The 50,222-nt window shown below is 33.0% G+C and carries 36 protein-coding genes, 1 rRNA gene and 1 pseudogene; 16 read left to right on the top strand and 22 right to left on the bottom strand.

Annotation, left to right across the window (positions count from 1 at the left end; all coding sequences use genetic code 11):
- Positions 1-456 precede the first annotated feature (456 nt).
- Positions 457-7,362 carry a S8 family serine peptidase gene (locus SHI72_RS23250; RefSeq protein ID WP_323491563.1) on the bottom strand — a complete coding sequence of 2,302 codons (6,906 nt, stop codon included), beginning with the start codon at positions 7,360-7,362 and terminating at the stop codon, positions 457-459.
- Positions 7,363-7,687: 325 nt separating this feature from the next.
- Positions 7,688-8,371, bottom strand: a complete 684-nt coding sequence (locus SHI72_RS23245; RefSeq protein ID WP_039114909.1) for a DUF4294 domain-containing protein — start codon at positions 8,369-8,371, stop codon at positions 7,688-7,690.
- Positions 8,372-8,454: 83 nt separating this feature from the next.
- Here SHI72_RS23245 and SHI72_RS23240 point away from each other — a divergent pair, with 83 nt between their 5' ends.
- Positions 8,455-9,543, top strand: a complete 1,089-nt coding sequence (locus SHI72_RS23240; RefSeq protein WP_039114911.1) for a M42 family metallopeptidase — start codon at positions 8,455-8,457, stop codon at positions 9,541-9,543.
- A 94-nt stretch (positions 9,544-9,637) separates the two neighbouring features.
- On the opposite strand, the gene SHI72_RS23235 is transcribed toward SHI72_RS23240, so the two are convergent.
- The 3 genes from SHI72_RS23235 to SHI72_RS23225 form a co-directional block, all read right to left on the bottom strand.
- Entirely contained in the window at positions 9,638-10,021 is a 384-nt protein-coding gene (locus SHI72_RS23235) for an ankyrin repeat domain-containing protein (protein WP_035627414.1), read from the bottom strand.
- Between the two features lie 357 nt (positions 10,022-10,378).
- Positions 10,379-10,756 carry an ankyrin repeat domain-containing protein gene (locus SHI72_RS23230; protein WP_323491562.1) on the bottom strand — a complete coding sequence of 126 codons (378 nt, stop codon included), beginning with the start codon at positions 10,754-10,756 and terminating at the stop codon, positions 10,379-10,381.
- Positions 10,757-10,973: 217 nt separating this feature from the next.
- On the bottom strand, positions 10,974-11,372 hold the full coding sequence (locus SHI72_RS23225; protein ID WP_086894681.1) for an ankyrin repeat domain-containing protein: 399 nt from the start codon (positions 11,370-11,372) through the stop codon (positions 10,974-10,976).
- Between the two features lie 317 nt (positions 11,373-11,689).
- Between SHI72_RS23225 and SHI72_RS23220 the strand changes: the two genes are divergently transcribed.
- Positions 11,690-12,157 (top strand): DUF1801 domain-containing protein, encoded by a 468-nt coding sequence (locus SHI72_RS23220; RefSeq protein ID WP_086894680.1) that lies wholly within the window; start codon positions 11,690-11,692, stop codon positions 12,155-12,157.
- 25 nt (positions 12,158-12,182) lie between these two features.
- Positions 12,183-12,728: an SRPBCC family protein gene (locus tag SHI72_RS23215; protein ID WP_323491561.1), complete on the top strand. Its 546-nt coding sequence runs from the start codon at positions 12,183-12,185 to the stop codon at positions 12,726-12,728.
- Between the two features lie 64 nt (positions 12,729-12,792).
- On the opposite strand, the gene SHI72_RS23210 is transcribed toward SHI72_RS23215, so the two are convergent.
- The 4 genes from SHI72_RS23210 to SHI72_RS23195 form a co-directional block, all read right to left on the bottom strand.
- Complete coding sequence (locus SHI72_RS23210) at positions 12,793-13,743, bottom strand: phosphoribosylaminoimidazolesuccinocarboxamide synthase (RefSeq protein ID WP_039114916.1); 951 nt, start codon at positions 13,741-13,743, stop codon at positions 12,793-12,795.
- A 151-nt stretch (positions 13,744-13,894) separates the two neighbouring features.
- Positions 13,895-16,246, bottom strand: a complete 2,352-nt coding sequence (locus tag SHI72_RS23205) for a S9 family peptidase (protein WP_323491560.1) — start codon at positions 16,244-16,246, stop codon at positions 13,895-13,897.
- Between the two features lie 314 nt (positions 16,247-16,560).
- Positions 16,561-17,394: a Cof-type HAD-IIB family hydrolase gene (locus tag SHI72_RS23200; RefSeq protein ID WP_323491559.1), complete on the bottom strand. Its 834-nt coding sequence runs from the start codon at positions 17,392-17,394 to the stop codon at positions 16,561-16,563.
- 247 nt (positions 17,395-17,641) lie between these two features.
- Positions 17,642-18,592, bottom strand: coding sequence for a PhoH family protein (locus SHI72_RS23195; RefSeq protein WP_035627373.1), 951 nt, complete (start codon positions 18,590-18,592; stop codon positions 17,642-17,644).
- Between the two features lie 315 nt (positions 18,593-18,907).
- Between SHI72_RS23195 and SHI72_RS23190 the strand changes: the two genes are divergently transcribed.
- The 5 genes from SHI72_RS23190 to dnaN all read left to right on the top strand — a co-directional run bounded on the left by SHI72_RS23190 (position 18,908) and on the right by dnaN (position 24,045).
- Complete coding sequence (locus SHI72_RS23190) at positions 18,908-19,738, top strand: SAM hydrolase/SAM-dependent halogenase family protein (RefSeq protein ID WP_039114921.1); 831 nt, start codon at positions 18,908-18,910, stop codon at positions 19,736-19,738.
- A 144-nt stretch (positions 19,739-19,882) separates the two neighbouring features.
- Positions 19,883-20,179, top strand: a complete 297-nt coding sequence (locus SHI72_RS23185; RefSeq protein WP_323491558.1) for an antibiotic biosynthesis monooxygenase family protein — start codon at positions 19,883-19,885, stop codon at positions 20,177-20,179.
- Between the two features lie 228 nt (positions 20,180-20,407).
- Positions 20,408-21,133 carry a gliding motility-associated ABC transporter permease subunit GldF gene (gene gldF, locus SHI72_RS23180; protein ID WP_323491557.1) on the top strand — a complete coding sequence of 242 codons (726 nt, stop codon included), beginning with the start codon at positions 20,408-20,410 and terminating at the stop codon, positions 21,131-21,133.
- The gene (gldG, locus tag SHI72_RS23175; RefSeq protein WP_323491556.1) at positions 21,133-22,818 is read left to right on the top strand and encodes a gliding motility-associated ABC transporter substrate-binding protein GldG; all 1,686 of its coding nucleotides are present in this window, start codon (positions 21,133-21,135) and stop codon (positions 22,816-22,818) included. The genes gldF and gldG overlap by 1 nt, the downstream gene beginning before the upstream one ends.
- 108 nt (positions 22,819-22,926) lie before the next feature.
- On the top strand, positions 22,927-24,045 hold the full coding sequence (gene dnaN, locus SHI72_RS23170; protein WP_039114927.1) for a DNA polymerase III subunit beta: 1,119 nt from the start codon (positions 22,927-22,929) through the stop codon (positions 24,043-24,045).
- 407 nt (positions 24,046-24,452) lie between these two features.
- Here the strand turns inward: dnaN and SHI72_RS23165 are convergent, their stop codons facing one another.
- Both SHI72_RS23165 and SHI72_RS23160 read right to left on the bottom strand, forming a co-directional pair.
- On the bottom strand, positions 24,453-26,225 hold the full coding sequence (locus SHI72_RS23165) for a MutS-related protein (protein WP_323491555.1): 1,773 nt from the start codon (positions 26,223-26,225) through the stop codon (positions 24,453-24,455).
- A gap of 211 nt (positions 26,226-26,436) precedes the next feature.
- Positions 26,437-27,270: a universal stress protein gene (locus SHI72_RS23160; RefSeq protein WP_039119044.1), complete on the bottom strand. Its 834-nt coding sequence runs from the start codon at positions 27,268-27,270 to the stop codon at positions 26,437-26,439.
- A gap of 307 nt (positions 27,271-27,577) precedes the next feature.
- Between SHI72_RS23160 and mnmE the strand changes: the two genes are divergently transcribed.
- Complete coding sequence (gene mnmE / locus SHI72_RS23155) at positions 27,578-28,978, top strand: tRNA uridine-5-carboxymethylaminomethyl(34) synthesis GTPase MnmE (protein WP_086894673.1); 1,401 nt, start codon at positions 27,578-27,580, stop codon at positions 28,976-28,978.
- Between the two features lie 431 nt (positions 28,979-29,409).
- Here mnmE and SHI72_RS23150 read toward each other — a convergent pair whose 3' ends face one another.
- The 7 genes from SHI72_RS23150 to SHI72_RS23120 all read right to left on the bottom strand — a co-directional run bounded on the left by SHI72_RS23150 (position 29,410) and on the right by SHI72_RS23120 (position 37,550).
- Positions 29,410-30,003, bottom strand: coding sequence for a short chain dehydrogenase (locus SHI72_RS23150; RefSeq protein WP_323491554.1), 594 nt, complete (start codon positions 30,001-30,003; stop codon positions 29,410-29,412).
- A 26-nt stretch (positions 30,004-30,029) separates the two neighbouring features.
- Entirely contained in the window at positions 30,030-31,079 is a 1,050-nt protein-coding gene (locus SHI72_RS23145) for an NAD(P)/FAD-dependent oxidoreductase (protein ID WP_323491553.1), read from the bottom strand.
- Positions 31,080-31,395: 316 nt separating this feature from the next.
- On the bottom strand, positions 31,396-32,244 hold the full coding sequence (locus SHI72_RS23140; protein WP_323491552.1) for a helix-turn-helix transcriptional regulator: 849 nt from the start codon (positions 32,242-32,244) through the stop codon (positions 31,396-31,398).
- A gap of 338 nt (positions 32,245-32,582) precedes the next feature.
- Positions 32,583-33,068, bottom strand: a complete 486-nt coding sequence (locus SHI72_RS23135; RefSeq protein ID WP_323491551.1) for a hemerythrin domain-containing protein — start codon at positions 33,066-33,068, stop codon at positions 32,583-32,585.
- Positions 33,069-33,195: 127 nt separating this feature from the next.
- Positions 33,196-34,380 (bottom strand): porin, encoded by a 1,185-nt coding sequence (locus tag SHI72_RS23130; protein WP_323491550.1) that lies wholly within the window; start codon positions 34,378-34,380, stop codon positions 33,196-33,198.
- A 7-nt stretch (positions 34,381-34,387) separates the two neighbouring features.
- Positions 34,388-35,728 (bottom strand): anaerobic C4-dicarboxylate transporter, encoded by a 1,341-nt coding sequence (locus tag SHI72_RS23125; protein WP_323491549.1) that lies wholly within the window; start codon positions 35,726-35,728, stop codon positions 34,388-34,390.
- Between the two features lie 412 nt (positions 35,729-36,140).
- Complete coding sequence (locus SHI72_RS23120; protein ID WP_323491548.1) at positions 36,141-37,550, bottom strand: aspartate ammonia-lyase; 1,410 nt, start codon at positions 37,548-37,550, stop codon at positions 36,141-36,143.
- A gap of 888 nt (positions 37,551-38,438) precedes the next feature.
- On the opposite strand from SHI72_RS23120, the gene SHI72_RS23115 reads away from it, so the two are divergent.
- The 3 genes from SHI72_RS23115 (at position 38,439) to SHI72_RS23105 (ending at position 42,107) form a co-directional block, all read left to right on the top strand.
- Complete coding sequence (locus SHI72_RS23115) at positions 38,439-39,914, top strand: hypothetical protein (protein ID WP_323491547.1); 1,476 nt, start codon at positions 38,439-38,441, stop codon at positions 39,912-39,914.
- Positions 39,915-40,035: 121 nt separating this feature from the next.
- The gene (locus tag SHI72_RS23110; protein WP_323491546.1) at positions 40,036-40,323 is read left to right on the top strand and encodes a hypothetical protein; all 288 of its coding nucleotides are present in this window, start codon (positions 40,036-40,038) and stop codon (positions 40,321-40,323) included.
- Complete coding sequence (locus tag SHI72_RS23105; protein WP_323491545.1) at positions 40,320-42,107, top strand: T9SS type A sorting domain-containing protein; 1,788 nt, start codon at positions 40,320-40,322, stop codon at positions 42,105-42,107. Before SHI72_RS23110 ends, SHI72_RS23105 begins: the two co-directional genes overlap by 4 nt.
- Positions 42,108-42,446: 339 nt before the next feature.
- Here SHI72_RS23105 and SHI72_RS23100 read toward each other — a convergent pair.
- Positions 42,447-43,195, bottom strand: a pseudogene (locus tag SHI72_RS23100) (YoaK family protein).
- Positions 43,196-43,564: 369 nt separating this feature from the next.
- On the opposite strand from SHI72_RS23100, the gene pckA reads away from it, so the two are divergent.
- The 3 genes from pckA (at position 43,565) to SHI72_RS23085 (ending at position 46,832) form a co-directional block, all read left to right on the top strand.
- Positions 43,565-45,151, top strand: coding sequence for a phosphoenolpyruvate carboxykinase (ATP) (gene pckA / locus SHI72_RS23095; RefSeq protein ID WP_323491544.1), 1,587 nt, complete (start codon positions 43,565-43,567; stop codon positions 45,149-45,151).
- Positions 45,152-45,328: 177 nt separating this feature from the next.
- Positions 45,329-45,544, top strand: a complete 216-nt coding sequence (locus SHI72_RS23090) for a hypothetical protein (protein WP_323491543.1) — start codon at positions 45,329-45,331, stop codon at positions 45,542-45,544.
- A gap of 46 nt (positions 45,545-45,590) precedes the next feature.
- Positions 45,591-46,832: an aminotransferase class I/II-fold pyridoxal phosphate-dependent enzyme gene (locus SHI72_RS23085; RefSeq protein WP_416348484.1), complete on the top strand. Its 1,242-nt coding sequence runs from the start codon at positions 45,591-45,593 to the stop codon at positions 46,830-46,832.
- Positions 46,833-47,096: 264 nt separating this feature from the next.
- Here SHI72_RS23085 and SHI72_RS23080 read toward each other — a convergent pair whose 3' ends face one another.
- Both SHI72_RS23080 and icd read right to left on the bottom strand, forming a co-directional pair.
- Positions 47,097-47,495, bottom strand: a complete 399-nt coding sequence (locus SHI72_RS23080) for a DUF983 domain-containing protein (protein ID WP_086896267.1) — start codon at positions 47,493-47,495, stop codon at positions 47,097-47,099.
- A 4-nt stretch (positions 47,496-47,499) separates the two neighbouring features.
- The gene (gene icd, locus SHI72_RS23075) at positions 47,500-48,726 is read right to left on the bottom strand and encodes an NADP-dependent isocitrate dehydrogenase (RefSeq protein ID WP_323491541.1); all 1,227 of its coding nucleotides are present in this window, start codon (positions 48,724-48,726) and stop codon (positions 47,500-47,502) included.
- 165 nt (positions 48,727-48,891) lie between these two features.
- On the opposite strand from icd, the gene SHI72_RS23070 reads away from it, so the two are divergent.
- The gene (locus tag SHI72_RS23070) at positions 48,892-49,587 is read left to right on the top strand and encodes a Crp/Fnr family transcriptional regulator (protein ID WP_039116401.1); all 696 of its coding nucleotides are present in this window, start codon (positions 48,892-48,894) and stop codon (positions 49,585-49,587) included.
- Positions 49,588-50,138: 551 nt separating this feature from the next.
- Here SHI72_RS23070 and rrf read toward each other — a convergent pair.
- A 5S ribosomal RNA gene (rrf, locus tag SHI72_RS23065) occupies positions 50,139-50,222 on the bottom strand; the annotation flags it as partial.

Below are 50,222 nucleotides of genomic sequence, written 5' to 3'. Positions count from 1 at the left end.
TGTCGTTGTTGCGGGTGCAAAACTACCACCTTTATTCAGTTAAACAATACTTTTTATGGAGTATTTTTTGTTTATTTTTTAACAGTCTGATAACAGTGTGTTTACAGGTGTTCTTTTTTCTTTATCTCTGTCTTTTTTGGACTTTTTACCTGTTTTTGCTGGGTTTTCCTTGTTTTTTGCTGAGTTTCGCGCAAAGGCGCTAAGGCGCAAAGTCTCTTTTATTGTCTTTCCTGCGTAGCTTTTGTTATGTTTTGCCTCCCCTAGCCCTGATAGTAGCGGAAATCCTTGGCCTTTTTTCTTTAAAAAGGACAAGATTGTAGCGGATAGCAGGAAATAGCTCCTGAAAAAACTTCTCCTATATAGTATAGTAGAATATGACTCCTATATATAAGGTCATAAAAAAGCGGCTACTATATATAGTAGCCGCTTATGGATATCTTAATTATATTAATCTATTTATTCTACAATAAGTTTTTGAGTTGATGTATTACCATCTTGCTCTACTTTTATAATATAAACTCCTGTAGGTAGATTATGAATATTTAATTCTTTGTTTTCGGTTTGTACTGTGAAAACAATTTTTCCAGACATATCGGATATTCTGATATTCTTTTTACTTGTAGATGCTGTTTGTACATATACTTTCCCGTCTTTAACTGGATTTGGATAAATAACAAATCCTTCGATTGTATTTGTAGGTACTCCTAGAGCACAAACTGTACTTGATACATTTATTGTACGTGTTACAACAAATTCATTTAGCAATGCATCTTTTACAGTATAAGTCAGTATATATTGCCCTGGTGTGTTTACATCGACTGTTCCTGTAACTATTACTCCTGGAGTAAGGTCTACATCTAGATTATCTTTGGCAGTGAAACCAGCTTCTACATACGGACAACCTTTATCTAGAGAAACTATTACATTTCCTAAAAGTGTAATTATTGGTTTAGCTCTTTCAATTGTTATTATCCAATTCTCTATAGTTCCGTCTTGAGCTGTTACATTATATACAGTAGGTAAAGTATAATTTAATGTTGTTACTCCGCTATTTTGGAAATAGGTTCCGATACGTAATGTAGCAAAATCAGATATTTGGAAAACTGGAACTAATACACTTAAATTGGCATTATTATTAACCAGAACTTTTACCGTTTTTAAAACTGGATCTATTACACTCGTTCCTATTTGGTTTGCTACTGAATATGCAATTATACTTGCTTCTGAATTCTTTGCATTTAAAGTAACGGTGTAGTTTGTTTGTGAAAGCTTATTCTCTGAAACTACTGAAACCAAAAAGCTGTTTGTATAGTCTGAAACAACCGCTTTGGAATTTAATTGTTTTACTCCGTCTATATATAACTCTGCTCCTGATGAAACTGTAAAATCTGCAATTAAATTAGACACATCAATTCCATAAGTCAATGTTTTAGTAGCATTGCTTCCTACGATATCTGTATTGATTTCCTGTGCTAATCCTGGATTAGATGCTGTTTTAAAGTCGTACGAAAGTAATTTGCTTTCATTGCTTAAACCTGTTAACACTTTAATAGTATATGTTTCTATAATTCCTGTGTTAAAACCTACTCCTTCTACATTTAAAGTAACTGGATTTGTATAGTCATTTGCAGTAACTCCACTTACTTGTGTTACCCCGTTTATTTTTGCAATACTTTTCATTCCCAATGAATAATTAGCTACTGCCGTTGTTATATCTGTTCCATCGTTTAATAACACCGAATAAGTTTTAGTAGCTGCATCATAAGAAGCTGAAAGTTGATTTACAAAATCTACTTTTTGTAACAAAACCGGAACATTCCAGAATTTACCTTCGCCCTGACCATTTGTATCGGCATTTGTTACTAAAGCTGTATTATCATTTAGAGTACTATCAAAAACAAATTGTTTATTTCCCTCTGAAAATGAATAATACGCTATTAACCCTGGTTCATTACCAAAATACTTTGTCATCGTGTTTGCAGCTATTGTTGCCTGATCACGTACTCCTGACCAAATACGAACCTCATCTATATTCCCGTTTATACCACGAGCCAAGCCTGCGTTATTACCTATGTAGACTGCAGAAGATGCATTTGAAGATGCCGCAGCCGCAGTACCTGTACTAGTGAATGGAACTGAAACCCCATCTATATAAACCGTATACACATTGGCAGCACTTACGGTAAAAGCAATATGTTGCCAAGTGTTTTGTTTAATAGTATTTATTCCTGTATTTACAACATAAGAGCCTCCTGGTGTAGTTATAGAAAGTACTAAACTGTTTTCTTTATAAAGAGTTAGATTAGCTGTATTGTGTATAAAGGCTAATACTGAACTTTTATCTAAAAGCCTTCCGAAAACTGATGGTTGTTTTTGGTTAAGCCAAGCTTCGAATGTATAGTTATTAGTAAGATTTAAAGCTGGAGTAATATCTGTTTTTACAAAATCATTTATCCCATCAAAAGTTCCTGTAACATTCGTTACATAATTTGCAACATGCGAGAGTGTTATTGATTTTGAATTATTTGTAGCATCTGTATCTCCTACTAATTGAGTATAAACTTCAATTGTATAATCTCCAGGAGCGCCTAAATTAGCTGTTGTTGTAAATGTAAAGTTAGCTGTTCCAGCTGCTGGAATTATCCCTGTAAAATTCTGAATGACTTCACCTCCTCCGTTAATTTTGTATGCTACTGGAAAATTCGTAATAGGTGTACTTGAATAATTACCTATAACAGCAGTGACTGTAACTGGTGCATTACCAGGTTTAACTGGAGCAACAATTTTTTCTACACTTGCATCGGCAGCTGTAAATGGCAATACATTAATGGTATATTCTTCTACCTCAAAATCTGACCTTGAACTTGTAAGTCCATCAATTGTTGGTCCTAGATTTACATTATAATATTCATTAGGCGAACGATACATTTGTATTACACGCATTAATTTTTCACCTGCTGTTGTACCTGCTGGAATTGTTAAGCCTCCAACTAAAGTAAAATTATTTCTGAAATAATGTGTACTTGTAGTTGATGGAATTGCTGGTGATGTAGACGCAGTAGTAGTATTTACCCAAAAATTACCTGCATAAAACTCATCTGTTAAGTTACCATCTCCATTTAAATCTATTACCATCATTGTAAATACTCCTACTGAAGGCGTTTGATCACGTGTTATAGGAACTCCTGTTTTTGTTATTGTGACTTCTGGCTGATAGGTAAACCCTGCGTATACTGGAATTTTTATATTCTTAAAATCTGAATATCCAGTAGTCCCTGAAGTATTTACAACATCATTCCATTTTAGTTTAGATATTGCATATCCATCTGTATTGCCATGAATTGGCAAATCATTTTTATTATATACCGTTTTCTCAATTACATCGTTAGTAGCATTATCATCTGCTACATCAACACCACTTATAATTTTATATTCAGCATTAACAATAGATAAATCTGCTTTGGTAGCAAACGTGAAGCTCACAGTTGAATATGGTGCAATAGCTGCAATTGTTTCGATAATTTTTGTTCCTGCAATACCTACCTGATAAAATACTGGATAATTTGCTAGTGGAGTAGGTCCTAAATTACTAACTCTAATAGTTATGTCATGTGTACTTATTTTTTTTCCCAGAACTTCTGGCGTTACTATAGAAACGATACCTGCATCATTTACGATTGGCTTAGCTACACAAGTAATAGCTGCAACCCATCCTGCTTCAGTTACTCCACCATCTGAAGTAAATTTAAATGTTAGCTCACCACCAGCTGCCGTAGATGTTAATGATGGTGGCAAAGAATTTCCTGTAAAAGTTCCTATTAAATTAGCAGCACTGGCTGTTGCTCCATTATAAACATACAAATAATCATAATCTGCTTCAACATCAAAAGCTTCGAAATCTACTTTAATACTATTACCCAGTGTAGCTGGTTTAAAAGTCATTGTTTGATTAAGGTTATCTGCATAATTCTGATAACGAGTTCCGCTATCTGTAAATGCCGCTGCACAGGTTGTTACACTTGCAGCAGATCCCATTGATTTATCTGCTCCTATATTATAAACTGTTTTGGTTACTGTGTTGTTTTCTACAACTGCATCGCCTGGATAGTCTACACTACCAATTACTGCATATACATTTGGCACAGAGAAATCTGCTTTTTGAGCAAAATTGTAAGTTATCTCAGTCAATGGGTTTACCGGACCTGGAATTATCTCTACAATTGCCGCTCCATTATTAATTTTATACGAAACCGGAATATTACTAATTGCTACTGGAGAATTATTAGAAATTTTTACTTGCACTGTCTCCGCAGCAGTAACTCCTGTATTAGGCGTAAATGAAGTTATCCCTAGATCAGTTGCTGTAGCTTCAAAAAATTCTACATTATCTATATAGGTTGCACTATACACATTTCCGCTATTTGTTGCCACAAAATCATTATCGCTCACTGTTTCAAAAGCTATGCTAAACGTGGTTCCTGCATAAGCCGATAAATCATAAGTTAATTCTTTATCACTGTAAGAAGGAGTTTCTCCATATACATCTAGACCTTCATGGCTCATTAACGGAACACCATTTACCGAAACTCTAAAAAGGTTTTTATCCACCCCAGCCAGAGTAACATTAGCCCATTCTAAAAAGAACTTCACTCTTAATGCTTTTCCTGCCAGACTGGTTGCGTCAATATCACAAAAAGTTACTTTTTTTACATAATCTGGATTATTAGTAAATGCCAGATTGTTTTTTGGGCTGACTACCCAAGGAGCCGAACCGACACCTGCTGATCCAGCCATTTTTACGCCATCTAAAAAATCAGGATTTATATACTCATATTTCACCTCTCCTGTTGTTCCTTTAGAAAAAACAAAATTTGTTGCTTTTCTATCCGTAAATTCTTCAAGGAATGGCAAACTTAAAGCATTTAAAACTGGTTGAGAAACTGGCTCTACATTTACTGCACGAACTCTCTCGGATACAATTTGAGTAGCAATATCTACAGTACGAACTGAGAACCAGTTATCCTCTCCTACTGTTACATTTGCAAATGTATAGGTAGGACTTGTAACTGTAGCTACAACATCAAACTTGTAACCATTCATTTTTAAAACTTCATATTTTGCTCCTGCAATAGGATCCCAATCCATTTTATAGGAAGAAGCTCCACATACTGCTGGTGCAATAACTAAATTTCTAGGTTCAGTTATAATATTAAAAACTTCTTTAGAAGCATCCGTTTTTGTACCTGCACTAATTCTGATTTTAGCATTAGCAACTATTCCTGCTGGAACTTTCCATAGAAAATTTCTTGCTGCCGATGGAACATTTGCTGCAATTATTGAATAATTTACTCCTCCATCAACTGAATACTCTATTGTGAAGTTTTTTGGCTCACCTTCATAGTCCCAACGAATATATTCTGTAGATTCCGTATCGAATTTTTCGCCACCTATCGGATAAGTCAGAATCAATTCTGGAGCTACATAATCATATACTACTGAGAATTCCTGCGTATTAAGAGGAATTTTTGTCCCTGAAACAATTATTTTGTAAGTTCCTGGAGCTGGATTATCTAAAGTTACTTGTTCGATATTATTCATATTATCAACTCCTCTTGTTGCATTTACATTAGGCGTTGTTGGATTTAAAATCCATGGCAAAGTAGTAATACCATCTTTGACAATTTTAATATCTAAATCATTAACTTGAATAGAACTGGAACCTGGTTCAGCACTAATATCTGAATAAGCTAACATTACTTTTAATGTAACCAATCCTGCCGGAACTACAATATCCTTTTCATAAGTTGCTCCATTGGCTACAGTTGCCGTATAGAACATACCTTTATCAATAACTTTAACCGCTCTTAATCCGTTAAGGTTACCAAATCCATATTTATAATCCGGACCTGGATTTCCAACATCTTTAGCCGTGTTTGCAACCAAAGCTTTCATTAAGGATGCTAATGGTCTTGTACCATTAATATTTTTATATCTCTCATAAAGTAAAGCTACCGTACCTGTTGTTCCTGGTGTTGCCATTGAGGTACCACTCATAACCTGATATGAATTACTATAATCTAATGAATACACATCTGTACCAACTGCCGAGATTTGCGGCACTAAACGTCCGTCGATTGTAGGTCCGAAACTGCTATAGCTACTAATCACATCATTAGGATCATTTGCAGCTACATGCAATGCGTTTTTAGAATTTTTTGTAGATGTATTAAATCCTCCTGGATAAGCCGTTTGCGCATTTCCATTAGAATAAATATTTAAAAGATAAGGATATGCTACTGTAACATCATCATCACCTCTATCACCAGTATTATATCTATTCGGATTAAAACCCGAAGTAAGATTAATTCCATAAGAGTTTGATGTTATCTCAATATCATCTTGCTGAACAGATAATACTCTTTCTTGATAATTAGTCAAGCCATTAGACTGAGTATTAAAATTCCATCCATACATTAGCACTTCTGGAGCCATTCCTTTTGCTCTTGGATCTAATAAACCTGCACCACCAATAGTTCCTGAAACATGCTCTCCGTGAGATGAATTCGATTCGTATTCTTTACGAGTTACTCTGCCTGTATGATCTTTGTGTTTTTCAAGATTTCCATCCCAAACACCAACTTTCACTCCTTTTCCAGTTAATCCGTATCCTAACCCCGTAATACTTGAGCCTAAAACATTTGCTTTATGCGAAGTAAGTCCAGGAAGATTATCACTTTCTACTGGTACTGGAACTAACTCTATATTTTGAACCCAATTTAATTTTGCAATTTCTTCTAATTTTTCTTTAGAAGCTTCTAAATATACTTCATTAAAGGTCTCATCAATTTTACTGCTTTTTACAAACAAGCTTGATAAATCTTGTGAAATAACTTTAGCATCAACTCCTTTAAAATAACTTACCACTACTTTAATAGTACTCCCTTGCTGTGCATAATCCGGAATAATCCCTTTTGAAATTTCCTGATCTAATTTATACTTAGAATCTATTGTAATAACTGTTCTTATATTATCAGGAACAGTTCCTTTACTATAAAATTCTGGGCTGATTGCAGCATAATAAGCATTATTAGATAAATAACTAAGCAATGTTATTCCTTGCCTTTTTAATTTTTGTTGCTCATCTGTTGATGGAATTTTTGTAAACTGTAACAAAGTATATTCCGTCTTCGGACTTTGCTTACTTGTTGTTCTCTTAAGTTCTTTAACCTGCTGTTTAAAATTAGCAGAAGTACTTATTTTATTTCCATTTACGGAAATAGAATAATCATTTTCAGAAATGCTTTGCGACCATGATGTAATAACGAAAAACATCATAATCAGGCTGAGTAATTTTTTCTTCATTTCACTAAATTAATTGATTAATAAACGGTTAACAAATAGTCACTAAAGAGTAAACCTACAAATAAAATCATAAATAACAAATTATAACTAAATCTAATTTGTTAAATAAAAAAAGAAAGAACAACTTGTAAGGAAGAATTATAACAAAACTGCATGTTCAAGCCTTGATTAAAAAAATCACCTATTACCTCCAGAAGAAAATTAAAATAAATAAATTCTTAAAAAAAAAAGAACTTCGCGTTACTAATAAAAAAACAACTGCAAAAAAAAAGACTTACCATACTGATATGATAAGTCTTGTATAATTTTTAATTAAATATTCGGTCTATTTTGCAGCCTTCAACTCTTTGGCTTTTTCTTGCCATCGGTTACTAAGGTCGTCATAATCGACTGGTTTTGCAGGTGCCTGATATTGTAATCTACCAGATTCAAAAGCACGTACTAAGATTGTTTCTATGAGATAATCTTCGTTAACCTCATAAGGTGCATATTCTGTCTTTAAACTTATATCAAAAACATTCGCCGTAGTATTTGCCCAAAATGCTTTCCATCCACTTTTCAATGTCTTTACTAACTCGTATGTAGTAGTTCCTGTTTGACGATGAATTAATTTTACTAATATTTGGCCTTGTTTTCGAGATAATTTTTTAAGCTTCCCTTCGAATTCATTGTTAAGATAATCTTCAACGATTTTAAAATATTTCTTCTTTTCTCTGTTTGAAGATAATCGAGCCATCCCTTTATTAAGTGCCACTAACCTATCAGATGCTAATCTTGCAAATGGATACGTTTTGTAAACTCTATTCTGGAGAATTAAAAATTGTTTTTGAGCCTCGGGATCAAGCTTTTCCTTTGATATAATAATTTCGGGTAATTCAATCGTATCATTTAATATTGAATCCTTTTCAGTTAAAATATATCCCATTTGTTCGGGATCTTTTTTATCGACTTGCGCATGACCAACAAATGACATGAATAGAAAGCAGAATAAGTAGGTTATAAACTTCATTGAGTTATTAATTTAAGTGTAAAATTATACATTATATATACAACTGTAATACCAAATTTATAATTTAGCAAAAAAATAATTTTATGAGTACAAAATCAATCTTAAACGATACTTCAATTGCTTTTTTAGAAAGCTATCTAAATAACGCTTCTCCTACTGGATACGAAAGCAGCGGACAAAAAATCTGGATGGATTATTTAAAACCATACGTTGATACTTTTATTACCGATACCTACGGAACTGCTGTAGGAGTTATAAATCCTGATGCTCCTTATAAAGTAGTGATCGAAGGTCATGCCGATGAAATCTCATGGTATGTAAATTATATTACTGATGACGGATTAATATATGTAATAAGAAATGGTGGTTCTGATCACCAGATTGCTCCATCAAAAAGAGTTAACATTCATACTAAAAAAGGAATTGTTAAAGGTGTTTTTGGATGGCCAGCAATTCATACCCGAAATAGAGATAAAGAAGAGAACCCAAAAATTAGTAATATCTTCATCGATTTAGGTTGCGAGACTAAAGAGCAAGTAGAGAAAATGGGGGTTCATGTAGGTTGTGTCATTACATATCCTGATGAATTTATGATTTTAAACGAAAACAAATTTGTTTGTCGTGCACTTGATAATCGTATGGGAGGTTTTATGATTGCCGAAGTAGCTCGTTTATTACACGAAAACAAAGTAAAACTTCCGTTTGGATTATACATTACAAATTCAGTTCAAGAAGAAGTTGGGTTACGTGGTGCCGAAATGATTACCAAAACAATCAAACCAAACGTAGCGATTGTTACTGATGTTTGTCACGACTCGACAACTCCGATGATTGAAAAGAAAATTGAAGGTGATACAAAAATTGGTTTAGGACCAGTTATTACGTATGCTCCTGCTGTACAAAATAATCTACGTGAGTTAATTATTAATACTGCCGAAGCTAATAAAATTCCGTTTCAGCGTTTAGCATCATCAAGAGTTACAGGTACAGATACTGATGCTTTTGCTTATAGTAATGGTGGTGTAGCTTCAGCATTAATTTCTCTTCCTTTGCGATATATGCATACAACTGTAGAAATGGTTCATCGTGATGATGTCGAGAATGTAATAAAATTGATTTATGAATCTTTATTAAAAATTGAAAACGAAGAAACTTTTTCTTATTTCAAATAAAATTTAAATAGATTAAAAAAAAAGACCGCAAATCTAAAATTTAGATTTGCGGTCTTTCTATTAATAAAACTAAACAACAGTTAATGTTATTATGTTATGCGTGTTTTAAAATTGCTACAGCATCTTTAGCATTAGATAATTCTGCATATTTTAAAGCTGTATACCCTTTTTCATCTTTAGCATCAACATTAGCTCCTTTTTCGATTAAAATTTTTAAAATTTCAACTTTATTGTAACGAGCTGCTGTCATTAACGGAGACATTCCATCTGCCGTTTCATTTACATTTGCACCGTATTCTATAAACTTTTTAACAGTTTCAATGTCACCTTTGCTGATAGCAACATTTAATGGTGTAGAATCGTAAGTTGAAACGATAATTTTGTCATTAGCAAATGAATGCTGAACTGAATTTGAAGCTAAAGAAACATTAACAAAAGCTACTAAAGCTACTCCTAAATAAACGATTGACTTTTTCATGATGATTGATTTTTTGATTGATTGTGATTGATAATTAATTTTGATTGATGATTTTAAATGCTTTGTAATTCTAATACAAATATATATTTATTTTTGGTATTATGCTTTGCAAGGTACTTTGTTTTAACTAACAATTAACATTCTCTTAAAATTAGAACCTCAACATTAAATTATTGTTTTTAAAAAGAACCTACTTATTATAAAGACGCATAAACAAACTAAATGTTACACAATTATTTAAAAAAATAAATATCTAAATATCAATCCCTTAAAAACAAACAAATTAAAAAAAAGAATTTAAAGAAACCTGCTACCTAAACTCGGGCTTAAAGGTTTTACTTACTAAAACGTATAAGGCTAATATTGCTTTAAAAAGGCTACTGCATCTACTGCTTTAGATACTTCGGCAAATTTTAAAGCATTATATCCATTTTCGGCAGTGGTATAAGGATTAGCCCCTTTTTCAAGTAAAAGTTTAATAATTTCAACTTTATTATAACGAGCTGCAGTCATTAGCGGAGTTAATCCTCCCGATACTTTATTTACATTAGCTCCGTATTCTATAAGTCTTTTAACAGTTTCAATATCTCCCTTACAAATTGCAACATTTAAAGGACTAATATCATAATTGATATATGTAGCACTTGTAAATATTTTGTAGTTAGAGCTTGAAGCTTGTACACCATTGGTTAAAGCTATTAAAGCTACTCCTAAATAAACGATTGATTTTTTCATGATGATTGATTTGATTGATGATTTTAGAATTCTTCCAAATTCTAAGATAAATACTAATTATTAAGACATCCAAAAAATCTAAATGTTACAGAACTAAATAGTTTTTTTTTGCATTTGTTTTTATTTTTAAATGAATCAATAAAAACCTAAATCCTTTCTAAACAAAAAAGACCGCAAATTTAAATTTGGGTCTTTTATAGTAGGATTCCAATAACAGTTATTTTTTTATGATAGTTTTTAAAAAAGCAGCAGCATCTTTTGCTTTAGAAACTTCTGCATATTTTAAAGCTGTGTAGCCATTCTCATTTTCCGTATCAAGTTCAGCTCCTTTAGATACAAGAAATTTCATAATTTCAACTCGATTATAACGAGCTGCGGCCATTAATGGAGACATTTTGTCTATTACTTTATTTACATCAGCACCATATTCAATGAACTTCTTCACAGTATCGATATCACCCTTGCTAATAGCAACATTAAGAGGGCTTCTATCATATCCCTGAACGATATGTTTCTCATTACTGAATACTTTGATAGTTGAACTGGTGCTTGATGCTGACGCTAAATTTGCAAAAGCGACTAAAGCAACTCCTAAATAAACGATTGACTTTTTCATGATTGATTGATTGATTGATTGATTGATTGATTGATTGATTGATTGATTGATTGATTGATTGATTATTATTATTATTATTATTATTATTATTATTCTCCTCAGTAAAATATGCAGTTATTAAATGATACACAAATAAGCAAAATGTTACACTACTTAGATAAATTGCATAAAAACTTATCTCATATATTAGTAAGACGACAAAAAGAGTCAAAAGGTTGCATTATATTTAAAAACAAATAAAACTTACTGATTTTATTTTATAAACAATTAAAATTCAGAATACTAAAATTTATTTAACTTTACATTAAAAACTTAAAATGCAATCATCAGCAACAACAATAGAAGAATATTTAACATCACTTCCTGAAGAAAGAAAAGCTACTTTTCTTAAACTTCGAGAAACTATACTTAATAATCTTCCTAAAGGTTTTACCGAAGAATTGAGCTACGGAATGTTAGGCTATCTTGTACCACATTCTATTTATCCTGCAGGTTATCATTGCAATCCAAAATTGCCTTTGCCATTTATAAACATTGCTTCTCAAAAAAACTTTGTGGCATTATACCATATGGGAATTTATGCAAAACCAGAATTACTAGAATGGTTTGTTTCAGAATATCCTAAATACAGCAAACAAAAATTGGACATGGGAAAAAGCTGCATTCGGTTTAAAAAAATGGATGACATCCCATTTGAACTAATAGCGCAACTGGTACAAAAAATGTCTGTAGAAGATTGGATTAATTGTTATGAATCAGAGTTTAAGTATAAACAATCAAAATAATTATAAACCACTTAATTTTAAATTTATGAAAGTTATAAAAAAAATTCTTCTCGCAATTTTAAGTATTGTAATACTAGCATTAATAGTCGCTCTATTTTTACCAAATGAATATCATGTAGAAAGAGAAGTCACTATAAATAAACCAAAAGATAGTATCTTTAATTATGTGAAATATTTAAAAAATCAAGATAATTTTAGTGTTTGGGCCAAGTTAGATCCTGCAATGAAGAAGACATTTACCGGAACCGATGGTACCGTTGGCGCAATAGCTGGTTGGGAAAGCAAGGATAAAAACGTAGGCAAGGGAGAACAAGAAATAAAAAAAATTGTACCAGGTGAACGATTGGAATTTGAACTTCGTTTTAAAATTCCATTTGAATCTACCGATATGGCTTATATGACAACAGAAGCCATTTCTCCAACACAAACTAAAGTAAAATGGGGATTTGATGGTAGATCTCCGTATCCTATGAATTTAATGTTAGCATTTATGAATATGGATCAAATGCTTGGAGAACAACTCGAAACTGGTCTTCAAAATTTAAAAGTAATCCAAGAAAGCAAACAATAGTATAAAAAATAACCCCGCAACTTTAAATTGCGGGGTTTCTTTTAATCTATTTTAAAGTAAAATACTATTTACTCAAATAAGCTATTACGTTTTTCTCAATACGTTCGTCAATATTATTAATATCGGCTTTAACGAATTTTTCTCCAAGAATGTTTTCATATAATTCGATATAACGCTCAGATACAGATTCGATATAAGCATCAGTCATATCAGGAATTTGTTGTCCTTCTTGTCCTTGAAACCCATTTTCGATTAACCAACGACGAACAAACTCTTTAGATAATTGTTTTTGCTCTTCGTCTTTATCTTGTCTTTCTTGATATCCTTCTGCATAAAAATAACGAGAAGAATCTGGAGTATGAATTTCGTCTATTAAAACAATTACACCATCTTTAGTTTTTCCAAACTCATATTTAGTATCTACTAAAATTAATCCGCGACTTGCAGCAATCTCTGTTCCTCTCTGGAATAAAGCTCTTGTATATTTTTCTAAAACCAAATAATCTTCTTCAGAAACTATTCCTTTAGCCAAAATATCTTCGCGAGAAATATCTTCGTCATGCGAACCATTATCAGCTTTTGTAGTTGGTGTAATAATAGGTTCCGGAAATTTATCATTTTCCTTTAAACCTTCCGCCATTGTTACCCCACATATTTGTCTTTTCCCAGCAGCATATTCACGAGCAGCATGACCAGAAACATAACCACGAATAACCATTTCTACTTTAAAAGGATCACATAAATGACCTACAGCTACGTTTGGATCTGGTGTTGCAATTAACCAATTAGGAACAATATCTTGAGTAAGTTCCATAAATTTAGTCGCAATCTGGTTTAAGATTTGTCCCTTATAAGGGATCCCTTTTGGTAAAACTACATCAAAAGCCGAAAGCCTGTCTGTAGCAACCATAACCAAAAGTTCATCGTTGATATTATAAACTTCTCTAACTTTTCCGCGATAAACCGATTTCTGATTTGGAAAATTAAAATTAGTAGTTGTAATTGTATTGCTCATTATTATTTGTTGTGTTGTGTTGTTTCGTGTTTTATGAATGCAAATTTAAAACTATTTAAAAGAGCAAGCAAGAAAGTATTCAGTTTTCAGTCACAGTTTACATACTGCAACTGAATACTGGAACTGCGACTGAATAACTAGAACTCTAAACTTATTTTTTTAAAAGTGTTGTATTAAATAAATTCAAGATTCTATCGTATTCATCAATCCAGGAATAGGTTTCTTTAAATCCATGTGCTTCTACAGGAAATGACGAAAGACTCCAATTCTTTTTACCTAACTCAATAAAACGTTGAGACATACGTACAATATCTTTATATTCTACATTATCATCAACCATACCATGAAGCATCAATAAATTCCCTTTTAAGTTATCAGCAAAATAAATTGGCGAACTTTTTTTGTAAGCATCAGGATCCGTTTCAGGAAAATTAAGGATATTACCTGTATAACCATGATTGTAATGAGCCCAATCGGTAACAGATCGCAATGCAGCTCCCGAAGCAAATTCTCCTGGCGTTGTAAGCATTCCCATCAAAGTGATAAAACCTCCATAAGAACCACCATATATTCCAACTCTATTCGCGTCGATTCCGTAATTATCAACTAGATATTTCTTTCCATCTATTTGATCAGATAAATCTTTTCCACCCATAAAACGGTATATTCCAGTTCTTACATCACGACCATAACCATCACTACCTCTATAATCAATATCCAAAACAGTATAACCCAAATCCGTCAGCATATTATGAAACATATATTCTCTGTGGTAGTTGCTCCAATAGTTGTGTGCATTTTGTAAATACCCCGCTCCATGAACAAATAATACAGCTGCTTTATTAGACTTCTCTGCTTTTGGAGTATATATTCTCGCATAAACTGTGGTACCATCTTGTGCCTTAAACGTAATTACCTCAGGTTCTCTCCAAGGGTATTTTTTAAACTCCTCAGTAGTCGAAGACGTTATTTGTTGTAATGTTGCGTTCTTCTTATTCTCGGCAATGTATAAATCCCAAGGCTTGTTTTTATAAGAATAACGTACTAATAATGTTTTTTCATCTGGAGATAAACTTACTTCATGTGCACCATCTTTTGTTAAAATCGATTCAAGAACACCATTGGCAGCAGCCAGTTTATAAAAGTTTCTATTACCTGGATGAGTTGTGTTTGTCGTTAAATAAAAAGTCTTTTTATCTTTTGATAAACTCACATCTCTTACTTCCCAATTACCATTAGTAAGTTGTGTTTTCTTTTTAGTTTTTAAATTATAAGTATATAAATGAGAATATCCTGTAACTTCTGATTGAAAGTAAATAGTTTCATTATCCGAAAGGAATCCCAAAGTTCCCGAATCGAAAGCGTAAGAAGGAATTCCAGGTCCACCAATCCAAGCTTCGTCATGCTGATGCTCTATTTCCTGAAAAGTTCCTTTGTCTAAATCAAGACTAATTAGCCATCTGTCTTTATTATCCTGACTTCTTATTTCGGCTATAGCCAATGAACCACTGGCATTATAAACTGGAGCCTGAACAGTAATTAGCTTATCTGATTTTTCTTTGTTCTTAAGCTTTTCATACGAATCATAATATTTAGGAACATCCTGAATATGACTTAAAGTAGAAAAATTGACAAAATAAACCGAATCTTTAGCAACTGAATAAATTCCGAATTTGGTCTTTACAAAATTATCTACCGAAACTTTTTCTTTCGTTTCCGGTGATTGATTATAACCATCGGCTGTTATAAAAACTTCCATTGTTTCTTTTTTAACATCCAATTTTTCAATTAAACTAAATGTTGCAAAATTTCCGTTTGGATTTACTTTAAGACTTTGTAATTCGTCTTTTTTTCCATAGTAATATCCTTTAGGAAAATCAGATTTAACGCTATTCTTTTTAGCTTTATTCCATTCTTTCTTAGCTTCTTTGTCTCTAATAAATTGGAATAATTCTTTTTGTTGTGTTTTCAGAAAAGAATCTTTATTTGATTCCTTCTCAGCTTTGTCTCCGCTATTAAAATTTGAGATTTGCACAATCGTACCTTCCTTGGTATTGTACTTAAACAAATTATCATTTTGCTGAAAAAACAAAATTCCAGCTTCAAAGCCTACTTCTAAATTAGAAATCGGATTCGATTGCTGGAATATTTTTTTTGAAATTTTATTATTTATAGAGTAAGAATATAAACCGCCATTATCGATGTAATAAACTATATCGGATGTTCCATTTCTTTTAAAATCCAATTGCGAAAAAGCTGCTTCTTTTGGCTGAGCCAATGCAGGTTTGGTCATTCCTTTTTCCCAATAGTAAGTACTTAAACCTAAATCATTATTCGGATTCCAATCAAAGTAAATCTTTTTTCCATCCAAGCTCCAATGCTGATTGGTCGGTTGGACACCTGTAAAAGAATCCCCTTTCATGATTTCTTCAAGCTTCAGGCTTTGACTTTTCCCAGATATTGAAAAAGCTAAGAAAGCAAGTACAAAGATATTTTTAGTCATTTTTATGTTATTTGATTAACACAAAAATACACTTTGAAAGCAATTAAAAAAATCTTTCTTTAAACTGTTGGGGCTAAAAAATAACCGCAGAGATCGCAAAGGATTACGCAGAGGTCGCAATGATTAAAAATCCGTCCCGACGCTTCGGGATCGTGTTTTCGCTTTAGCAAATCCGTCTCATCCGCGTTCCATTATAGACAATCTTACGAGCTACTCGTGGAGATTCTTCCTGCGTCAGAAAGACAATATTGCTGATAAAACTTAGACTATTAACCGTAAAGCAGACAAAAATGGATTTCCTCTATATTTATATTTTAAATCGTAACCGAAACTTTACCCAAAACATTCTCAGTTAAATATTTTGCTACACCATCTTCTCTATTTGTTTCAATAACTTCAATATGTGGTAACTCATTTTTTAAATTCTGAGGGGCATTACCCATAATCAAAGCTTTTCCTGTAGAAGATAACATTTTTAAATCGTTAAAACCGTCACCAAAAGAAATAGCCTCAACAAAAGTAGCATTCTCTAATTCTAGAACTTTTGCAATTGCTACACTTTTATCTACAGATTTATCCATAAACTCAAGACAGTTTGGTAAACTAAAAGCATGATGCAAAACATCTGAGTTCTTACTTAAAATAACATCTTTTAATGCAACCAATTTTTCATGGTTATCATGTGTGAAAAATATTTTTATAGCTTCATAGTCTTCTAACTTTGAGTAATCGACTAATTCTGGGTGATAAACTAAATCAGCCTGAAAAGCATTCAGTTTTTCGCTCATTCTATTAGTAAGCCAAACGTTTTCTTTAAATAAAACTGTTGTAATTTCTGGGTCAATATCTACGCTTAAAGCTGATTTTACAACATCGCTTGCAATATCAAAAGCAAAAAGTTCTTTCTTTTCTGGCGAATGTATACGTGCTCCATTAGAACTTACCAGATAAACAGGTATTCCTAAGCTATCAATAATTCCCATTGCATCTAGATGATGACGTCCTGTAGCAACTATAATAAGATATTTTTGGTTGTAAAGTTCTTGAAAAACTGATTTTGTATAAGGAGAAACTTTATGGTCTGGATTAAGTAATGTACCATCTAAATCGGTAATGACTACTTTAATTTTTTTAGATTCTGAATTCATATTGAGTATCAAATATTTATTATTTACAAATTTATCGCTTTGTAAAATGGGAAGCAAAGAAAACCGATAAATACGGAAGAAATAAGTTAAACTTTACTATTTCCTTAACATAAATTAACTAAGTCATTCAAAAAAAAATATTCGTTTTATGCATTTCTATAAAGAGATGTATAAAACGAATATCATTAAATATCAAAACACATTTTACGATTTACATTTGACATTTTTCAAGAACCATTCCATGGGATTAATCGTTGTTTTCAATTTGTTTGTAAGCATCAATTACTTTTTTCACCAATCGATGGCGTACAATATCTTTATCATCAAGATAGATAATACCAATGCCTTCTACATCTTTAAGAACCAATATAGCTTCTTTAAGTCCAGAAATAGTTCGGCGTGGTAAATCGACCTGACCAGGATCTCCTGTAATCATGAATTTAGCATTTTTCCCCATACGGGTCAGGAACATTTTCATTTGAGAATGTGTTGTGTTTTGTGCTTCATCCAAAATTACAAATGCATTATCTAGTGTACGCCCACGCATAAAGGCAAGTGGAGCAATCTGGATAATTCCTTTTAAAATGTAATCCTCTAGTTTTTCATTTGGCAACATATCGCGCAAAGCATCATAAAGAGGTTGCATGTATGGATCTAGTTTTTCTTTCATATCGCCAGGTAAAAATCCGAGGTTCTCCCCTGCTTCTACTGCTGGTCGTGTAAGTATGATCCTTTTTACTTCTTTATCTTTAAGTGCTTTAACAGCCATTGCAACACCCGTATACGTTTTTCCTGTTCCAGCTGGTCCAACTGCAAATACCATATCATTTTTTTTAATGGTATCGACCAATAATTGTTGGTTAGGCGTCATGGCCTTGATAATTTTACCAGCAACTCCATGAACTAATATTTTGTCATGATCGTATGCCTTTTTTTCATCCTGACCATCGCTCATAATCACACGTTCAATTACATTATCATCAATGTTGTTGTATCGGGTAAAATGAAGCATCAATCTTTGAAATCTTTTCTCGAATTCATCTAAGACTTCTTTTTCGCCAAACGCCTTTAAAGTCGTCCCTCTCGCTACTATTTTAAGCTTTGGGTAGTACTTTTTAATTATTTCAAGATGAGTGTCTTGAGCGCCCCAAAAGTCTTTTGGAGCGATGTCTATTAGCTCGATTATTCTTTCGTTCAAATGAGGTAGTTTTAAATTAAAATTAATTTTTTATAAATCAAATGGCTGTCGGGTTCTTTTTTAGTTTTCAGTCCCAGTGTTCAGTTTCAGTTACCATTTATATTTTCAACGAAATCTCACTTCTTTAAAAAAATGCTATTTCGTTTATAAACTGAATACTGTAACTATAAACTAAGACTACTATAATTTTACTTATTTTTAAAATACAATTTATCTTTTCTTTCCTTCCATTTTGCGTTTACTATTATTAGCTTTGCATTTCTCAAATTTAATGAAAATTAGATTTAAATACTATCAATAGTTATAAACAAAATGATGTCAATAATTACCCTTACTACCGATTACGGCTTAAAAGACCACTTTGTAGGCGCGCTGAAAGGGAAAATATTATCCGAATATTCCGAAGCTACAATTGTAGACATTTCACATGACATCGATCCATTTAATACAACCGAAGCAAGTTATATTATTGGTGCATCTTATTTTAGTTTCCCTAAAGGAACTGTACACCTTATTGGTGTCGATATAGAGCGCAATAAAGAGAACCAACATATAGCCATGCAATGGAACGATCATTACTTTATTTGTGCCGATAATGGTATATTAAGTATGCTTACGCAAAAGATTGTTCCGCAAAAAATAGTTTTCATTAATATACACGACCGATTACCAGGTGATGCCAGCGATCTGGATGTTTTTATAAAAGTTGCCTGTCATATCGCCAAAGGTGGTTTGCTAAATGTTATTGGAAAAGAAACACAAAGCATCAAGCAAATAACCGAACTACAGTCGATAGTAGGAAACGATGGAAATTCGCTAAAAGGATATGTATCCTATATTGACCATTTTGGTAATGTAGTAACTAATATTTCCAAAAGACAATTTCTAGAAGTCGCACGAGGACGTCCTTATGAGATTGTGATGAAACCCAAAAGCATCAAAACTATTTTACCAAATTACTCGGCAATAGCCAGTTCCGAAAAATATCCTATCAAAACTTATGAAGGAGAAAAACTAGCTATTTTTAACGAAGCTGGTTTTCTAGAAATTGCTATTTTCAGAAGTAATCCATCAAAAGTTGGTTCAGCAAATAGTTTACTAGGACTTAATTATCGTGATACAATTTTAATTCAGTTTAAGAATTAACCAACAAAATTTAGAGTTTAATCCCAATAACTTTTAGATTCTTAAAAATAGTTTCTCATAACAAGAAAAATATTAATAGAAAGAATAATCTATTTTGGTATTTTTGCGCGCATATAAGCCATTTCTCAATCTAAAATTATAAAAATGTTTGTTAGAATAGTAAAAATGAGTTTTCACGAAGAGAAAATTCCTGCTTTCATGGAAAATTTCAATAGTGTAAAAGACAAAATACGAAATGCTCCCGGAAATCGTTTTTTAGAATTGTATCAAGACAAAGACAATAAAAATATATTTTTCACATACAGTTATTGGGAAACCGAAGCCGACTTGGAAAATTACAGACAATCGGAACTTTTTAATACGGTTTGGACATTTACCAAAGCCTTATTCAATGCAAAACCCGAAGCCTGGAGTGTAGACAAATTAGTTTCATTGGCTTAAGAATGGACAACATTAAAATAAAAAATTTGAACCATTAAGAAATTAAGGAAAATGAAGAGTTTATGAGTTTTTATGCCACAGATTATCAAGATTAAAAAGATTTCACAGCTTTGTGACCTTTGCGAAATCTTTGCGGTTAATTTTTCTACCACAGATTAGAAAACTTTAAACATTAAACTTTTAAACAAAATATAACGAATACCCGAATAAACAAATTAACGTTAAAATATGAAATCAATCGTTTTACGAGAAATAAAATCCTTTTTTGGATCTCCCATTGGCTATTTGGTCATTGCAATCTTCCTGATTAGTAATGGCTTATTTTTATGGGTTTTTCAAGGAGAATACAACATCCTTAATACTGGTTTTGCCGACCTTACTCCTTTCTTTACTTTGGCACCATGGATTTTAACATTCCTGATTCCAGCAGTAACCATGCGTAGTTTTTCTGATGAGAAAAAACAAGGCACAATCGAATTATTACTTACAAAACCATTGAGCATTTGGCAAATTGTAAACGGAAAATTTATTGGTTCATTACTTTTAATCATAATGGCTATAATTCCAACATTTATATATGTAAAAGTAGTTTCTAGTTTAGGATTACCAGAAGGAAACATAGATATGGGAAGTACAATTGGTTCGTATTTTGGATTATTATTCCTGATTGCAGCTTATACCGCTATCGGAATTTTTACTTCTACATTATCCGAAAATCAAATCGTAGCTTTTATTATAGCAGTATTTTTATGCTTCTTCTTTTATTTTGGTTTCGAAGGTTTATCTACTATAGTTCCTGGATTCATGAATGTGATTTCATCATTAGGAATGCAAAATCATTTTAAGAGTGTGAGCCGAGGCGTTATCGATACACGCGATGTAATTTATTTTTTAAGTATAACGGTGCTTTTCCTTTCGTTTACTGTATATCAACTAAAATCTTTTAAATCGTAATGAAAATTTCTTCTCAAAAAAATATTAAAACGTTACTCATCACGGTTATAATTTTAATTGTCCTAAATATTGCGGGTACATTTGTATTTCATCGTTTTGATTTAACAAAAGACAAAAGATATACTTTATCACCAACTTCATTAAGCATTATCAAACAGGTTCATAATCCGTTGTCTATAAAAATTTATATGCAAGGCGATTTACCTGCCGAGTTTAAACGTTTGGAACAAGAAACTCAGCAATTATTAGAAGAGTTTCAGGCTTATAATAAAAATATTGTTTTTGAATTCGTTAATCCTCTGGAAAACGAAGACGAAAGCATGGATATGGTTAAAGAGTTATATCGCAAAGGTCTTACTCCTATAAACATAACTGTAGACGACAAAGGAAAACAATCGCAAGCAATGGTTTTTCCTTGGGCAATTGCAGTCTATAATAACAAAGAAGTAAATATCCCTTTATTAAAAAACCAAATGGGAGCTTCGACTACTCAAAAAGTAATTGGTTCTGTACAGCATTTGGAATATTCTATCGCCGATGCATTGAATAAAATTACCAAAGAGAAACAAAAAAAGGTCGCGATAATAAGAGGAAATGGCGAAATGAAAGAGATTTTCATGGCAAAATTCCTGATGCAAATTCGCGAAAGCTATCACATTGGTCCATTTACTTTAGATTCTGTTGCAAAAAATCCAATTGGAACTTTAGATGCTTTACAAAAATATGATTTGGCTATTATTGCTAAACCTACAGAAGCATTTACAGATGGCGAAAAACAAGTTCTTGATCAGTTTATCATAAACGGAGGAAAAACTTTATGGCTTGTAGATCAGGTAAACGCCGAAATGGATAGTTTATACAATCAATCTGGAGCTACACTGGCTTACCCGAGAGATTTAAATCTTAATGATATGTTCTTTAAATACGGATTCAGAATTAACCCTGATTTGGTAAAAGACGAACAAGGAAGTCCAATTAAACTGGCTACGGGCGAACAAGGAAGCGCAACTCAATATCAGGATTTCATTTGGAAATTTGCTCCTCAAGTTAAGCCTGAAAGCAGACATCCGATTGTAAAAAATCTTGGCGGGATAAAATTTGATTTCGCAAACCCAATCGATACCCTAAAAAATGGTATTAAAAAAACGGTTCTTTTGCAATCATCACCTTATTCTAAAAAAATTGGAACTCCTGCCGAAATCAATTTGAATATAGTAACCGAAGAAGCTTCGCCAAAAGATTATATAAACAAAGGAAATATCCCACTGTCAGTTTTATTAGAAGGCGATTTCCATTCGATGTACGAAAATCGTGTTTTACCATTTGAACAAAAAACATTTCAAACAAAAGGAAAAACAACCAAAATGATTGTAATTTCTGATGGAGATTTAGTGCGCAATCAGCTGGATAAAAATTTAACTCCTGTAGAATTAGGTTACGACCAACGTTCAGGAAATTTATACGACAACAAAGATTTCTTAATGAATTGTGTTAATTATTTACTAGACGACACAGGACTTATTAACATTAGAAGCAAGGATCTTAATTTACCATTATTAGACAAAGAAAAGGTTTATCAAGAGTATACCATTACGCAATTCATAACTATCGGACTACCAATTCTAATATTATTGGTCTTTGGACTTGTATTTACTTTCCTTCGTAAAAGAAAATACAGCAAATAGATGTTAATAAAAAATTTGGGATACTAGGATTGTTTACGATATATTTGTAAAAATGTATTCTAGTCATTTTCCAAGCTAAAATATATACCAAAAAATAAAACAAAAGAGATGAAATTTATAGTATCGAGTTCGTACTTATTAAAGCAATTACAAGTTTTAGGTAGTGTAATCAATAGTAACAATACGTTACCTATTTTAGACAACTTTCTATTTGAATTAGACAATAATGAATTAACAGTTTCTTCATCGGATCTTGAAACGACGATGTCTGCAACTTTAGCGATTGATTCTACGAGCAAAGGAAGTGTTGCAATACCTGCAAAATTATTACTAGAAATTCTTAAAACATTTCCAGAACAACCTTTAACATTTACTGTTGAAGATAATAATACTGTAGAAATTAGTTCTAACTCAGGAAAATATGCATTAGCATATGCAGCTGGAGAAGAATTTCCTAAATCAGTAAACCTAGAAGAGCCTTCTGTTACTCTAGTTCCATCAGATGTTTTGGCTACAGCTATTAGCAAAACAATATTTGCTGCTGGTAATGACGATTTGCGTCCGGTAATGTCTGGAGTTTTCTTCCAGTTTTCGCCAGAAGGATTAATATTTGTTGCTACAGATGCTCACAAATTAGTAAAGTATGCTCGTACAGATGTAAAAGCATCACAAGTAGCTGATTTTATTATGCCAAAGAAACCTTTGAATATCTTAAAAAGTATCTTAGGAGCTTCTGACGCTGAAGTAAAAATCGAATACAACGATTCTAATGCTACTTTCTCATTCGACAACTACATTTTGATGTGTCGTTTAATCGATGGAAAATATCCAAACTACGAAGCAGTAATTCCAAAAGAGAATCCAAACAAGTTAATGATTGACCGTTCTTTATTTTTAAGTTCAGTACGTCGTGTGGCTATTTTCTCTAATAAAACTACACACCAAATTCGTTTGAAAATCGCTGGAGCAGAATTAAATGTTTCTGCCGAAGATATTGATTACTCAAACAAAGCCGAAGAAAGATTGACTTGTGATTACCAAGGTGATGACTTACAAATCGGATTCAACTCACGTTTCCTTACCGAAATGTTGACAAACTTACAATCAGATATGATTATGTTGGAAATGTCTTTACCAAACAGAGCAGGAATCCTAACTCCTGTAGATGGTTTAGAAGATGGAGAAACAGTAACCATGTTGGTTATGCCGGTAATGCTAAATAGTTAACATTTAATTATGTTTTTGTTATATTAGATTTTTGATATTCAAATATAATACTTATTATTGCATAACAATTACGCTATTAACCAACCATTTTTATACTTAAAAAACCGCAACTTCTTTTAGAAATTGCGGTTTTTTTATTTTGTTGAAGTTCCTTTCCTTCGTTAAGTATAGCTAAGAAAAATAAAGCTCCCCAAACAGTTCAACAAAGATTATGGAGTTACTCGTGGGAATTCCTCCTGCATCGGAAGGACAAGTTTCCGTAAAAAAAATGCGTTATTCTAGTCTGTTCAGGATAATAAAACAAATATAGTCTTTACTCTACATGTAGTCTTTACTCTATTATTTAATATCTTTTTTCTTAACTCTACTCTCTTGCATCTATCATCTTTCTTCTCCCATCTTTCCGCCTAAATCACACCCATTTTTTGCATCAAGAAAGTAGCGCTTTTATTTTTGCAGATACCTTCACGGAGTTTATAATCAAAATGTAAATCATTATTTTTTATCTCAACCTCAAAACATTGATTCGTTAAAATATCAGGATATTCATTTGTAGTTAAGCAAACTTCGATATCGTGAGTTGCAATTGCACCAATTGCTTTTTTTGCAATTACCTTTTTTACAACCTCGATAGTTCCGTTACGTTTATCATCGGAATTTGTTCCTCTTAAAATCTCATCTAAGAGTACAAAAGCAGGCTTATCCTCCAGTGCATCCATAATTTGTTTTAAACGCTTAATTTCGGCAAAAAAGTACGATTCACTATCTGATAAAGAATCTGATAGACGCATCGAAACCAAAACTGGTAACGGATGCATTGTAGCTTTATTTGCGCATACGACAGAACCTATTCCGCCTAAAACCATATTAATACCCAAGCTACGCAAAAAGGTGCTTTTTCCAGACATATTCGACCCCGTAAGTATCATAAACGATTCTGGGAAAAATTGCACTTCATTCCCTACTCTAGTTTCTGAATTTAATAATGGATGATTTAGATTAGAAAAACCAATTTTAAAATCTGTATTCAGTTCAGGAAACACAAAATCTTGATTGTTATGAGAAAAATTGGCTAAGCTATTTAGCATTTCAAATTCACCAATTACATTTAGCCATTCTTCCAGAACAGATGCGTGATTGGTTTTCCAATTTAAAAGATTTTTTAAAACATGAAGATTGAACAAAAAAACACCATTAAACAACAAAGCAGATACAAAATTATTGATTGTATCCATGTTCGAAAACAACTCCGACAATTGTTTTAAATGAATACTTGCTTTAGCATTCTTATAAACTAACTTATTTTGTAGTTTAATTAATTTATCTGATTTAAAAGTTTCGTTTTCAATCTCCTTAACCAATAAACCATATTGTTTGATAATTGTATCAATATTCTCGGCTTTGGCAATTTCAGTTTGAATTCTTTTAAAGAACATACCTAAAATTGTCGTGTTCAGAATAAATGCAAAAGTAATGTAAGATAAAAAAGTAACATTTGAAGTTACAAAATAAGCAATTAATAACGCTCCAAAAATAGCTGGCAGAACATACATTAATATAGACATCATTTTTGAAATAGGAGCACTTTTACCATCCTTCCAATTTAGTAATGCCTGATAAGCTTCTTTAGTATCTTGCCCTAATATTGCAAGCGCTAAAAACTTCTGACGCCAATCTAGCTTAGATTCAAGTTCATGTATCGCGTCTTGGTTTTTGGCAATTTCGTCATTAGTTAAATTATGTAATAACTGATTTGCCAATGTTTTCTTTCCAACAAAAGTTCCTGTTCTATTAAGACTTTGAAATAAAGAATGTTCTCCAAAAATATCTAAATCATAAGCATATGGATGATGAAAATCGATAAACTCTTGTCCGTTTTCAAAAGGAAGTTTTTCTCTTTTTAAGAAAGTAATTTCGTTTTTATTAATCTTTAAAAGTGTTTCTGTAAGTTTCTTTTTAAAAGACAACTTCGCATGAATACGCATTAAAACAATAAAACCAATAAATAATAAAGCTGCAGAAACAAGATATACTGTAGCATCTGTTTTGATATAATAATAACCTAAAACCAAACAGGAAACAATACTCAAAAGTCGTAATAAACTAATGCTATTGTATTTTTTATTAATTGCACTTAAAGCATCTGAATAACTGCTAACATTCTTTTTATATTCTTCCATTGATTTAAAGTAATTATCCCTTTTTTAGAAATTATATTGAAATACAAATATAAGTTTACAGTGACGAAATAACTACTTTAAACACTAGGAAATAATTAATAATTTCTCATCGCAATGAAAGCTTTGTACTTATTTATGCTAAAGTAGCAGAGACGCAAAGAAAATTATTTTCTTTGCGTCTCTGCTATAGAATTTAGAAATCAACTCAAAACTATTGTTCGTGCATAATCAAAACCGGAATCGCTATATCCTTTGTCAATTTCTTAGTAAAACTAGGATGAAATAAACTTTCGAAAAAACTACGTTTATAAGCAATCATCGCTAAAACATCAATGTCTTTATATAAAACAAAATCCAGAATTGTTTCTTTAACCTCTTCACATGGAAGTACCAAAAACTGAATAGGCTCATCTTTGAAGTCAGCTTCCCATTCTTTAATCGTAGCATCAGACACATCAGTACTCTGAGTTCTTACATACAGACATTTAACTTTGGCATTCATTTTTTTGGCTATGGTCAAAACTTTATGAAGTTCTTTTTTATCTTTCTCACGGTAACGTGTAGTAAATCCGATAGTTTTTACTTTCTTAAATTCAGACTCTCCAGGAACACATAAAATAGGCACTTCTACCCCAGATATTACAGCATCTGTATTAGTCCCTAAGAAAAAGTTTTCCCAGCCCGAAATACCAGAAGTTCCCATTACCACAAAGTCTATATTATCCTCTTTAATGGCTTTTTTCATGTTGTAAACCAAATCACCATCCATCAAGCGGTGATTCATTACAATATCATCCAGATTACGTCCTTCGGCAATTTCGCGAAGTTTTGGAATCTGATCTTTAAACATTTCGAATTTAGACAACTCTAATGAATTATATATTATTGCAAAATTTTCTGGAAAAAACTGACTGTCGTAAACCGGAATCTCAAAAGTGTGCAACAAAACGAGTTCTCCTTTAACTTGTTTTGCAAATTCTAAAGCATGTACAAAAGCATTTGTAGCTACTTCAGAAAAATCGGTGGGAAATAATATTCTTTTCATCGTACAGTTGGATTATATGTTAGTTTCTCAAATTTAACCATAAAACAGCCTCGTCGATATGACAATTATCAGTTATTTAACATTTTACAATTTATTAATATAAGTGTTCAGTTGCAGTGCTCAGTCTCAGTTGAAGCTCTCATCTTACCTCTCACTATTCAACTTTCACCGCTTTACAAGCTTTGTGCAAACGTTAACACTCTTTGCGGTTAATTTAAAAAACCAAGTATAATATTCTATATAGAAGAATCCATTTTACACAATCCTTCTCTTCGGAACTTCTAGCCTTTTTTTATACCTTTGCACCATGATAAATCAAGATTCTATAGTAGCTCTAGCAACACCTTCTGGAGCTGGAGCAATTGCCATAATCCGTATTTCGGGTAGCGATGCCATTACAATTGGTAGCGGTGTTTTTCAATCTATTAAAAATAAAGATTTAACTAAACAGAAAACACATACCTTACATTTAGGTCATATCGTAGATGGTTCGAAAACCCTTGATGAAGTTTTGGTTTCTGTATTTAAAGGACCAAATTCCTATACAGGAGAGAATACTATCGAAATATCATGTCACGGATCTACTTATATCCAACAACAAATAATTCAACTATTACTTCGTAAAGGTTGTCGAATGGCAGATCCTGGAGAATTTACACTTCGTGCATTCTTAAACGGAAAACTAGACTTATCTCAAGCCGAAGCTGTAGCCGATTTAATCACATCTGATAATGAAGCTTCACATCAAATCGCAATGCAACAAATGCGCGGTGGTTTTAGTAACGAAATAGCCAAACTTCGAGAAGAACTACTAAATTTTGCTTCACTTATAGAACTAGAATTAGACTTTGCCGAAGAAGATGTTGAATTTGCTGACAGAACACAATTTCATGAATTATTAAATCGTATTGAGTTTGTCTTAAAACGATTAATCGACTCTTTTGCCGTTGGAAATGTAATTAAAAACGGAATTCCCGTTGCTATTGTTGGTGAACCAAATGTTGGAAAATCAACTTTATTAAATGCTTTACTAAACGAAGAACGCGCCATAGTTTCAGAAATTGCCGGAACAACTCGTGATACTATCGAAGATGAACTAGTTATTGGCGGAATCGGTTTCCGTTTTATAGATACAGCTGGTATTCGTGAAACTGTTGATTATGTAGAAAGTATCGGAATTAAGAAAACCTTCGAAAAAATAGAACAGGCACAAGTTGTTCTTTATTTATTTGATAGCTTAAAATTTAAAGCTCAAAGTTCTGAGTACATCATCGAAATAGAAAAAGTAAAAAACAAATATCCTTTAAAGCCTCTACTTGTTGTAATTAACAAAGTAGATTTACTTACTAAAGAAGAAATTCAAAACATTCATAATCAACTTCAACCGCTAAACGTTACACTTGAAACCATTTCGGCAAAAGAAAATATAGGTGTAGATGAATTAAAAAATCGCTTGCTTTCTTTTGTAAATACTGGAGCATTACGAAATAACGAAACTATTGTAACCAACACCAGACATTACGATTCGTTACTTAAAGCCCTAGACGAAATACAAAAAGTAAAATACGGTCTCGAAACCAATCTCTCTAGCGACCTAATGGCTTTAGATATTCGTGAAGCTTTATACCAATTTGGGCTGATTACTGGTCAAGTATCAAATGATGAATTGCTTGGAAATATCTTTGCTAATTTCTGTATCGGAAAATAGATAGACAAAATAACGCAAAACAATAACAAACAAACGAGTTAAAATATTGATATTAAATATTTTAACTCGTTTGTTTCATTCTCTATTTAATTGTTATGCATTATTTTACTTAAATTTGTACCCTATTTGGAACTCTTCTATTATCCATTTCGAAGCCTTTCAGTCTCAACGCAACTTTCTGACTCTTGAGGAAGCAAAAAAGCTCTTTACAACTTCTTGTTTAAAAGAAATCGTGTATAAAATTTCGAAGTTTTCCCTTTTAACCGGGAAAAGATTTACTTTTTTAAATGAGAAATTTAGCAGATCCAGTCATAATTTCAAACTATCAAGACAATGTTAAAATGGGATTAGGCTTTAGATTGTAGTCCCATCAACTCCTCTAAAACAGTTTAAAGCAACATAACAAAAGTTGCTTTAAACGATACTGAAAGTTATGGTTGTATAACCTTACCTGTAACATGGCCAAACAGGCTTTTTCGGAATGCATATTCAAGCTGTTTCATAGTGGTAGGAATCTCTCCGGGAAAGTACTGAAAATACTGAGGGGAGTTCTCAATAACAGTGGGGCTTACCGCGTTGATTCTGATACCATTTTCCAATTCAATGGCTGCCCCGCGCACGAAACCTTCCACGGCTCCATTGGCTACCGATGCATTAGCAAAGTTCATTTGGGGCTCATGCGTCAAAGCGCCGGTTATAAGAGTAAATGATCCCTTTGGGTTGATGTACTTCTGGCCGATGAGCACCAGGTTGATCTGTCCCATCATTTTCCCTTCCACTCCCAGGCGAAAAGTCTCGTTATTCAGTTTTTTCCAAGACCCTACAAAGGTAGGACCTGCTGTAGAGATGAGTGCATCAAAAGGACCTGCCATAAGAAACATCTTTTCTATTGATGTTGCCGAAGTGATATCCGTATCAATATCACTGTCTTTAGAGGCTACCTTAATGATTTCATGATCTTTTTCAAGGGCAGCGGCAAGATATATACCCATGGTGCCTGTAGCACCAACTAAAATGATTTTCATTGTTTAAATTTTAAAAGTGAATATTCTTAGTATTTCATTGAAGCAGTATACTGGAACTGATCGAGGATTATTTTTTTACTGACAGACATGCCAGCTGCAGTGCCCATTGCTACTGCATTGGCAACCGTACGCATGTGGGTGCTGTTATCCCCACAGGCGTAAATACCAGGCACAGAAGTTTCCTGTAAAGCGTTGGTCTTAATATAGCCCTTTTCTGTAAGCTCACAGTCCAAAGTTTCCGGTATCCTGCTTTGAAGTTCAAAGGGTCTTGGAGCATATAAAGCCGATAAAGTAAATTTGGTACCATCTTTAAAAAAAATGGTATTGATATACCCGTTATTATGTTCTAGTTTTTGAATTTCTTTTTCGATTATAGTAATCTGATGCTCCTGCAACGCAAGGGACTGCTCATCGGTTAGACTTGTTTTTCCGTTTGTAAAAACGGTAAGGTCTTTGGTCCAATTGGAAATAAGCCTTGCAACATCAAACGCCTGTTCACCATTGGCTAAAATACCGGTTCTCAAACCCCTTACTTCATAACCATGGCAGTATGGGCAATGTATCACAGAAATACCCCAGCACTCAGCAAAACCTTCAATTGCAGGCATGAGATCCCTAATTCCCGTGGCAAAGATTAATTTCCCTGCCCTAAATACCTCATCTGTGGCAAGGCATATTTCAAATCCATCATCAGTCTTTTTCCCTGTTGTTGCAAGCCCGTTATAAAATTTCACATTCTCATATCGTTCTACCTGTGAACGTGCCACCGCTGCAATGCCTGCTGGGGTATTTCCATCTTGGGTAAGAAAGTTGTGCGAGTGTGGCGTCTGCGCATTGCAGGGCTTTCCACTATCGATAATAAGAACTTGTTTCAGTGCGCGCCCAAGAGCCATCGCGGCGGCAAGGCCAGAATAGCTACCACCGACAATGATGGCATCATATAGTATTTTGTCTTTCATAATAGGTCGTTTTATAAAGCCTAAGCCTTGAATTGGCACAGCTAGTGTTGTTAAAGCCAGACTGACCTGTGCAATGAATTTGCGTCGGGATAGTCCAGAATTATCTTCGGGTATCATGCTTTATTTTTTATCGTGTGAAGAAATCCAGCGGCCTAACAAAAAATCGACCAACGGAACACCCGCAAAGACAATCCACGGTACAAGTGCCAGTGTAAGGATTAAGGTTCTCACATAGAGTGGCAGCCCGGAGAGTATCTCCCCGAAAAGAAACAGGAACAAAGTGATGGAGGGATAGATCGCAAGCCAGATCTTAAAGGATGCGATAAGTTTCATTTTTGTCTTCATATAGAGTACTTATGGGATTATTATATATCCACAAAGTTATAGAGGACTTTAGCCCTAAGGATAGGACAAAAACGGGATTGAATAGGACTTATTTGGAAATAATCCTGAAAGACTCTGGCGAGTGGCCTGTGTGCTTTTTAAAGAATCTGATAAAATAAGAGGGATCATCATAGCCAAGGTAATAGGCGATCTGGTTTACCTGATCTGAAGTGGCCAGGAGCTGTCGCTTTGCCTCAAGGATGATATGCTCGCTGATTATATCTGAAGGGGTCTTATTGAGCAACGATCTGGTAATAGCGCCAAGCTGATAGGTCGAAAGGTTAAGCATATCCGCATAATGGGTAACTTGTTTGAATTGTGCGATGCCTGTGTCGAGCATTTCAAAAAATTCATCTAGTTTTTCCTGAGGATACTGTCTGGCAGCTATCGCCTTACTTTCGTTATTGTGGCGGAGCCTTAATAGTTCAATAAAAAAGACACTAAGGTTAGCTTTTATTACTTCCCGATATCCTTCGCGCTCTTCCAAAAATTCCCTTACTATATCGTCGAGAAGTACAATTAGTCTATTCTCATTGCCATCAGCAAGTGTGCATATACTTTTATGACTCAGTTTTCGCAGCAGCTCTTGTGAGATGGAAAATCCATTTTTAAATTGAAGAAGATATCCTGTACTGCCCGCCTTCAACGTCAGCTGGTGCACTTGGCCCGGCTTCATAAAGAATATGGAATTATTCGTCACCTGATACGGGATAAAGTCAATTTCATGACTTCCTGCACCGTTCTTGATTACCAGCACATAGAAAAAGTCATGCCTGTGCAGGCTTTCAACCATATCTTTCCCTTCTGATAATGATTCAATAGTGCGTATAGCGAAGTTGCCCAATAAATGGGGTTCTTTTGTAGCATCCTTAATAGATCGTACCGGAATGACTTCCATCACTTTATTAGTTTAAACACTTTATACAGCCACATAAAAACCATATATCATTCTTTAATACTTTACAAAGCTATACAATTTACTGAAAATCATAAGGGTTAATATAAGCGTAACTACAATTAAATTGATGGTATCTCTAAAAATTATTATTTCAGTTGCTACTTTCCCTTTCCGTGATGGCCTTTTCAACATTTAAGGTAGTAATGAATACCGACGTAGATATGAATAGTCTTGCTCGCTTCTGGCTCTATTTTAAGTATCGTTATCTGATATTAATCATCTGTTTCTCTCTTAACATCTATTAGTTTAGAAAATGAACTTCGTAACTCACTAGTTCATCATTGCCAAAATATGTCATCCCATTCTTTATTATTAAATTCATGAGAAAGCACTTCTTCATTTAATAAAATTTGATAGGACGGAAAATTATTTCTAATTGCATTAAATATATTTTTCTCTTCAAAGCGTATTAATGTTTCAAGGTCATCTTCAATTCTACTTAATGATTTTTCGACTTCATTTTTTTTGATAAAATGTTTTGCTAATCTGCGGTGCTGTATTAAAACCTTGTGTACAAATACGTTTTCCGTTCCTAAATTAGGAAAAACATACTCTTTTTCTATTTGAAAATGAGGTACTAATTGATTGATATAATACCAATCTGCATAATTTTTAATTCTTTTTGGATCAATATTTCGTCTAATACCCATACGAATTATCGAACATAACTCTAATGATTGTACGTGGTCACGATGCAAAAAACTGAGTGTTTTTTCTACATTTATTTCATTTTCTTTATTAATTATGGTGGTATTTGAATTCATTTTTTATTTAGTATTAGGATATCAGATGCGAAAAAATCAGAAAAATATAGATCTTATAAACCCGTTTGATACAGAATATATAAAAACCACCCAAATTGAGTGGTTGCTTAGAAAAATCTAAATTTGGCTACAAAACCAGTATTGGGGCAATAATTCCAAAACTTAGTCTTCCTGTATTAGCGTCTTTCAATCCAAACGTTTTTTCAACATAAGTGGAGTAATCATATCTTCTGGCTATATAGCCTAAATAAAATTTCAGATTTAAATCTTTAAAAGGATAGTATTCAACAGTCGGAATCAGACCATAGCTAATAAACAATTTGTTGGATGCATTAACATCAGGATTGCCGTTCCAATACGAATTGTGGGTCATAAGGGTTAATACTAAATTTACTTTTGGTTTAACTCTATACTCTGCTCTTAACCAATTTTCGACATATACCACATCTTTTGATGCATCATCTCCTTTAACCAATTTTTGAACAATACCTCTACGGTCTAAATCTTCTGCACTATACTTAAAATCGTAATACAACAATAATTTATTGCTTTTAAACTTATTCCCAAGTGCGATATAATTCATGCTTGTATTTTTGGCTTCATTAAAAAAACCATAGCTATAAGACGTTTCAAATTTTCCTCCAAAAAAGCTTCCTTGCCAATTACTTACAAATGCCAAAGCCGTTTTCGATTCTACTGTCCCATCTGGTATATTATTATCGTATTGTTCTTTTAAAATGTTTGTTCTTGAATCTAATATTTGAAACTTTAATGTGTTCTTGCCATCTCTTAACTTATGGGATATACCCGCACCTGTTAAATTGTGATCTGAGTTTTCCAAAATATCATTATACTCTAAAATATAAATTGCATTCATATCAAATTCATACCCTCCCAAATCAGCCAATAGTTTCCCCATAGAAAATTTGGTTCTAGGTGTAAAATCAATAAATAAAGCGGCAATATCAGTCGTTCTGTTTATGTTATCCTGACTACCTATTTTAGGTGTTCTGGTGTATCTGTCACGAAATCTAAAACTCACTTTTTCATGAATCTTTCCTTTTATTTCGAGTCTGAATTGACTAACTGAAAACACTGATTTTGAATAATCTCCATTTTTAAATTCAGAATTAAATCCAAAACGAGTATTAAAAATAACATCTATATCTCTTAATAAAGATTGCTTGGACGTAGGAATTATAGACTGATACATCTCAAGGTTCTCGCTTTGTTCTTGCGCAAGAATACTAATTGGGATCAATAAAACAATGAAACAAAACACCCCCCTTTTTATATTACTTATAGTTTTCATAATTCTTTTATAAAATAATTGAACCGATCAAAAAACCAACCGCAACCGCAACAACAGTAGCAACAATACCAGGTAGATTAAAACTATGATTGATAACATATTTACCGATTTTTGTACTTCCGGTTCTGTCAAAACTGATAGCTGCTAATAATGTCGGATAACCCGGCAATACGAAGAAGCTATTTACTGTAGGAAAGGAAGCTATCAGAACTAAAGGGGAAAGCCCCAAAGCAATACCCAATGGTATCATCGTCTTAACGGCAGCTGCCTGACTAAACATTATGATTCCTAAAAGAAATAAGGCTATAGCAAATGTCCAAGGATAAGCAGTAACAACGCTACCTAAAGACTCTTTGATGACAACCGAATTATTTTCCATAAAAGTAGAAGCCATCCAGACTACTCCAAAAACAGATATAACTGCCGAAGCCATAGAACTGAATAAACTAACTTGGGTAACAGCAACTGCGCTCGTTTTTGTAATTAACATCATCGCAGCAGAGGCAGATAAAGTGATTAAACAAATAACCGCTACCATTGAAACTGTTCCATCGTCTTTAAGAACTAAATTTTTTGTTCCTGGTCCAAAATTGGGTAATAAACCTGGAAAGGCTCCAGCAATTACAATTAGTAAAATTGCAACGCTAAAGATCATAACCGCTGTTTTAGCTCCGGTTCTTACTTTTGTTTCATTGCCTTCTATATTAGAATCAATACTTTTAGCAAACTCTGAATCTTTCATTTTCTCAATAAATATTGGATCCTGATTTAATTCTAGCCCCTTTTTTCTAATCACAAAACAAGCAACTAATGTCCCAAAAAGACCAGCAGGAATAGCAATCATCATGACATCAAAAAGAGCTCCCGGGTAACCTAATAACACTACAAGAGCTGCTGTACATGCACTAATAGGACTTCCTGTTAAAGCTAAGTGTGAGGCAATTACCGATATACTAAGAGGGCGCTCTGGGCGTATTCTTTTCTTTGTAGCAACTTCAGAAATAATGGGTAATATAGAATACACTATGTGGGAAGTTCCTGCAAATAAGCACAAAAAATAAGTTGCAAAAGGGGCAATAAAAGTAACATTTGAAGGATTATTTCGAATTACTTTTTCGGCTAAACTTACCAAGTAATCTAGTCCTCCTGACGCTTGAAGGGTTGCTGCTGTGGTTACAATAGCAATAATAATTAACATAACATCCATAGGCGGCTCCGTTGGTTTCATATGAAATCCTAATACGAAAATCACTAATCCGAAAATCCCCATTACACCGAGACCTATACCTTTCATTCGTGATCCGATAAGAATCGCGATTAAAAGGATTGAAAATTCTATCCAGAACATAATAATTGTTTTAAATTGATTTGATTTAGTCCACAATTATACCAGGAGGTACCTAAAAGCAGGACTCCTTCCAATTATAATTGAATACTATTTCTAAAAATATTTTTGAATCTTTGTTCTATCAGCTATTTTCAAAAAAGGAAATAGTAATAAAACGCTATCATTTGAGGATTAAGATTATCCCCAACAATAAAAAAAGGGTAGTGTTATCTTCATTAAGTAAAGTAAACCACTTGAATCTGTTGTATTTGAGTTTTACACAACAATATCTTTTCTGGATGTGTTCCAAGTGAATTACTTACAGAAGCATTAATACAACAGACTATCAAACCATTACAAACTATTCTTCTATCATTTTCGTTTGCTACTACCTTAACGATAAGATGGCTGGAGTCTGAACATTCATAGCTATTTATGAATTTATGAATTTTGGGTTTATCAAATTTTCTAATGAATAAATCTCATCCCATTTATTTTGAGTAATTTCCTTACGTTCTATTACTACAATTTGATGTATACTTTTGTTTGTTTTAAGTGCTTCTCCAGCTATACCAGCACATACTTCATATCCAAGAATTGGATTCAGTTGTGTAACAATTCCAATACTATTCATAACCATATTAAAACAATGATCCGTATTAGCTGTAATTCCAACAATACATTTATCAACTAAGGTTTCAATCGCATTACCCAAATAATCTAATGAAGTAAACATCGCAAAAGCAATTACTGGTTCCATAACATTTAATTGTAACTGACCTGCTGATGCTGCCAACGTCACTGTTAAATCTTGACCAACAACATAAAAACAAGTCTGATTTACTACTTCTGGAATTACAGGATTTACTTTTCCTGGCATAATTGAAGATCCTGGTTGACATGCTGGCAAATTAATTTCATTAAATCCTGTTCTTGGACCTGAACTTAACAAACGTAAATCGTTACAAATTTTAGTGATTTTAACCGCAGTTCTTTTTAGAGTGCCCATAATTTGAACATATGCACCTGTATCAACTGTTGCTTCAATTAAATCTGGAGACAATGTTAGGGGAATACCTACTTCTTTCACTAAATAATCCACACAAATCTCAGGATAACCTTCTGGAGCATTTACTTTAGTTCCAATAGCAGTAGCTCCCATATTAATTTCTAACAATAAACTTTGTGCCTCTTTTAATCTCTTAATATCTTCTCCAATTGTAGTTGCATAGGCATGAAACTCTTGCCCCAAAGTCATAGGAACTGCATCTTGTAATTGTGTACGTCCCATTTTTAATACCCTTTTAAACTCTACTCCTTTTTCAGAAAAAGCAACTTCTAAACTGCTTAAAATAGCAATAAAGCGTTCCATTTTTAGATAAAGTGCAATTCTAAATGCTGACGGATATGCATCATTCGTAGACTGAGAACAGTTTACATGATTGTTAGGATGCAGGAAATTATATTCTCCTTTTTTATGACCTAAATATTCCAGCCCAATATTTGCGATTACTTCATTTGCATTCATGTTTACTGACGTTCCAGCACCACCCTGAATCAAATCACTAACAAACTCCTGATCAAATTTACCTGCAATAAGCTGGTCACTTCCATAACAAATAGCTTCGGTAATTTTTGCATCTAAAACACCACAATCTTTATTTGCTAATGCAGCAGCTTTTTTTACATATCCTAAGGCTTTAATAAACAAAGGCTCTTTTGAAATTGAGATACCTGTAATATTAAAATTTTCTACGGCTCTAAAAGTCTGTATACCGTAATATAAATGATTCGGGATTTCTAATTCACCTAAAAAATCATGCTCTTTTCTTGTAGTTTTCATAATAAAATTAATTTCTAATTATTTAATAAATTGTTATAAGTATTTCTAAATACTTTATTGAAAGGATTATTACTAAATTCTGCAAAGCTTGCAAGCATATTTACTGAGGAGTAATCATTATTCTGATGTAAATGTGCGCTTGCTATGATGGTAAAAGGATGATAATTATCATAACGGTTCAGTTATTTTTAAAAAAATTAGCTGCAAATTTTATTTGGACATATTAGCAACCTGTTTACTTTTGTAATTGTAGTTACTGTCATTGGGTTTATACCATTTTTGGCATAACCTGAGATGCCTAAGACAACTCAACATTACAATTGCAAGAAGTAAATGTTTGCCAAAATAATACTGAGTGAGCGTAAGATTTTTGTTATAATTTATTTTACAGGGCTCAAATGCAGATTCAGAAAACCTGAAAATACTGTAGTACTTTAGCAATGCAAAAAAAACCTTTAGATTATAGGTATGATTTAAGATAAGGGTTCGGTCACATCTGTTTTATTAAAACAGATTAAAATGGCAGCCTAATAAAAACACATAAACCATGTAATTATTTAGGACTCATTCATTATAAAAAAATCATCTGAAATTTTCCTAAGATATACACTACAATTAATTTTTATTTATTTCGATTCTATTTATAACTAAGAAAGACCATTTTATATTCAATTTTCTGAAGTTCAAATAGTTGCCAGCTGTGATTCCCACTGTTGAAACTAACAAATAAACTCATGGAGGTTTTTGTTTATTTTGTTAAATTATTTCTAATAAAAAGCAACAAATAATATATAATTTTCAAATATTATTATTTAATTCTAGTAATTCCTTAATTAAAGGTTACGTTTACTAAAGCCCCCAAGTCTATATTTTAAACTAAACCTACTCATGAAAAAAATCTACTTGTTTTTATTTTTTGTCACGCAACTGACAAGTGCTCAAATTGGAATTGGAACAGTTACTCCTCATGCTTCTTCGATACTACATATCGAATCTACTACTCAGGGACTGATTACCCCACGAATGACTTCGGTGCAAAGAATTGCAATTACAACTCCTGCCAATGGCTTATTGGTTTTTGACACAACTATTGGAAATTTTTACTACTATGACACACCTACTCTGACTTGGATTCAGTTAAGCGGAGACAAACAGGGACGTTTAAAATATAAATTAATAAAATCAACTGATGTATTAGCTACGGTTTTGGCCACTGAAAAAACTGGTGGTGGTGGTACAAAATACCTTATGGATTCCACTACTCTTTATGAAATTAATGGCACTATCAATGTTGATTTACCTATTGAACTAAATGGTAGTTATATAATTGGACAAGATTCTACAGAGGATAAACTTGTTAAAGCTTCTGGTGATCTTTTTTCGGGTACCACTGGTGGGTCTATAAGAGTGCTGACATTAATAGCTACTGGAGGAAATGTTTTTAATATTACTGGTTCAGGTACTTTAACACAGAGTATTATTATTAGAGACTGTATTGTTGCAAGTTCAGCGACTGTAGGTAAACTACAAAATTTTGCCTTCGTTTTTGTTAGTATTGTTCAATATATCGGGAATGGAGCGGGAATAGTATATCAGGATATTAGTAAGTTACTACTTAGTAATGCGGGATGGTTTGGTAACAATGTGGGAACGTACGAAAAATTACAAGGTACTTTTGGGCTAGTAGCCAAACAAGGTGGATTTAGTGAAGTCATTGGAGCCAGTGTAGGATTTGATGTTTCGGCTAATCCCGTAATTCAGGGTGATGCAGTAGTAGAAACGGTTATATTTACAGGTGCACTAACTACTGGGAAATATGTAAACGGATATAGCCCAGCTACCTACACAGGATTTAATTTTAATAATAATTGGTCAGCAAAGTGTACAGGAATCCCTACCGAAGGGGATTCTGGTGCAACAGGATCAGTATATTTAAATCGTGCTGGTACAACCCAAACTGCAACTCCTATTGGTACAACTGGTACTGGTACAAAATTGGCTATTACAGCAGGATTAACTGCTAATCTTTATAGGGCTACGGCAACTACAAACAATAATATCGCCTATATGGGCAAAAAGCCCAGGATATTTCAAGTGAATTGTGCTTTGTCTTTTGTGAGTACGTTAGGGGTTGGAAATACGGAGTATATATTTTATTTTGTACGAATACCTGCGGCAGGAGGAACAGATCCTCAACTATCTTCTGAGACTTTTATTGACACTAATGCGGGTTATGTTCAATCATTTCCCATACAAGGTTCTGTTATGCTTAATACAGGAGACTCTATAGAGTTATGGATAAAACGTAATAATGCCAATACACAAAGTGTTACGGTTCGTTCATTTAACATGACCATAAAATAATGTAAGTTTTTTTCATCAAAACCATTTTGCAGCTCAGAATTTACTTTTTGTAATTTCTGAATGTGCTGGTGTATTTAATCCCAAGATGAACATATAACTGTTCATAAAATAAATAAAACTTATGGAACCTGTAAATATTAGATTACTCTTTATAATTGCTACATTACTTTTAGTACATGCCGTTGTTTCTGCGCAAGCACCTCCAGCACCTGGTGATCCGCAGCCAGAATTACCTATTGATAATGGTATACCATTATTAATGATTTCGGGGCTTTTATTGGCTATTTATGTTATTAGAAAGAAAAAAAAGATACCAATACCATCCCAAATACCATTATTAATTCTAGAAGATAAACAGGAAAAAGTTGTTGAGAAAGTTTGTATAAATAACACAAAAACAAGATTATGAAAAAAATAATACTACTAGTAATCTTGTTGTTTTCCTTAAACTCCTTTTCTCAAATTTATTTCGGAACTAATACAGCTATGTATGTAAAGAATGAATTGCTTTATGTTAAGCAGGATATTAATTTGCAGTCAAATTCTATTCTCTATTTAAGGAACCGTTCGCAATTAGTTCAGGGAACGACTAGTACATCTCTAAATAGTGGAACAGGAATAGTATCTGTATATCAAGAAGGAACTTCGGATAATTTTGATTATAATTATTGGTGTTCTCCTATTGGGAGTACTGCTGCTACAGGAAATGGAAATTTTGGCATTACAATGCTAAATAGACCTTTATCGGCTACGACAGCTGAAGTAGCTATAGTATTGCCACTAGCCACTAAGGATGGAATTTCGAATCCGCTTTCGATAGCGGCACGATGGATTTATAAATTAATTAATGCTAATAGTTATTCTCAATGGATTTACATCGGCGGTGCCAGTACTATTGCTTCGGGGGAAGGATTTACAATGAAAGGTACTGGCGGAACCGATAATTTAGATGCCGAAAGCAATGGTGTTCAGAACAATCCTGGAGGAATTGGTGCACAACGATATGATTTTAGAGGCAGACCAAATGATGGTAATATTACGGTAAGTTTAGGGCTTAATAATGCAACCTTGTCAGGAAATCCATATCCATCAGCTTTACATCTTAATGCTTTTCTTTTGGACACTGACAATACTGCCGGAACAGGAATTGCTTACTTTTGGGAACAAAACAAAGCTGTAAATTCTCATTTCATTGCCGATTATAGAGCAGGATACGGGAGTTACTCACCCATAAGTTTGGGGAGTAATGGAGTGTATGTACCAGCTACTTTTAATTCGTATAATGATGATGGTTCTTTAAATACAACAGGTACCTCTTCAGGATTGGTAATTGCACGAAAATATTCACCCATTGGTCAAGGATTTATTTTAAATGGTAGAATAACAGGAACAGTTACTTTAAAAAATTCGCATAGAGCATATTATAAAGAAGGGAATCCGTTGACTCAATTTGAGCGTCCTGCTAAAAATAAAGCTTCAAAAATTAGTGAGTCTATACCTAATACCTCCTATTTTAAGTTAAATGCAATACTTAATAATCAATTTACCAGACAGCTGGCATTGGCTTTCTTACCCGAAGCAACAGATGGGGTTGATTATGGAATTGATGCACTAAATATGGATGCATCACTTCCCAATGATGTCAGTTTTTTATTGGAAGATAAAAATTATGTAATTCAAGGAGTCAATTTTGAAGAAACTAAAAAAATACCTTTAGCAGTAAAAGCCACAAATAATACCACTATAAAATTCTATGTTCCTGAGGTAATAAACTTTGATCTCTCTCAGTCTATTTATATCCATGACGCCTTGGATGATTCTTATCATGATATAAAAAATAATGTGTACGAAGTAGCAGTTCCGAAAGGAACATATAGCGACAGGTTTAAAATTACTTTTATAGACGAAAAAAAATTAAATACAAAAGATTTAACAAAGCCAACATTTACCATTAATCAAAATAATACAGACCAGAAGTTAATGATTTCCAATACAACCCAAGTTGACATTAAGTCGGTAATAGTATATGATATGTTAGGAAGAATAATTTTGTCAAAGGAAATACTCGGAAACAACCAGCATTATTATTTTTCGACTAGTGGGTTAAGTTCTGGGATATACATAGTTGAATTATTGACTGTAGACACTTTAAAAACTACACAAAAAGTTATTATTTCTAATTCCGGAAAATAAAAAAAAATATTTTTATTAATGTACCTATTATAAAATTTCCTCTAATTTGTTTCTAGTCATCTTATATTATTTTGTTCCTATTTTGTACTTCAAAATAGGAACAAAATAAAGACTGGCTTGTTAATTTCTGGAGCACTAATACAATTTTATATACTTAAAGTTAAATCTTTACAAGGTCAATTTGAACTCCACCTATTTTTATTATCTCATCGACATCTCAATGGCTTAAAATAAACCTTAACTTAAAATATGTTGCTTAAAGAATAATAACATCGATAAAAATAACATTTTGAGTCTAAATACAATTCTTAGATACGATAAGATCCTCCAAGCAGGTTTTTACATATTATGTGATGTAATATTCACTACTCGCCTATACTTTCTCTTCAATAACACCAGATTAAACCTGACCCTGTCATATATCAATCCTACTAACAAAGCTGCTACTCCGATAAACAAGACATGTAATCCAATATTAGAATAAAAAACCCCACCAACAATCCCACCAACAAAAAAGAAACTGATAATAGTGCCACGCAATTTTATGGAAATAAATAACTTTTTTCTAAAGCTTGATTCCTTATAAAAAAATAATTGGGACAGTTCAATTCCAAGATCAGTAAAAAGCCCTGTTAAATGGGTTGTCCTAACTGTTGCATTAGAAATTTTTGTTACCAGTGAATTCTGTAAACCCATTGCGAAAAGTAAAGTATAGGCTATAAAATCAGGACTACCACTAATTAAATACTTTCCAAAAATAGCAACACAAAATAAAATAATACTTTCAATTGCTGTTGGAACTATGTAACTGTATTTTTCGTTTTTTCGTAAAAGATATTCTACAACTAGGCTGGAAAAAAAGATCCCATAAAAAAAAAGAATATATATAAAAAATAAATAAATCCTTGTTTGAAATTAAGCTTAAAGACTTCGTCTACAAAAAAAGCAAAATGGCCCGTTACGTTTGTAGTTAACTTTTGAACGGCCAAAAAACCTGCTACGTTTACTAGCCCAGCTACAAACGATAATAGAGAAGCAATTTTAAGATTATGTCTTAGATTTCTTTTGGAGCCCTGATGTTTGAACATGATAATGATTTAAGTTCAGATAATCAAATTTTAGAAATCAATGCTTATCTAGAATTGAGTTTTTTGTAATTAGCACTTTAGTGTTTTACCGTTTAGGGAAGCTTTATTTTAAATTTTAAGTTTAAAAATTGGCTATTTCAACTAACTCTTTCGAGCATTTCCTTATCCTCCTTAGGAAGTTCATTTAAAAGATATTGATTATTGAAGATAAATTTAGAAATCATAATTAATTCCAAAGCTACACTATTTTTCCTCTTCACTTTCCGTTATTGATTTAAATCAAATTCCATCATATTCTTAGTCATTTAAATCTCCTCTTAGCCAACGTATTTTTGCATGAGCAATTAACCTTTCTTGCAATAATAAATTATGAAAAATACAGAACAGCTAAAGAATATTGGTATCAAATCAAATAAAGAAATCTTCTGGAATTTGCCTGAACTTAAATTAGTAACACATACAGTAAAGAAAAAACAAGGAGTTATAACTAGTTCAGGTGCATTAGCCTGTGATACAGGCGAATTTACCGGTCGCTCTCCCAAAGATAAATATATTGTAAGAGACGAAAAAACCAAAGATTCTGTTTGGTGGGGAGAAGTAAATCATCCGTTCTTACCAGAGGATTTTGATAAACTATACGATCGAGTTACTGTTCATCTTTCTAATAGAGCTATTTATATTAAAGACGTTTATGCATGTGCAAAAAAAGAATACCAATTAAATGTAAGAGTGGTTACCGATAATCCTTGGCAAAGCCTCTTTGTTAACAATCTTTTTTTAAGACCTACAGAAAAAGAACTCGAAACTTTCCAACATGAATGGTTGATACTTGTTGCACCCGAATTTAAGGCAGAACCTAAAATTGATAAAACCCGACAACATAATTTTACAATTATAAACTTTACCAAAAAAATAATACTTATTGGGGGTAGTGCGTATACAGGTGAAATTAAAAAAGGAATTTTTACGGTTCTAAATTATATTCTTCCTCACGAAAAAGACATACTATCAATGCATTGCTCTGCTAATATTGGCAAAGATGGTGATACTTCTGTATTTTTTGGTTTATCAGGTACTGGTAAAACAACCCTATCTGCAGATCCTTTAAGAAAATTAATCGGTGACGACGAACATGGATGGGATAATGATAGTGTTTTTAATTTTGAAGGAGGCTGTTATGCTAAATGTGTGAATCTAAGTAAAGAAAAAGAACCTCAAATTTTTTCAGCAGTGCGTTTCGGGACTTTACTCGAGAATGTTCGATTCTTTGAAGGAACTAATATAGTTGATTATGATAATATTTCAGTAACTGAAAATACCAGGGCAGCCTATCCAATCCATTTTATTGATAACGCCATAAATCCATCTATTGGTAGTATCCCGAAAAATATTTTCTTCCTTACTTGTGATGCTTTTGGAGTACTACCTCCTATTTCAAAACTAACTATCGGGCAAGCTATGTACCATTTTATTTCAGGATACACTGCTAAGGTAGCAGGAACCGAAGCAGGAATTACAGAACCACAAACTACGTTTTCGGCTTGTTTTGGAAAACCTTTTTTACCCCTACATCCAACTAAATATGCTGAACTATTGGGGAAAAAACTCAAAGAAAACAATGCTAACGTTTGGCTCATCAACACAGGATGGTCAGGTGGTGCTTATGGCGTTGGAGAACGAATTAAACTTTCCTACACCAGAGCTATGATAACAGCTGCTCTTAAAGATAAACTTAATAAAGTTGACTATATACAACATTCTGTATTTGGATTACAAATGCCTGCGCAATGCGAAGGTGTACCATCGGAAATATTAAATCCTAAGAATACTTGGAATGATAAATCCGCTTACGATAAAAAGGCTCAAAGTCTTGCTGCACAATTTGTAGAGAACTTTAAAACCTTTGAATCCTTTGCTAACCAAGAGATAATTGGTGGTGCTCCAACTATTATATAGTATAAAAGTTTGTATTTCCTAATATCCTAATTATGGGAGAACCCTCCTCGAGAAAATCCCCTTAGGTATGAGACTTGTTACTTACTAAGCTTATGGGATGAAATTCCAGAAAGTTTCAACTTACAATATACTGCCTTAGGGGAATACTTAACTTTTGGGTAAAAAAATTTAACCATCGTGAAAGATAAACTTACCATGCAAAAAAATAAAGAAGCATTGCTGCTAAAAGGAGTTCTGAAATTAAAGATAATTGGGTTAAGGAAAGTTACCACTGAAAATATTTTCTCTAATGAATTGTACAGATTGTACTTTATTAGATTTCTTGACGACAAAACAATTTTTAGAAATGATTCTGAAATTCAGACTATAAATGAATTTAAAAAAAGCCTATAAATGGGCCGAAAATATACAGAAAACATAACATCTCAATATGAAACATATGAATATAATGGATAAAATAAATACACGTCTTGGTCCGTTAGGCGATCATGCTTATTATGCACATGGATATTATGCTTACCCAAAACTCGAAGGAGATATTAGTAATACAATGCTTTTTAATGGCAAGAAGAAATTAGTTTGGAGTTTGAATAATTATCTGGGACTGGCAAATCACCCAGAAGTTAGAGATGCCGATAATGAAGGTACTCGCCGCTACGGACTTGCATATCCTATGGGAGCGCGCATGATGAGTGGAAATACCAGGCTACATGAAGAGTTTGAAGAAAAAATTGCAGATTATGTTCAAAAAGAAGATGCTTTTTTATTGAATTATGGATATCAAGGAATGCTTTCTATCATTGATAGTTTGGTGGACCGAAAAGATGTTATCGTTTACGACGCAGAGGCACATGCCTGTATTATTGACGGAATGAGATTACACCAGGGAAAGCGTTTTGTTTTTAAACACAATAACATTGAAGACTGTGAAAAACAGCTCGAACGTGCCAAAAAGATAGTGAAAGAAACTAAAGGAGCAATCTTAGTAATTACTGAAGGTGTTTTTGGTATGCGTGGCGATCAGGGTAAATTAAAAGAAATTGTAGCACTCAAGAAAAAATATAATTTTTCACTACTGGTAGATGATGCCCATGGTATTGGCTGTATGGGAAATACTGGTGCAGGAACTGGCGAAGAACAAGGCGTTCAAGATGGCATTGATTTTTATTTTGGCACATTTGCTAAATCATTTGCAGGAATTGGTGCTTTTGTGGCCAGTACCAAAGAGGCAATACTATTCCTAAAATACAATATGCGCTCCCAAATATTTGCCAAAGCACTACCAATGCCAATGGTTTTTGGCGCTTTAAAACGATTGGACTTAATGCGAACTAAACCTGAACTTAGAGAAAAACTTTGGAAAATAACAAATAGTTTACAAAGTGGCCTAACTAATTCAGGTTTTGATATAGGAAGTACCAATTCCCCTGTTACACCTGTCTACCTTAACGGAACAATAGGTGAAGCCACTGCTTTGGTTAGAGACTTACGAGAAAATCATCAAATATTCTGCTCTATGGTAGTATATCCAGTTGTACCTAAAGGAATGATTATTTTACGATTGATACCAACTGCGATACATACTCTGGAGGATGTTGAAAGAACTATAACAGTATTTAAAGAGATTAGAACTAACCTCAATACAGGACAATACAAACTCTTGGAAGAAGTAACAGTTTAAACATTAAATTACTCATAAATAAATCATTAGCCCTAACAGGCTAATATTCTCCATTGAGAGAGTACTTTAAAAATATAGATTAAAAATAATCTATTTAACTAGGTAAGAATTCTAACTATCTATTTAAAAAACGGAGAAACTTTAAAGATAACCATAAAGTCCTCCGTTTTATTTTTAGTTTAACTTCTAAATATTTGCGAAGCATGATATTTTGTTATTTTTAATTAGTACATACCTGAAAATACCTCATATTTAATTTGATCCTTAAATAGTACCACCTCTTTTACCTCCCTGGACATAATTAATAGTTAAATGAATTAAAATAGCTCTGGATATTCGCATTATTGGGATTTGCAATAAAAAGCATAAAATCACCAAAACTGGTAGTAATATTTTAAATGAAATTTCATAGTTCTCGTTTAAATACAATCCCAGGAATAATAGAGGTATAAAAACAATCAATACTATTGGATAACTAATCCACAAAGCAGCAGAGTAAAAGCCTGGCTCAATTTTAAAATCCTGATTGCAGTGCGAACAGTTTTGTGGCATGTCAAGAATTTTATTAAATACGAAAAGCCCTCGATTGGTAAATAAATTCCCTTTATAGCATCTGGGACACTTTAGTTTAAAGATATTATATAGTTTTATTCTTGTGTCCATCGACTTACTCCATATTATTCACAACAGCTTGACCAAATTCCGAACACTTAAGTAAGGCAGCACCTTGCATCAAACGCTCAAAATCATAAGTAACTGTTTTTTTGTTTATAGCTCCTTTAATACCTTTAAGGATGAGATCTGCCGCTTCCTGCCAACCAAGATATTCCAACATCATTACTCCAGAAAGAATTTCAGAGGAAGGATTTACTTTGTCCAGATCTTTATATTTAGGAGCAGTTCCATGTGTAGCTTCAAATATCGAAACCCCAGTTGTGTAATTAATGTTTGCTCCTGGGGCAATTCCAATCCCGCCTACTATTGCTGCCAAAGCATCCGAAATATAATCTCCATTAAGGTTTAGTGTGGCAATAATATCATATTGTTCGGGTCTTAATATGATTTGTTGCAAAAAAGCATCCGCTATTACATCTTTTACAATAACTTTATTACCATATTTTTCAATAACTTGCCAAGGTCCTCCTTCATAATCTTTGGCTCCAAATTCATCTTTTGCTAATTGATATCCCCACTCTTTAAATTTACCTTCAGTAAATTTCATGATATTTCCTTTGTGTACTATTGTTACTGATTTTTTTTTATTTTCTACAGCGTATTTAAGAGCAGCTCTAATAAGTCGTTCAGATCCTTCTTTTGAAACTGGTTTTATTCCTATTGAAACTGTGTTTGGAAATCGAATAACCTTAACTGCCATCTCGTTAATCAAAAAATCTTTAACCCTCTCTAATTCAGGCGTACCAGCCATCCATTCAATACCAGCATAAATATCTTCAGTATTTTCTCTAAAAATGATCATATCTACTTTTTCAGGTGCTTTTACTGGGGAAGGAACACCAGGATACCATTTTACAGGTCTCACACACGCATATAAGTCAAGTTTTTGTCGTAACGCAACATTAAGAGATCGCATGCCTCCACCAACTGGTGTTGTTAGCGGTCCTTTTATGGCCACCAAAAACTCCTTAATATCCTCAATTGTTGCATCAGGTAACCAATTTCCGGTTTTTTCAAAAGCTTTTTCCCCTGCATAAACTTCTTTCCACTGAATCTTTCTCTTACCACCATAAGCTCTCTGTACCGCTGCATCAAAAACTAATTTTGATGCTTTCCAAATATCCGGTCCTATACCATCTCCCTCAATAAAAGGAATTATGGGGTGAGAAGGAACAATGAGCCTTCCGTTTTGAATACTTATTTTATTCTCATTTATCATTTTATATTTTTTTAAATTCAATACAGACGTTCGTTGATTCAACTTTATTTCCGTTATTTAACCCTCACTATTTTCTCTCTAGCTTCTTATGAAGAAGAAATCAAATAGTTATACAAATATATAACAAATGTTATATATTTTATTAATTAATGTTATATTTGTTTTATGAAAGATTTCTTTGCCAAATTTGATTTCCAAAGTAACCAGCTTTTTGAAAACCTAACTGAATCAGAAAAGCAAGCAGTTGAAAGTGTTATGGAACCCCTTAACATAAAAAAAGGAAGTATGCTTTTTTACGAAGGTGGTATTCCTACTGGTATTTATCAAATAAAAAATGGTAAGTCCAAAAAATTTAAGCGCGGTTTTACCGGTGACGAACAAATATTTTACATTTACACATCAGATGATGTACTGGGATATCACGCCCTACTTGGACAAGAAAGATATCAAGACTCCTGTGAGGCACTCGAAGATTTAAAAGTGAATTTTATAGCTAAGGATGATTTTTTGAAACTACTTCAAGAAATCCCTGCTTTACAGCAAAAAGTTATTAAGAATATTAGTCATGAATTTGGAGTTCTGGCAAACATCATTACAGTATTGGCCCAAAAGAATCAAAATGCGCGATTGGCACTATTTTTACTATTGTTGGAAAATAGATTCAATCGAAATTCACTAACTGTCAAAGGTATTGACTTAACACGTGATGACTTAGCCAATCTTATCGGGACATCACAAGAAAGTCTGGGTAGAAGCCTTAAACAATTTAAAGAACAGGGCGCTATTATTATAGATAAAAGAAATATCTATATAAAAGACAGAGAGCAATTAGAACAATTACTACAAGTAAAAATTGAGTAATTCAGATAACCATTAAAACTTTTTTATTCAAAATTATAATGGTCATCATTTTTCATATTACACTTCAACGTACATTGCAAACTGATAAATTATTTCCAAACTAATCACTTATACACTGTTAAAGAATTAAGAACAAGTTCTAAGCAAAAATACAGTCCAAATTTCTATTAAAAAATCTTAAAACCAAACTTAAGATATATATCCTACAACACTAAAACATCTCCAAACACTACCATTCTAGCGTAATAAAGACGTTAATAATCGCAAACTAGTAGAAACTACCTCTATATATCTGTAAACACAAATTTTAGATATGTTTTACGTTAGTTTCTTATGGAGACCCTTGTTCCTCAGAGTGACAATATTGCATAAGAGAAAATATACACAAACACAAAGGTTCGCAAAGCTATTGATTAAACTTTGCGAACCTTTGTGTAAGCCTTTGCGCTCTTTGCTGTGTTTTCTTTTGCCCAATTACTCTGATCTCTACAAATCCCAAAAAGTAACGCACAAAAAAAAATCCTCATCAATTACTTGATGAGGATTCTAAAGAAAGGCGACGACATACTCTCCCACATAACTGCAGTACCATCTGCGCAGGCGGGCTTAACTACTCTGTTCGGGATGGGAAGAGG

It is taken from the genome of Flavobacterium sp. PL02, assembly GCF_035013205.1.
GTDB lineage: Bacteria > Bacteroidota > Bacteroidia > Flavobacteriales > Flavobacteriaceae > Flavobacterium.
This window is presented reverse-complemented; position numbering and strand designations above follow the sequence as displayed.

What these genes read in the sequence shown, in the direction of transcription:
- SHI72_RS23250 (WP_323491563.1), bottom strand. Translation starts at nt 7,362, where the DNA reads ATGAAGAAAAAATTACTCAGCCTGATTATGATGTTTTTCGTTATTACA.
- SHI72_RS23245 (WP_039114909.1), bottom strand. Translation starts at nt 8,371, where the DNA reads ATGAAGTTTATAACCTACTTATTCTGCTTTCTATTCATGTCATTTGTT.
- SHI72_RS23240 (WP_039114911.1), top strand. Translation starts at nt 8,455, where the DNA reads ATGAGTACAAAATCAATCTTAAACGATACTTCAATTGCTTTTTTAGAA.
- SHI72_RS23235 (WP_035627414.1), bottom strand. Translation starts at nt 10,021, where the DNA reads ATGAAAAAGTCAATCGTTTATTTAGGAGTAGCTTTAGTAGCTTTTGTT.
- SHI72_RS23230 (WP_323491562.1), bottom strand. Translation starts at nt 10,756, where the DNA reads ATGAAAAAATCAATCGTTTATTTAGGAGTAGCTTTAATAGCTTTAACC.
- SHI72_RS23225 (WP_086894681.1), bottom strand. Translation starts at nt 11,372, where the DNA reads ATGAAAAAGTCAATCGTTTATTTAGGAGTTGCTTTAGTCGCTTTTGCA.
- SHI72_RS23220 (WP_086894680.1), top strand. Translation starts at nt 11,690, where the DNA reads ATGCAATCATCAGCAACAACAATAGAAGAATATTTAACATCACTTCCT.
- SHI72_RS23215 (WP_323491561.1), top strand. Translation starts at nt 12,183, where the DNA reads ATGAAAGTTATAAAAAAAATTCTTCTCGCAATTTTAAGTATTGTAATA.
- SHI72_RS23210 (WP_039114916.1), bottom strand. Translation starts at nt 13,743, where the DNA reads ATGAGCAATACAATTACAACTACTAATTTTAATTTTCCAAATCAGAAA.
- SHI72_RS23205 (WP_323491560.1), bottom strand. Translation starts at nt 16,246, where the DNA reads ATGACTAAAAATATCTTTGTACTTGCTTTCTTAGCTTTTTCAATATCT.
- SHI72_RS23200 (WP_323491559.1), bottom strand. Translation starts at nt 17,394, where the DNA reads ATGAATTCAGAATCTAAAAAAATTAAAGTAGTCATTACCGATTTAGAT.
- SHI72_RS23190 (WP_039114921.1), top strand. Translation starts at nt 18,908, where the DNA reads ATGTCAATAATTACCCTTACTACCGATTACGGCTTAAAAGACCACTTT.
- SHI72_RS23185 (WP_323491558.1), top strand. Translation starts at nt 19,883, where the DNA reads ATGTTTGTTAGAATAGTAAAAATGAGTTTTCACGAAGAGAAAATTCCT.
- gldF (WP_323491557.1), top strand. Translation starts at nt 20,408, where the DNA reads ATGAAATCAATCGTTTTACGAGAAATAAAATCCTTTTTTGGATCTCCC.
- gldG (WP_323491556.1), top strand. Translation starts at nt 21,133, where the DNA reads ATGAAAATTTCTTCTCAAAAAAATATTAAAACGTTACTCATCACGGTT.
- dnaN (WP_039114927.1), top strand. Translation starts at nt 22,927, where the DNA reads ATGAAATTTATAGTATCGAGTTCGTACTTATTAAAGCAATTACAAGTT.
- SHI72_RS23165 (WP_323491555.1), bottom strand. Translation starts at nt 26,225, where the DNA reads ATGGAAGAATATAAAAAGAATGTTAGCAGTTATTCAGATGCTTTAAGT.
- SHI72_RS23160 (WP_039119044.1), bottom strand. Translation starts at nt 27,270, where the DNA reads ATGAAAAGAATATTATTTCCCACCGATTTTTCTGAAGTAGCTACAAAT.
- mnmE (WP_086894673.1), top strand. Translation starts at nt 27,578, where the DNA reads ATGATAAATCAAGATTCTATAGTAGCTCTAGCAACACCTTCTGGAGCT.
- SHI72_RS23150 (WP_323491554.1), bottom strand. Translation starts at nt 30,003, where the DNA reads ATGAAAATCATTTTAGTTGGTGCTACAGGCACCATGGGTATATATCTT.
- SHI72_RS23145 (WP_323491553.1), bottom strand. Translation starts at nt 31,079, where the DNA reads ATGATACCCGAAGATAATTCTGGACTATCCCGACGCAAATTCATTGCA.
- SHI72_RS23140 (WP_323491552.1), bottom strand. Translation starts at nt 32,244, where the DNA reads ATGGAAGTCATTCCGGTACGATCTATTAAGGATGCTACAAAAGAACCC.
- SHI72_RS23135 (WP_323491551.1), bottom strand. Translation starts at nt 33,068, where the DNA reads ATGAATTCAAATACCACCATAATTAATAAAGAAAATGAAATAAATGTA.
- SHI72_RS23130 (WP_323491550.1), bottom strand. Translation starts at nt 34,380, where the DNA reads ATGAAAACTATAAGTAATATAAAAAGGGGGGTGTTTTGTTTCATTGTT.
- SHI72_RS23125 (WP_323491549.1), bottom strand. Translation starts at nt 35,728, where the DNA reads ATGTTCTGGATAGAATTTTCAATCCTTTTAATCGCGATTCTTATCGGA.
- SHI72_RS23120 (WP_323491548.1), bottom strand. Translation starts at nt 37,550, where the DNA reads ATGAAAACTACAAGAAAAGAGCATGATTTTTTAGGTGAATTAGAAATC.
- SHI72_RS23115 (WP_323491547.1), top strand. Translation starts at nt 38,439, where the DNA reads ATGAAAAAAATCTACTTGTTTTTATTTTTTGTCACGCAACTGACAAGT.
- SHI72_RS23110 (WP_323491546.1), top strand. Translation starts at nt 40,036, where the DNA reads ATGGAACCTGTAAATATTAGATTACTCTTTATAATTGCTACATTACTT.
- SHI72_RS23105 (WP_323491545.1), top strand. Translation starts at nt 40,320, where the DNA reads ATGAAAAAAATAATACTACTAGTAATCTTGTTGTTTTCCTTAAACTCC.
- pckA (WP_323491544.1), top strand. Translation starts at nt 43,565, where the DNA reads ATGAAAAATACAGAACAGCTAAAGAATATTGGTATCAAATCAAATAAA.
- SHI72_RS23085 (WP_416348484.1), top strand. Translation starts at nt 45,591, where the DNA reads ATGAATATAATGGATAAAATAAATACACGTCTTGGTCCGTTAGGCGAT.
- SHI72_RS23080 (WP_086896267.1), bottom strand. Translation starts at nt 47,495, where the DNA reads ATGGACACAAGAATAAAACTATATAATATCTTTAAACTAAAGTGTCCC.
- icd (WP_323491541.1), bottom strand. Translation starts at nt 48,726, where the DNA reads ATGATAAATGAGAATAAAATAAGTATTCAAAACGGAAGGCTCATTGTT.
- SHI72_RS23070 (WP_039116401.1), top strand. Translation starts at nt 48,892, where the DNA reads ATGAAAGATTTCTTTGCCAAATTTGATTTCCAAAGTAACCAGCTTTTT.